Annotated in this window: 61 protein-coding genes and 2 pseudogenes (1 of these 63 cut by a window edge); 27 read left to right on the forward strand and 36 right to left on the reverse strand. The window is 66.8% G+C overall.

Annotation, left to right across the window (positions count from 1 at the left end; translation table 11 throughout):
* The first annotated feature begins 6 nt into the window (after window positions 1-6).
* The 7 genes and pseudogenes from A5646_RS08525 to A5646_RS30370 all read left to right on the forward strand — a co-directional run bounded on the left by A5646_RS08525 (window position 7) and on the right by A5646_RS30370 (window position 5,900).
* On the forward strand, window positions 7-765 hold the full coding sequence (locus tag A5646_RS08525; protein ID WP_082984680.1) for an NAD(P)/FAD-dependent oxidoreductase: 759 nt from the start codon (window positions 7-9) through the stop codon (window positions 763-765).
* Window positions 766-824: 59 nt separating this feature from the next.
* Window positions 825-1,019, forward strand: a pseudogene (locus A5646_RS27945) (MMPL family transporter); the annotation flags it as partial.
* Between the two features lie 8 nt (window positions 1,020-1,027).
* Window positions 1,028-1,369 (forward strand): DUF732 domain-containing protein, encoded by a 342-nt coding sequence (locus tag A5646_RS08530; protein WP_067021243.1) that lies wholly within the window; start codon window positions 1,028-1,030, stop codon window positions 1,367-1,369.
* A gap of 5 nt (window positions 1,370-1,374) precedes the next feature.
* A complete protein-coding gene (locus A5646_RS08535; RefSeq protein ID WP_156765556.1) occupies window positions 1,375-1,872 on the forward strand; it encodes a DUF5078 domain-containing protein in 498 nt (165 codons plus the stop codon).
* Window positions 1,869-3,275: a glucose-6-phosphate dehydrogenase gene (gene zwf, locus A5646_RS08540; RefSeq protein ID WP_067021245.1), complete on the forward strand. Its 1,407-nt coding sequence runs from the start codon at window positions 1,869-1,871 to the stop codon at window positions 3,273-3,275. Before A5646_RS08535 ends, zwf begins: the two co-directional genes overlap by 4 nt.
* Complete coding sequence (locus A5646_RS08545) at window positions 3,268-5,073, forward strand: glycoside hydrolase family 15 protein (protein ID WP_067021247.1); 1,806 nt, start codon at window positions 3,268-3,270, stop codon at window positions 5,071-5,073. The genes zwf and A5646_RS08545 overlap by 8 nt, the downstream gene beginning before the upstream one ends.
* A 506-nt stretch (window positions 5,074-5,579) precedes the next feature.
* On the forward strand, window positions 5,580-5,900 hold the full coding sequence (locus A5646_RS30370) for a DUF302 domain-containing protein (protein ID WP_369806924.1): 321 nt from the start codon (window positions 5,580-5,582) through the stop codon (window positions 5,898-5,900).
* A 1,011-nt stretch (window positions 5,901-6,911) separates the two neighbouring features.
* Here the strand turns inward: A5646_RS30370 and A5646_RS08550 are convergent.
* The 6 genes from A5646_RS08550 to A5646_RS08570 all read right to left on the reverse strand — a co-directional run bounded on the left by A5646_RS08550 (window position 6,912) and on the right by A5646_RS08570 (window position 12,007).
* Window positions 6,912-8,252: an FAD-binding oxidoreductase gene (locus tag A5646_RS08550; RefSeq protein ID WP_067021299.1), complete on the reverse strand. Its 1,341-nt coding sequence runs from the start codon at window positions 8,250-8,252 to the stop codon at window positions 6,912-6,914.
* A gap of 59 nt (window positions 8,253-8,311) precedes the next feature.
* Window positions 8,312-8,437, reverse strand: coding sequence for a DNA-3-methyladenine glycosylase I (locus A5646_RS30375; protein WP_082976080.1), 126 nt, complete (start codon window positions 8,435-8,437; stop codon window positions 8,312-8,314).
* Between the two features lie 25 nt (window positions 8,438-8,462).
* Window positions 8,463-9,410, reverse strand: coding sequence for an aldo/keto reductase (locus tag A5646_RS08555; protein WP_066868235.1), 948 nt, complete (start codon window positions 9,408-9,410; stop codon window positions 8,463-8,465).
* Window positions 9,411-9,503: 93 nt separating this feature from the next.
* Window positions 9,504-10,094, reverse strand: coding sequence for a TetR/AcrR family transcriptional regulator (locus tag A5646_RS08560; RefSeq protein ID WP_067021248.1), 591 nt, complete (start codon window positions 10,092-10,094; stop codon window positions 9,504-9,506).
* Window positions 10,095-10,148: 54 nt separating this feature from the next.
* On the reverse strand, window positions 10,149-10,889 hold the full coding sequence (locus A5646_RS08565; RefSeq protein ID WP_066868231.1) for a glucose 1-dehydrogenase: 741 nt from the start codon (window positions 10,887-10,889) through the stop codon (window positions 10,149-10,151).
* Window positions 10,890-10,906: 17 nt separating this feature from the next.
* On the reverse strand, window positions 10,907-12,007 hold the full coding sequence (locus A5646_RS08570; RefSeq protein ID WP_067021250.1) for a diacylglycerol kinase: 1,101 nt from the start codon (window positions 12,005-12,007) through the stop codon (window positions 10,907-10,909).
* Window positions 12,008-12,120: 113 nt separating this feature from the next.
* Here A5646_RS08570 and A5646_RS08575 point away from each other — a divergent pair, with 113 nt between their 5' ends.
* Window positions 12,121-13,020 (forward strand): alpha/beta hydrolase, encoded by a 900-nt coding sequence (locus tag A5646_RS08575; RefSeq protein ID WP_067021252.1) that lies wholly within the window; start codon window positions 12,121-12,123, stop codon window positions 13,018-13,020.
* On the opposite strand, the gene A5646_RS08580 is transcribed toward A5646_RS08575, so the two are convergent.
* Window positions 13,017-13,652 carry a TetR/AcrR family transcriptional regulator gene (locus tag A5646_RS08580; protein ID WP_066868225.1) on the reverse strand — a complete coding sequence of 212 codons (636 nt, stop codon included), beginning with the start codon at window positions 13,650-13,652 and terminating at the stop codon, window positions 13,017-13,019. The genes A5646_RS08575 and A5646_RS08580 overlap by 4 nt on opposite strands.
* A gap of 159 nt (window positions 13,653-13,811) precedes the next feature.
* On the opposite strand from A5646_RS08580, the gene A5646_RS28865 reads away from it, so the two are divergent.
* On the forward strand, window positions 13,812-13,937 hold the full coding sequence (locus A5646_RS28865; RefSeq protein ID WP_003874194.1) for a hypothetical protein: 126 nt from the start codon (window positions 13,812-13,814) through the stop codon (window positions 13,935-13,937).
* A gap of 30 nt (window positions 13,938-13,967) precedes the next feature.
* Here the strand turns inward: A5646_RS28865 and A5646_RS08585 are convergent, their stop codons facing one another.
* The 4 genes from A5646_RS08585 to A5646_RS08600 all read right to left on the reverse strand — a co-directional run bounded on the left by A5646_RS08585 (window position 13,968) and on the right by A5646_RS08600 (window position 17,515).
* A complete protein-coding gene (locus A5646_RS08585) occupies window positions 13,968-15,392 on the reverse strand; it encodes an NAD(P)(+) transhydrogenase (Re/Si-specific) subunit beta (protein WP_067021254.1) in 1,425 nt (474 codons plus the stop codon).
* The gene (locus tag A5646_RS08590) at window positions 15,389-15,727 is read right to left on the reverse strand and encodes an NAD(P) transhydrogenase subunit alpha (RefSeq protein ID WP_066882077.1); all 339 of its coding nucleotides are present in this window, start codon (window positions 15,725-15,727) and stop codon (window positions 15,389-15,391) included. The genes A5646_RS08585 and A5646_RS08590 overlap by 4 nt, the downstream gene beginning before the upstream one ends.
* Window positions 15,728-16,816: a Re/Si-specific NAD(P)(+) transhydrogenase subunit alpha gene (locus A5646_RS08595; protein WP_067021257.1), complete on the reverse strand. Its 1,089-nt coding sequence runs from the start codon at window positions 16,814-16,816 to the stop codon at window positions 15,728-15,730.
* A 237-nt stretch (window positions 16,817-17,053) separates the two neighbouring features.
* Window positions 17,054-17,515: a nuclear transport factor 2 family protein gene (locus tag A5646_RS08600; protein WP_066868218.1), complete on the reverse strand. Its 462-nt coding sequence runs from the start codon at window positions 17,513-17,515 to the stop codon at window positions 17,054-17,056.
* Window positions 17,516-17,629: 114 nt separating this feature from the next.
* Here A5646_RS08600 and A5646_RS08605 point away from each other — a divergent pair, with 114 nt between their 5' ends.
* Both A5646_RS08605 and A5646_RS08610 read left to right on the forward strand, forming a co-directional pair.
* Window positions 17,630-18,847 (forward strand): acyl-CoA dehydrogenase family protein, encoded by a 1,218-nt coding sequence (locus tag A5646_RS08605; protein ID WP_066868243.1) that lies wholly within the window; start codon window positions 17,630-17,632, stop codon window positions 18,845-18,847.
* Window positions 18,844-19,668, forward strand: coding sequence for a tyrosine-protein phosphatase (locus A5646_RS08610; protein ID WP_067021259.1), 825 nt, complete (start codon window positions 18,844-18,846; stop codon window positions 19,666-19,668). The genes A5646_RS08605 and A5646_RS08610 overlap by 4 nt, the downstream gene beginning before the upstream one ends.
* Window positions 19,669-19,695: 27 nt before the next feature.
* Here A5646_RS08610 and A5646_RS08615 read toward each other — a convergent pair whose 3' ends face one another.
* The 7 genes from A5646_RS08615 to A5646_RS08645 form a co-directional block, all read right to left on the reverse strand.
* Entirely contained in the window at window positions 19,696-20,559 is an 864-nt protein-coding gene (locus A5646_RS08615) for an SDR family oxidoreductase (protein WP_066868214.1), read from the reverse strand.
* 57 nt (window positions 20,560-20,616) lie between these two features.
* Window positions 20,617-22,050 carry an aldehyde dehydrogenase family protein gene (locus A5646_RS08620; protein ID WP_067021260.1) on the reverse strand — a complete coding sequence of 478 codons (1,434 nt, stop codon included), beginning with the start codon at window positions 22,048-22,050 and terminating at the stop codon, window positions 20,617-20,619.
* Between the two features lie 142 nt (window positions 22,051-22,192).
* Window positions 22,193-23,758, reverse strand: coding sequence for an LCP family protein (locus A5646_RS08625; protein WP_067021262.1), 1,566 nt, complete (start codon window positions 23,756-23,758; stop codon window positions 22,193-22,195).
* An 89-nt stretch (window positions 23,759-23,847) separates the two neighbouring features.
* Window positions 23,848-24,789, reverse strand: coding sequence for a class I SAM-dependent methyltransferase (locus tag A5646_RS08630; protein WP_066868209.1), 942 nt, complete (start codon window positions 24,787-24,789; stop codon window positions 23,848-23,850).
* Window positions 24,790-24,816: 27 nt separating this feature from the next.
* Window positions 24,817-25,758 carry a class I SAM-dependent methyltransferase gene (locus A5646_RS08635; protein WP_066882065.1) on the reverse strand — a complete coding sequence of 314 codons (942 nt, stop codon included), beginning with the start codon at window positions 25,756-25,758 and terminating at the stop codon, window positions 24,817-24,819.
* Window positions 25,759-25,830: 72 nt separating this feature from the next.
* Complete coding sequence (locus A5646_RS08640; protein WP_066868207.1) at window positions 25,831-26,466, reverse strand: TetR/AcrR family transcriptional regulator; 636 nt, start codon at window positions 26,464-26,466, stop codon at window positions 25,831-25,833.
* A gap of 2 nt (window positions 26,467-26,468) precedes the next feature.
* Window positions 26,469-27,461 carry a pirin family protein gene (locus tag A5646_RS08645; RefSeq protein WP_067021264.1) on the reverse strand — a complete coding sequence of 331 codons (993 nt, stop codon included), beginning with the start codon at window positions 27,459-27,461 and terminating at the stop codon, window positions 26,469-26,471.
* A gap of 189 nt (window positions 27,462-27,650) precedes the next feature.
* On the opposite strand from A5646_RS08645, the gene A5646_RS08650 reads away from it, so the two are divergent.
* Window positions 27,651-29,627, forward strand: coding sequence for a chloride channel protein (locus tag A5646_RS08650; RefSeq protein ID WP_067021266.1), 1,977 nt, complete (start codon window positions 27,651-27,653; stop codon window positions 29,625-29,627).
* 55 nt (window positions 29,628-29,682) lie between these two features.
* On the opposite strand, the gene A5646_RS08655 is transcribed toward A5646_RS08650, so the two are convergent.
* Complete coding sequence (locus tag A5646_RS08655) at window positions 29,683-30,231, reverse strand: Dps family protein (RefSeq protein ID WP_066868196.1); 549 nt, start codon at window positions 30,229-30,231, stop codon at window positions 29,683-29,685.
* Window positions 30,232-30,319: 88 nt separating this feature from the next.
* The gene (locus A5646_RS08660; RefSeq protein ID WP_066868194.1) at window positions 30,320-31,231 is read right to left on the reverse strand and encodes a DNA-3-methyladenine glycosylase; all 912 of its coding nucleotides are present in this window, start codon (window positions 31,229-31,231) and stop codon (window positions 30,320-30,322) included.
* Window positions 31,232-31,291: 60 nt separating this feature from the next.
* Between A5646_RS08660 and A5646_RS08665 the strand changes: the two genes are divergently transcribed.
* The gene (locus A5646_RS08665) at window positions 31,292-31,693 is read left to right on the forward strand and encodes a nuclear transport factor 2 family protein (RefSeq protein WP_066868192.1); all 402 of its coding nucleotides are present in this window, start codon (window positions 31,292-31,294) and stop codon (window positions 31,691-31,693) included.
* On the opposite strand, the gene A5646_RS08670 is transcribed toward A5646_RS08665, so the two are convergent.
* From A5646_RS08670 to A5646_RS08685, 4 genes are all read right to left on the reverse strand, one after another.
* The gene (locus A5646_RS08670; RefSeq protein ID WP_067021268.1) at window positions 31,687-32,067 is read right to left on the reverse strand and encodes a DUF427 domain-containing protein; all 381 of its coding nucleotides are present in this window, start codon (window positions 32,065-32,067) and stop codon (window positions 31,687-31,689) included. The genes A5646_RS08665 and A5646_RS08670 overlap by 7 nt on opposite strands.
* A 50-nt stretch (window positions 32,068-32,117) precedes the next feature.
* Window positions 32,118-32,960: a class I SAM-dependent methyltransferase gene (locus tag A5646_RS08675; protein ID WP_067021270.1), complete on the reverse strand. Its 843-nt coding sequence runs from the start codon at window positions 32,958-32,960 to the stop codon at window positions 32,118-32,120.
* A gap of 64 nt (window positions 32,961-33,024) precedes the next feature.
* Window positions 33,025-34,044: an NAD-dependent epimerase/dehydratase family protein gene (locus tag A5646_RS08680; protein WP_067021272.1), complete on the reverse strand. Its 1,020-nt coding sequence runs from the start codon at window positions 34,042-34,044 to the stop codon at window positions 33,025-33,027.
* Complete coding sequence (locus A5646_RS08685; RefSeq protein ID WP_066868184.1) at window positions 34,041-34,547, reverse strand: nuclear transport factor 2 family protein; 507 nt, start codon at window positions 34,545-34,547, stop codon at window positions 34,041-34,043. The genes A5646_RS08680 and A5646_RS08685 overlap by 4 nt, the downstream gene beginning before the upstream one ends.
* A gap of 87 nt (window positions 34,548-34,634) precedes the next feature.
* Between A5646_RS08685 and msrA the strand changes: the two are divergent.
* Window positions 34,635-35,175: pseudogene (gene msrA / locus A5646_RS08690) on the forward strand (peptide-methionine (S)-S-oxide reductase MsrA); the annotation flags it as partial.
* Here msrA and A5646_RS08695 read toward each other — a convergent pair.
* On the reverse strand, window positions 35,167-36,492 hold the full coding sequence (locus tag A5646_RS08695; protein WP_066868181.1) for a cytochrome P450: 1,326 nt from the start codon (window positions 36,490-36,492) through the stop codon (window positions 35,167-35,169). The pseudogene msrA and the gene A5646_RS08695 sit on opposite strands and share 9 nt — an antisense overlap.
* A gap of 142 nt (window positions 36,493-36,634) precedes the next feature.
* Here A5646_RS08695 and A5646_RS08700 point away from each other — a divergent pair, with 142 nt between their 5' ends.
* Both A5646_RS08700 and A5646_RS08705 read left to right on the forward strand, forming a co-directional pair.
* Window positions 36,635-37,240, forward strand: coding sequence for a TetR/AcrR family transcriptional regulator (locus A5646_RS08700; RefSeq protein WP_066868178.1), 606 nt, complete (start codon window positions 36,635-36,637; stop codon window positions 37,238-37,240).
* A gap of 83 nt (window positions 37,241-37,323) precedes the next feature.
* On the forward strand, window positions 37,324-37,536 hold the full coding sequence (locus A5646_RS08705; RefSeq protein ID WP_066882046.1) for a molybdopterin-binding protein: 213 nt from the start codon (window positions 37,324-37,326) through the stop codon (window positions 37,534-37,536).
* 1 nt (window position 37,537) lies between these two features.
* Here A5646_RS08705 and A5646_RS08710 read toward each other — a convergent pair whose 3' ends face one another.
* Together A5646_RS08710 and A5646_RS08715 are read right to left on the reverse strand one after the other, a co-directional pair.
* On the reverse strand, window positions 37,538-38,422 hold the full coding sequence (locus tag A5646_RS08710) for an alpha/beta fold hydrolase (protein ID WP_067021274.1): 885 nt from the start codon (window positions 38,420-38,422) through the stop codon (window positions 37,538-37,540).
* A 24-nt stretch (window positions 38,423-38,446) separates the two neighbouring features.
* Window positions 38,447-39,676 (reverse strand): sulfotransferase, encoded by a 1,230-nt coding sequence (locus A5646_RS08715; RefSeq protein WP_067021276.1) that lies wholly within the window; start codon window positions 39,674-39,676, stop codon window positions 38,447-38,449.
* Window positions 39,677-39,704: 28 nt separating this feature from the next.
* Here A5646_RS08715 and A5646_RS08720 point away from each other — a divergent pair, with 28 nt between their 5' ends.
* Window positions 39,705-40,280, forward strand: a complete 576-nt coding sequence (locus A5646_RS08720) for a TetR/AcrR family transcriptional regulator (protein WP_067021278.1) — start codon at window positions 39,705-39,707, stop codon at window positions 40,278-40,280.
* Window positions 40,277-41,380, forward strand: a complete 1,104-nt coding sequence (locus A5646_RS08725; protein WP_067021280.1) for a DUF1214 domain-containing protein — start codon at window positions 40,277-40,279, stop codon at window positions 41,378-41,380. The genes A5646_RS08720 and A5646_RS08725 overlap by 4 nt, the downstream gene beginning before the upstream one ends.
* A 42-nt stretch (window positions 41,381-41,422) precedes the next feature.
* Here A5646_RS08725 and A5646_RS08730 read toward each other — a convergent pair whose 3' ends face one another.
* Together A5646_RS08730 and A5646_RS08735 are read right to left on the reverse strand one after the other, a co-directional pair.
* The gene (locus A5646_RS08730) at window positions 41,423-42,538 is read right to left on the reverse strand and encodes an acyl-CoA desaturase (RefSeq protein ID WP_067021282.1); all 1,116 of its coding nucleotides are present in this window, start codon (window positions 42,536-42,538) and stop codon (window positions 41,423-41,425) included.
* Between the two features lie 43 nt (window positions 42,539-42,581).
* Window positions 42,582-43,679, reverse strand: a complete 1,098-nt coding sequence (locus A5646_RS08735; protein WP_067021284.1) for a ferredoxin reductase — start codon at window positions 43,677-43,679, stop codon at window positions 42,582-42,584.
* A gap of 43 nt (window positions 43,680-43,722) precedes the next feature.
* On the opposite strand from A5646_RS08735, the gene A5646_RS08740 reads away from it, so the two are divergent.
* The gene (locus A5646_RS08740; protein ID WP_197498031.1) at window positions 43,723-44,424 is read left to right on the forward strand and encodes a TetR family transcriptional regulator; all 702 of its coding nucleotides are present in this window, start codon (window positions 43,723-43,725) and stop codon (window positions 44,422-44,424) included.
* Between the two features lie 34 nt (window positions 44,425-44,458).
* On the opposite strand, the gene A5646_RS08745 is transcribed toward A5646_RS08740, so the two are convergent.
* The gene (locus A5646_RS08745) at window positions 44,459-44,806 is read right to left on the reverse strand and encodes a hypothetical protein (protein WP_066868241.1); all 348 of its coding nucleotides are present in this window, start codon (window positions 44,804-44,806) and stop codon (window positions 44,459-44,461) included.
* Window positions 44,807-44,869: 63 nt separating this feature from the next.
* Window positions 44,870-45,475, reverse strand: coding sequence for a GNAT family N-acetyltransferase (locus A5646_RS08750; RefSeq protein WP_066868239.1), 606 nt, complete (start codon window positions 45,473-45,475; stop codon window positions 44,870-44,872).
* A 51-nt stretch (window positions 45,476-45,526) separates the two neighbouring features.
* Here A5646_RS08750 and A5646_RS08755 point away from each other — a divergent pair, with 51 nt between their 5' ends.
* Window positions 45,527-46,624 (forward strand): F420-dependent hydroxymycolic acid dehydrogenase, encoded by a 1,098-nt coding sequence (locus A5646_RS08755; RefSeq protein ID WP_067021286.1) that lies wholly within the window; start codon window positions 45,527-45,529, stop codon window positions 46,622-46,624.
* 86 nt (window positions 46,625-46,710) lie between these two features.
* On the forward strand, window positions 46,711-47,289 hold the full coding sequence (locus tag A5646_RS08760) for a hemerythrin domain-containing protein (RefSeq protein WP_067021288.1): 579 nt from the start codon (window positions 46,711-46,713) through the stop codon (window positions 47,287-47,289).
* A gap of 60 nt (window positions 47,290-47,349) precedes the next feature.
* Here A5646_RS08760 and A5646_RS08765 read toward each other — a convergent pair whose 3' ends face one another.
* Entirely contained in the window at window positions 47,350-48,249 is a 900-nt protein-coding gene (locus tag A5646_RS08765) for a manganese catalase family protein (RefSeq protein WP_066868157.1), read from the reverse strand.
* 169 nt (window positions 48,250-48,418) lie between these two features.
* Between A5646_RS08765 and A5646_RS08770 the strand changes: the two genes are divergently transcribed.
* Window positions 48,419-49,108 carry a GAF and ANTAR domain-containing protein gene (locus A5646_RS08770; protein WP_369806922.1) on the forward strand — a complete coding sequence of 230 codons (690 nt, stop codon included), beginning with the start codon at window positions 48,419-48,421 and terminating at the stop codon, window positions 49,106-49,108.
* Between the two features lie 81 nt (window positions 49,109-49,189).
* The gene (locus A5646_RS08775; protein ID WP_067021301.1) at window positions 49,190-50,485 is read left to right on the forward strand and encodes an acyl-CoA dehydrogenase family protein; all 1,296 of its coding nucleotides are present in this window, start codon (window positions 49,190-49,192) and stop codon (window positions 50,483-50,485) included.
* Between the two features lie 17 nt (window positions 50,486-50,502).
* Here the strand turns inward: A5646_RS08775 and A5646_RS08780 are convergent, their stop codons facing one another.
* Window positions 50,503-50,958 (reverse strand): MaoC family dehydratase, encoded by a 456-nt coding sequence (locus tag A5646_RS08780; protein ID WP_066868150.1) that lies wholly within the window; start codon window positions 50,956-50,958, stop codon window positions 50,503-50,505.
* A 131-nt stretch (window positions 50,959-51,089) separates the two neighbouring features.
* Here A5646_RS08780 and A5646_RS29385 point away from each other — a divergent pair, with 131 nt between their 5' ends.
* Window positions 51,090-51,263 carry a hypothetical protein gene (locus A5646_RS29385; protein ID WP_197498032.1) on the forward strand — a complete coding sequence of 58 codons (174 nt, stop codon included), beginning with the start codon at window positions 51,090-51,092 and terminating at the stop codon, window positions 51,261-51,263.
* A 35-nt stretch (window positions 51,264-51,298) separates the two neighbouring features.
* On the opposite strand, the gene A5646_RS08785 is transcribed toward A5646_RS29385, so the two are convergent.
* From A5646_RS08785 to A5646_RS08795, 3 genes are read right to left on the reverse strand one after another with little or no spacing between them, the layout of a single operon-like run.
* Entirely contained in the window at window positions 51,299-51,700 is a 402-nt protein-coding gene (locus A5646_RS08785) for a DUF302 domain-containing protein (protein WP_066868148.1), read from the reverse strand.
* Between the two features lie 51 nt (window positions 51,701-51,751).
* Window positions 51,752-52,366, reverse strand: coding sequence for a hypothetical protein (locus tag A5646_RS08790; protein WP_066882025.1), 615 nt, complete (start codon window positions 52,364-52,366; stop codon window positions 51,752-51,754).
* Between the two features lie 28 nt (window positions 52,367-52,394).
* Window positions 52,395-52,703 carry a metal-sensitive transcriptional regulator gene (locus tag A5646_RS08795; protein ID WP_066882023.1) on the reverse strand — a complete coding sequence of 103 codons (309 nt, stop codon included), beginning with the start codon at window positions 52,701-52,703 and terminating at the stop codon, window positions 52,395-52,397.
* Between the two features lie 79 nt (window positions 52,704-52,782).
* Between A5646_RS08795 and A5646_RS08800 the strand changes: the two genes are divergently transcribed.
* The 3 genes from A5646_RS08800 to A5646_RS08810 form a co-directional block, all read left to right on the forward strand.
* The gene (locus A5646_RS08800) at window positions 52,783-53,280 is read left to right on the forward strand and encodes a metallophosphoesterase (protein ID WP_066868141.1); all 498 of its coding nucleotides are present in this window, start codon (window positions 52,783-52,785) and stop codon (window positions 53,278-53,280) included.
* A gap of 67 nt (window positions 53,281-53,347) precedes the next feature.
* Entirely contained in the window at window positions 53,348-53,800 is a 453-nt protein-coding gene (locus A5646_RS08805; RefSeq protein WP_066868139.1) for a MarR family winged helix-turn-helix transcriptional regulator, read from the forward strand.
* Window positions 53,797-54,571: the 5' portion of an ATP-binding cassette domain-containing protein gene (locus tag A5646_RS08810; RefSeq protein ID WP_067021290.1), read on the forward strand. 56 nt of this gene lie beyond the right edge of the window; the window shows 775 of its 831 coding nt (coding positions 1-775); its start codon is at window positions 53,797-53,799; its stop codon lies beyond the right edge, outside the window. The genes A5646_RS08805 and A5646_RS08810 overlap by 4 nt, the downstream gene beginning before the upstream one ends.

The raw sequence follows: 54,571 nt of genomic DNA on the forward strand, positions 1-54,571 counted from the left end.
GGCACGCTGACCCGCCACTACCTCACCGGTACGCACTTCGACGGACGGGTAAGCCGCAATCTCGCGCCGCCCGGCCTCATACAGCGTGCCGGCGATGTGTTCGAACTGGAACTGTCCGACGGTCGGCGTGAACGCACGAGTCTGGTGCTGCTAGCCACTGGCATGGAGTACCGGCCGCCAGCGCTGCCCGGGCTCGCGGGGTTGTGGGGGCGGTCGGTGTTCCACTGCCCGTTCTGCCACGGCTGGGAGGTCCGCGATCAACCGTTGGCGGTATTGGCGAACGGTGAGCGGGCGGTGCGTTCGTCGTTATTGCTCAGGGGATGGAGCGACGATGTTGTGCTCCTGACAGGAGGACCTGCGAAGCTCGACGATGCCCACCGATCCCGGTTGGCCGCAGCACGCGTCGTGATCGATGAGCGGCCCGTGGCCGAACTCGCCTCAAGCAATGGCGAATTGGCGGCGGTCGTGTTCACCGACGGAACTCGGCTGGCACGCAGCGGTCTGCTCGTCGCGACGACACTGCATCAGCGGTCGCAGCTGGGTGAACAGCTCGGGGTCGGATTCGGTGAGCCGACGCCAGCGGCGGCGAACCCCATCACAGTCGATGCGCTCTGTCGGACAACAGTTCCCGGAGTCTTCGCGGCGGGCGACACCATTGCGACACAGATGCCGCAGGTGGCAGCCGCGATCGCGACGGGTTCGCGCGCGGCCTCGTCGGTTGTGCAGAGTTTGGCCGAGGACGTCGGCTCACCGATACCGGAATAGACGGGACCACCGTCAACGGGTGAGCTGGATCATGAACTGGAGTCCCGGAGTTTTGACCCAGCGACCTGATCGCAATTGGCCAGATCGGCACCACAACCGGACTCGGACTGCTGGTCCACACATTGGCGGTGCGCTCGCAGATGACGCCGTCCATCGCGGCGGTCCTGGGCCGCTGGTGGCCACTACGAGTACGCAGCCGACCGATGCGGACCGCACCGATACCGGCAGCACTACAGACAGGAGCCACAGTATGAGAGCAATCATGAAAGTGAGCGGCTGGGCGCTGCTGGGGATCATGACGGTTTTCGCCGGCGTGGCCGCTGCCTGGCCTGCGCACGCCGATCCCGACACCGATTTTGCCAACGAACTCGACACCTCCGGCATCTACGGGCAGAAGGATTACAACGCGTGGATCGGCAAGATCACGTGCAAGCGGCTGCACACCGGGCTCGACCTGGATGCCGACAAGTCCGCGAAGTTCGTCTTCACGCAATTACCGAAGGGCAGCACGACCGAGCAGGCGTGGCAGTTCCTGGGCGCCGCGATCAACACCTACTGCCCCAAGCAGGTCCCGGTCCTGCAATGGGCAGCCGGAGAAGGGTGAACGCCATGAATCTACGCGCAGGGTTGGCAGCACTCCTGAAGTGTGGAACCGCCTCAGCCACAGCGGGTTACGCGTCGGCTGATGCCAGTGTCGACTACCCGATTCCGAACCGGATCCTGAAGACCACTTGCACCGTCGACCAGTACATGGCCGCCGTCCGCGAAATCGAACCGGTCTACTACGAGCGCTACATGACCGACGACAAGAACCGCCCCGTCGACGTCCAAGACGCCGCCCGCGATCGCGTCTACTGGTTCTTCTCCCTCTACTACACCGCACGCCGGCAGTACTCCGAGGACACTGCGACCAACGTCTACTACGAGCAGATGGCCACCCACTGGGGCAACTGGGCCAAGCTGTTCTTCAACAAGGGCGTCGCCTCGCACGGCACGCCCGTTCGCTCGTCACCGCTGGCCGTGTCCCGATTCGCGTTCACCACCGCCCCACGCACCGCCAAACAAGACCGACAGCTCAGCTCCAAACTTATGAAGGTATTGCCGTGATCGACGACGTCACCGACCCCCTCGTCCTCGTTGTCTTCGGTGCGCGCGGAGACCTTGCCCGCCGCATGCTCTTACCCAGCCTCTATCGGCTAGCCGCCACGGGACGCCTTCCCGACGACTACGCGGTCATCGGGTCGGGGCGCACCGCCCCCGACAGCGACGACGAGTTCCGCGACTCCGTCCGTGACGAGCTGGCCAAGTCGATCGACGAATTCGACGGCGAGGTGGCCGAAATTTTGTTGAGCCGGTTGACGTTCCAGGCCGCCAGTGACGCCGATGGCGCCGCACTGGCTGCCAAGGTGCGCGCCGCGCAGTCGACGCTCGGCGAACACGCGCGGACGTTGATCTACATGTCGGTACCGCCCAAGGCGATGAAGTCGATGATCACGATGCTGGGCAAAGAGGGCATCGCCGAGGGAGCCCGGCTGATCGTCGAGAAGCCGTTCGGCACCGATCTCGACAGCTCCCGCGAACTGGCCGCGATGACCACCTCCATCGTTGAGGAGGACCGCGTGTACCGCATCGACCACTTCTTGGGCAAAGAAGCCGTCCAGAACATCCTCGCTCTGCGCTTCGCCAACGGCCTGCTCGAACCAGCCTGGGACAGAAGAAGTGTCGAGTCGGTACAGATCGACGTCCCCGAGGACATCGCGTTGGAAGGCCGGGACAGTTTCTACGAGGCGACCGGATGCTTCCGTGACATGGTCTCGACGCACTTGTGCCAGGTCCTCGGCTTCCTCGCGATGGAGTGGCCGTCAAGTCTGGACGCAGTGGCCGTGCGCGACCAGAAAGCGCGTGTCTTCGAAGATCTTCGGCCGCTGGATCCCGACCGCGTGGTGTTCGGCCAGTACGCCGGCTACCGCGACGAAGATGGCGTGGCGGATGACTCCGAGGTGGAGACGTTCGTCGCGGTCGAGGCGTTCGTGGACAACGACCGCTGGCGGGGAGTGCCGTTCTACCTCCGGACCGGAAAAGCATTGGCCGCCAATGGCAGAACGGTCACGCTCACCTTCCGCACCCCGCCGCGCCTGTTCCCCGGCAGCGACCCGGCACCCAACGAACTGGTGCTCGACCTGACCAGCACCCCCGTCGCCGTGCTGGAGCTCAACGTCAAACGGCCGGGCCCGGAGCTGACGGTCGAATGCGTCGGGCCGCGCCTCGAGCTGACACCGCAGGATCAGCGTAGCGACGCGCTCGACGCCTACGAGCGTCTGCTGCTCGACGTGATGCACGGCGACCAGACGCTGTTCGCGCGTTCCGACGAGGTCGACCGGCTCTGGCAGGTGTGCCAGCCGGTGCTCCACAATCCGCCTCGTGTGCAGACCTACGAAAAGGGTTCGTGGGGACCAGAATCCGCACTCAAACTGCCGGGTCCGCGGGGTTGGCGGCTGAGCGGTGGCTGACGGCCCGACGATCGCGGAGCACGGCCTCATCGGGGATCTGCGCACCTGCGCACTCGTGGGCACCGACGGCTCTATCAACTGGTTCTGCGCGCCGCGGTTCGACTCCCCCAGCTTGTTCGGGGCCATCCTCGACCCTGACCGCGGTGGCCGCTGGGCGTTGAGCCCGGTGTGCGAGAGCACCAAGACTCACCAGTTCTACTTTCCGCAGTCGGCTGTGCTGATCACCCGGTTCCTCACCACCGACGCGGTGCTGGAGCTGCAGGACTTCATGCCTGTGCGCCGCCCGGCCGACCCCGACCATCGGCAGCGGCTGGTGCGCAGAATCGTGGCGGTGCGCGGGTCGGCGACCCTGCGCACGTCGCTCGATCCCCGACCCAACTACGGGCGTGGACGTTGCAACATCGACAACCAGGACGGCGCCGCCCGGATGCGCGCCGATGGGTTGTCGATGACCCTGACGACCGAACCCTCGGTACAGGTGGGCGTCGACGACGGTGCGATCAAGGCCGAGTTCGATTTGCGCACAGGGGAATCAGCCGTGTTCGTCCTCGAAATCCATGATGCCGCCTTCGCCGGCACCGACGATACCGACGATGTCGACGAACTATTCGCCGACACCACCCGCTATTGGCGGTCCTGGATCGCACAAAGCCGTTATCAGGGCCGCTGGCGGGAGACCGTCGAGCGGTCGGCCATCACCCTCAAACTGCTCACCCATGAGCCGTCCGGCGCGATCATCGCTGCGCCGACCACCAGCCTGGCAGAACAGATCGGCGGCAGCCGCAACTGGGACTACCGGTACGTCTGGATTCGTGACGCGAGCTTTTCGCTCTACGCCCTGTTGCAGCTCGGATTCAGCACCGAGGCCAACGCCTTCATCAGGTGGCTGTCCGAACGGCTCGGCCGCGGCGAGCGTGGGACCGATGGCCTTGGTCCACTGCGGGTGCTCTACGACATTGACGGCAACTGCCCAGCCGACGAGACGCACCTGGACCACCTCAGCGGATACCGCGAATCCCAGCCGGTGCGGGTCGGCAACGCCGCGGCCAGCCAGCTGCAGCTCGACATCTACGGCGACATCATCGACTCGGTTTACCTGTTCAACAAATATGGCGCGGGCATTAGCTACGACGCCTGGCAAGATGTGGTGCTCGTCGTCGAGTGGCTGCTTGATAACTGGGACCGCAGGGACGCCGGGATGTGGGAGCTGCGCGCCATCGAGCGCGTCCACACCACCTCCCGGCTCATGTGCTGGGTCGCCATCGAGCGCGCGATTAGGGTGGCCCGACAGCGCGGCCTGCCCGGGGACATCGCGAGGTGGTCGGAAACCCGCGACGAAATCTATAACCGGATCATGGACGAGTCATGGAATCCCGACGTCGCGGCGTTCACTCAAGTCGAAGGCGGTGAGCGGATGGACGCGGGCATACTGCTGATGCCCATGGTGAAATTCATCTCGCCCGCCGATCCGCGGTTCCTGTCCACGCTGGCCGCCGTGGAGCGCGAACTCGTCACCGATAGCCTCGTCTTCCGTTACGACACGGGTACCGACGGGCTCGAAGGCAAGGAGGGGACATTTTCGCTGTGCAGCTTCTGGTACGTCGAGGCGCTCACCCGGGTGGGCCGGCTCGACGACGCCCGGCTGGCGCTGGAGAAGATGTTCACCTACGCCAATCATGTCGGCCTCTATGCCGAGCAGGTCAGCCCCACAGGCGACCAGGTCGGCAACTTCCCTCAAGCGTTCACCCATCTGTCATTGATCAGCGCGGCGATCAACCTGGACCGCGCCCTTGGCTGAGATCACGCAACGCACTCGCCAACGGTTGCGCGACGGCGTCATGATGCGTTTCGACACGATCTGCGTAAACGGAGGCCTGAAAGACTACTCTCCGCCGGTAACATGCCGCATATTCCAATCGCGTTGTCTAGCAATATCTCTCGAAGGACGTCCAGACCACCAGCTTAGCCGCAGATCTTCTTGTCAGGAGAGGTACCGGGAAGAGAGTCGCCCCCGCCGATGCCGGAGACCGCCGCGTAATGGTGGACGCATGTGGCGCCGTGCGCTGGGATCACCATTGAGCGGAACTCGTTGGTCAGGGACCAGTCACCGTACCGATAGTCGCTTTGGTTGTTTGTCCATGGCGCCTGGAACAAACCGATGAAGAGCTCTACTTCGATGTCTTTGCTGTTGATGCCGATCAGGGTGTAGACCTCGATCCAATTGGTTCCGCAGCTCGGTGACTAGCTAGACCCATGCCCGTGATGCGGATAGCCGGGAATGACCTGCGGGCCATCAAGTACGTGATGGGCAACAAACTTATCGCAGAGACCATGTTCCGTCACGACCCCGACATCATTCTGGACGCTCCGCTGCACACAGCAATATACGAATCTACCTCTGGCGGTGTGCAATTCAGCATCGACCAGCCTTCGACCAAATTCGATAGCTCCGGTGTCGCTTGCCACGCTGAAAGGCCCACCCGTTTGCCATTAGCATTGGACCGGGCTCGCCTGTTCGTGGGCCGTGTAGTGACGGTGCCGCGACGCGCTGCGTCACGACAAGACGCGGTCAATTGCTGTCGAGATGCAAACGGAGGCTGTGCCCGCGGGCCGGCCTGCAGCTGAGCAACGGTGCGTGCTGCCGCGAGTGCGCGACACGCCAACACCAGCCCGCGCTGTTCACCGCTGCCTCAAATTGCGAGATCTCCACCGTTGTCATAACTGCCCGCCCTTTCGCGGGAGTTACAGGCCCGCCCACTTGGTGTGCGCTGTGGGGGACGACACCCCGCCCTGCGCCGGTTGGGGGTAGGGGCGGCTACCAACCACCCGGCACGTTGACAAAGCGACGGCTTACCAGCCGTCCTCGTCCCAGGCCTCACCGCGTAATAGGGGTCCCATGACATCAACCGGCGGTATCCGGCGATGGCGCCGGCTGATTCACACCCACTCCCGCAACCGCGGCCGCAACCCCTGGGACAGCATGAACCGGTCAAACTGACGCGATCCAGGAGCACGACGCAGTGGACGTCGAGGAAAGTTAGCCGCCCAGTGCCGCGCCTGATGCTCGGTGAGCGCCAAGCGTGCCGCCTGCGCCTCCCCTCGAGCCCGCCGAGCTGCCCAGAACGCGCCGGCGAGCGCCGAGGCCCACGCCGGCATCTCTTCCTCCGCCGGCACCGGATCACCGGCCGGCATCGAGTCTGGCGCGGTGGTGTTCGCGCCGCTAGTCGACGGCGGCAGCACCGCCGATAATTTCGTGTGACGTCAACCGCGACAGGTGGAGCTGATGGGCCGCAGAGACCGTGTTCATCGGGCGCCCAGACGGACAAACTTTGGCGGGCCCGTCTGTCCGGGCAGGTGGCGATGGACCGATAAGCAGAGTGAAAGCTGGATAACCGGGATTATCGACGCTATCTGAAGCCACGGCGGCGCCAACGTGGTAACCGCCGAACTAGCCTTTCCCGCCAAATTATCTCGCCCGTCTGATCTTTGTTGTCTGACTAGGTACCGAAACATCACTCCACTAGACGGCGGACGCGCGCGGCAGAATCTGCCGGGATGCAGGTGTCGTTCCGTCAAGTCAGCGGCCCAAGACCTCTAGGGCGGGGAGCTTGTGCCCTCATCCGATTTCATGCTCGCCTAGTCGAACAGCACCGCCGCATTCAGATAACCCGTCGGGTCCAATGCCGCCTTGAGTGTCCGCATCGCGGCGATGTCGGCGGCCTCGCGTGACATCCCCAGATACGGCCGCTTGCGGCTGCCGACGCCGTGTTCGGAGCTGACGTTGCCGCCGGAGCGCGCGATGAGGTCCATCATCGGCTCGTACAGCACCCGCTCCCGGTCGGCCGGGCAGCGCAACACGTTCAGGTGCAGGTTGCCCTCGCCGATGTGGCCGAACAGCACCGGCAGCGCGTCGGGGGCATGCGTGTGCACCAAATCGACCGCGTGGCTTTCGAATTCGCTGATCGCCGACAGCGGCAGTGAGACGTCGAATTTCAGCGGCGGTCCGTACACGCCGAGCACCTCGGCCAGCGATTCGCGCACCTGCCACAACCGTTGCTGCGCAACGAGATCCACGCCGACCGCGGGTTCGCCAGAAATCGGCACGTCGTGGAGCAGCTCGGCCAGTCGCTCGGTCTGGTCGTGATCGGCGGCCAACTCCACCAGCAGCAGCCACTCGCCCTCAACCGGTGAACCGACGCCGCGATGTTCGGCCGTCAGCGCGGCGGCGCGGCCGTCGATCAGTTCCAGGGCCGCGATGCCGTCCACGTCGCGGAACACCCGGCCCGCCGCCACCAGCGCGTCGAGGTCGGCGAATCCGCAGATCGCCGTCACCCGGTGCGACGGGGTGGCGTGCAGCCGCAGATCCAGCTCGGTGATGACGCCCAGCGTGCCCTCGGCGCCGACGAACAACGCCGGCAGGTCGTAGCCGGTGTTGTCCCGGCGCACCGGGCTGTGCCGGCGCAGCAGTGTGCCGTCGGGCAGCGCCACCTGCACGCCGACCACCTGCTCGCCCATGTTGCCGTACCGCACGGTGCGCAGGCCGCCGGCGTTCGTCGACGCCATGCCGCCCACGGTCGCGGTGTCACGCGCCGCGAGGTCCACGCCGAACACCAAACCGGCTGCGGCGGCGGCCCGTTGGACCGCGGCCAGCGTGGCTCCGGCGCCGGCCTCGATGCGGCGTTCGACGGTGTCGACGTCGGCGACGGCGTGCAGCCGTTCGGTGGACAGCAACACGTCGTCATGCTCGGGAACGGTGCCGGCCACCAGCGAGGTCCGGCCGCCCTGCACGGTCACATGGGCGCCGGCGTCGCGGCACACCCGCAGCACCTCGGCGACCTGCTCGGCCGTGCCGGGCCGCACCAGCGCGCTCGCCTTGCCGCGGTAGCGGCCGGTGTGGTCGACGCTGCGCGCCGCCAGCACGTCGGGATCGGTGACGACGTGGTTCGATCCGACCAGGCTCGCCAGGCTGCGCAGCATGCTCGCGGTTATAGCACCGACGACGCGAGACGCTTGCACCGGCCGCGTGTTGTCCTGGTTCAGCCCGGCACCGCGCGGAAGCACCCATCGAAATGGCCGTTCCCGATTCCCGCGGTCTGCATGAGGGAGTGGGCGACGACGGGACCGACATGCCGAAAACCCGCCTGGTGCAAGGCGGCCGACACCCGCCATCGCCTTCATCGGGCGACCCTATCCACTGCCTTGGGGCACCTCGGCGAATCCCGGTTGCCCCGCGTCGACAACGGAATTGAACCGGTGCCGAGTTTCCAGGCGCTCATTGATGTCCTGGATCGCGCTCTCGGGAAGCGCGGTGACGTCGAAGTTCTCGCGGATGCGTGCCGGCGTCACGGATGCCGTGAGAACCGCGCTTTCCCGCTGAATTCCCCAGGCCAGCAGCACCTGTGCGGGAGTCTTGCCGAGCTGCCGGGCGATGGACACGATGAGCGGGTCATCGAGGAGCCGCGGTTCCAGCGCGTGCCCCAGCGAGGCGAACGCCGACAGGATGATTCCGTCCGTGTCGCGCAAACCGTGCAGTTCCCACTGGGGGTGATACGGGTGCGACTCGACCTGGACGACGGCCGGCTTGATGCGGGCGGTCTCGACTATCCTTCGGACGCCTTCGACGTCGATGTCGGACAGCCCGATTGCGTTCGTAAGGCCTTCGTCCACAAGCGCTTCCATCGCGGCCCACGTCTCCTCCAAGGTGACGCCGTCGTCGTAGATGACGGCGCCGTGGATGTCGCGGGGATCTTGGTCATCGCCAGGCTGGAACGCGAACGGGGTGTGCACCAGATACAGGTCCACCGTGTCCAGCCCGAGCCTGTTAAGGCTCGCCTGCAGCGCGGGCTTCACCCGTTCGGGTCGGTGGTTGTTGTTCCACAGCTTGGTGGTCACGAACAGCTCGTCGCGGCGGACCGTCCCGTCGGCGAACAGCTCCTTGAGCGCCGCACCCACCTCGGCTTCGTTGCGGTAACGCTCCGCAGCGTCGAGGTGGCGGAACCCGACCTCGACCGCGGCTTTGACGGCCTCGCGCGTCCTGCCGTTATCGGAAAGCGAAGTCCCGAACCCGAGCGCCGGAATCTCCCCGCCGTTGTTCAGGACAATTCTGCGTTGACTGAGATTCTCGTTCGATGTCATGGCGGTCCGGCTCCTCGCTTGTCACCTGGTTTATAACTGACCAGTCGTCTATTTAACAAGCGCGGGCGGTGCCGACATTCCCGGTCTTAACCATCAGTCCAGGAGCGCCGGGACCGTAACCGCCTCGAAGCGGTCGTAGGGGCCGCGACTGCGGGTCACCTTGCCGCGCAGGGCCGCCCCTTCCCACGCCTCGATCAGTTGGGCCGCCAGTTGCTCCGCATCAAGGTCCGCGCGAATCTCTCCCGATCCACGCTGGCCGGACCGCACACATTCCGCGATGGCCGTATCCCAGCGGTCGAGAATGCGGACGAGCTCGGCGCGGACCTGGTCGCTGGATCCCCCGAGCTCGAGCGAGAGGTTGCCGACCAGGCAGCCGAGCAGGAAGTTGGCGGTTGCGTGTTCGTCGGCGAGCGCATGGAAGAAGCGGGTGATTCGCTCCCGCGCCGGCCCGTCCGCCCCAAGGATGGGCACCAGGCGCGCTTCGATATCGGCCCAGTAGTGCTCCAGGATGGCCGCGGCAAACGCCTCTTTGCTGGGGAAGTACGCGTAGAACGACCCCTTCGGCACGCCGGCCGCGTCGGTGATGTCTTTGACGCCGCTGGCCGCGAACCCACGCGCATGCACCAGGTCAAGCCCCGCCGCCAAGAGCCGGCGAGGCACGTCCGGGTTTGGTGGGCGGGGCATGCCACCGATATTAGCCGACCGGTCACTTATAAGGGCGACGGCCGCATGAGCCGCCTAGAACTCCTTGTGATTCACGTCGGTGACCAGGCCGCCGTCCATGATGTACTCGCTGCCGGTGGAGTAGGACGACTCGTCGCTGGCCAGGAAGAGCACAAAGGTCGCGACCTCGCGGACCTCGCCCGGGCGGCCCAGCGGGATGGTCACCATGTCCTCGGGCAGGTGGGCGGTCATCGGGGTGCGGATGAACCCCGGGTGTATCGAGTTGACCCGGATGTTGTGCGGCGCCAGCTCGAGGGCCGCCGACTTCGCCAGCCCGCGCACGCCCCACTTGGACGCGACGTAGGGGTGCACCATCGGCGCGCCGCGCAGGCCCTCGATGGAGGACACGTTGATGATCGAGCCGCCGCCGGCCGCGATCATCGGCTCGACCGCGGCCCGCATGCCCAAGAACGTCCCAGTCAGGTTGACGTCAATCACCTTCTGCCACTTGGCCAGATCGAAGTTCTTCAGCGAGCCGAGCGCCACGGTGCCGGCGTTGTTGACCAGCACGTTGAGCTTGCCGAATTCGCCGACCGCGGTGGCGACGGCGGCGTCCCACTGGTCTGGCTGGGTGACGTCGAGGTGCACATAGCGCGCCGAGTCGCCGATCTCGTCGGCCAGCGCCTTGCCCTGGTCGTCGAGGATGTCGCCGATCACGACCTTGGCGCCCTCCTCGACCAGCAGCCGCGCGTCTTCGGCTCCCATGCCGCCGGCGCCACCACTGATCAGCGCAACCTTGCCGTCTACCCGACCCACGTGGGTCTCCTTTCGATTTAGGTGGTCACCAAAGTGCTTGGTGCGTAAAGGCCTTTGCCCGTTACCAGCGGCAAGTCAAGTGTGGTCCGAATGCCCGGCGGCGCGGCGATCACGGCGGGGATGGCGTTGACGACGCGGCCCGCGGCGCCCGCGATCGCCGCGTGGTTGTGGTCGCCCTTGCGGCTGCTGGGAATGATGTCGACCGCATACGACGGCTCGCCGGTGATCTCGACGCGGTAGGAGCCGTCACCGGAGGCGGGCTGGGGCAGGTCGGGGCGCAGGTCGGGCCGCAGCCGGGTGACGTGCTCGATGACGATGGCCGGATGACCGTTGACCATGCCGCGAATCTCGAACTGCAGCACCGCCACCGTGCCCTTGGCGACGTGCCCGACCGCGATGTCGAAATCCTCGGGCGCGGGCTCGCGCTGGTAGGACTCGGTGATCTCGTCGACCTCGATGCCGAGGCCGGCCGCCAGTTGACGGATCGCGGTGCCCCACGCGATGCTCAAGATGCCGGGCTGCAGCAGCATCGGGATCTCGTCCATCGGCTTGGCGAACCCCATGTAGTCCATGACCTCGGTTCCGTTGTACGACGCGTAGTCGTGGATCTCCATGCAGCGCACCTGCTCGATGCGCTGACACGTGCCGGCGAGCGCGAACGGGATCAGGTCGTTGGCGAACCCCGGGTCGACGCCGCTGATGAAGATGCTCGAATTGCCTTGCTTGGCAGCGTCTTCCACGCGGGCGATGTACTTGTCGGGCATCACGCCCCACGGGTACTGCAGCAGCCCCGGCGACGAGCCGACGACGTTGATGCCGGCGGCCAGGATGCGCATCACGTCGGCCATCGCCTCGGGCAGCCGGGTGTCGCCCATCGCGCAGTACACGATGCAGTCGGGCTTGGCGGCGATGATGGCGTCCAGGTCATCGACGGCGGCGACGCCGGTGACCACGCCGGTGTCCAGGCCGACGCCGCACAGCTCGCCGGCGTCCTTGCCCACCTTCTCGGGCGTAGAGACGCACACCCCGATCAGTTCGAACTGCGGGTTGGTGATGAGTTCGGCGAGGGCCAGCCCTCCGACATTTCCGGTGCCGACGTGCGCGACGCGGATCGCCATGACAGTCTCCCGTCCCTGAAAACCCTGGACAACTTTTCTAGACAGTAGTCCATAAAATTTGGGTCGCATACCTGCGGGACTGGCCGCGGCCCGCGGGGCAGAATCAATCGCTGATGACACCACGCGAAGACCTTCAGTTCCCGTCCGGCGACGATTTGATCAGCGCCTGGCTCTACCGGCCGGCCGGCGACGGGCCGGCGCCGCTGCTGGTGATGGCGCACGGCCTGGGCGCGGTGCGCAGCATGCGCCTGGACGCCTACGCCGAGCGTTTCAGCGCGGCCGGCTACGCCTGCCTGGTGTTCGACTACCGCAACTTCGGTGACAGCGAGGGCCGGCCGCGTCAGGTCCTCGATGTCGGCATGCAGCTCGCCGACTGGGCCGCGGCCGTCGCCTACGCCCGCACCCTCCCGGGCATCGACCCCGGCCGGATCGCGTTGTGGGGCACCAGTTTTGCCGGCGGCCACGTGATCGCCACGGCGGCCCGGCTGCCGGGCATCGCCGCCGCGATCGCCCAATGCCCGTTCACCGACGGCCTCGCGTCCGCACGCACCATCACCAACCCGCTGATCGCCGCGCGCATCACCGCCCGGGTGGTGCGCGACCTGCTGGCCCGCCGCCGCGGCCGCCCGCCGGTGATGGTCCCGACGGCCGGTAGGCCGGGCGAGGTCGCGCTGATGAACACCCCCGACGCGTACGCCGGCTACCTGCGGCTGGTGCCCGACGGAGTCGAGTTGCGCAACGAGGTGGCCGCGCGAATCGCGTTGCAGGTCTTCAGCTATCGGCCCGGCCGCGAGACACCCAAGATCGAGTGCCCGATCCTGTTCTGCGTGTGCGAAGCGGACTCGGTGGCGCCCGCGTCGGCCACGCTGCGCCACGCGGCCAGGGCGCCCCGCGGCGAGATCAAGCTATATCCCGAGGGACATTTCGCGATCTACGTCGACGACGCCTTCCAGCGGGTGGTCGCCGACCAGCTCGCGTTCCTGGACAAGCACCTGAAAGGCGCGCCCGCCTAGGGTCCGAGCGGGGACGTCGTGCGGATGGCTTCGTCGCGAATGAGCCCGCGCAGCAGCGCGGTGCTGAACTCGGCGGCGATCTCCTTGGCCGACCGCCGCCCGCTCGGGCGAAGCCAGCGGTAGGCACCCAGGGTCATGCCGATGTAGCCCAGCGCCAGCACGTGCGAGTCGCACGGGTAGAACTCGCCGTTGGCGATGCCGCGGTCGATCAGGCCGTGCACGTGGTGATAGACCTGGGCTTCCTTCTCCCGGACCTCGGCGACCTGCTCACTGGTGAACCATTCGGTGATGTAGGGCTGCTCCTGGAAGTACACCGCGGCCCGTTCTGGATCGCTGGCGATGCCGGTGAGCAGCCGGACGGTGTACTGGTAGAGGGCCTCGCGCGCCGTCCAGGACGGGTCGTCGTGCACGGCGGCCAGCGTGCCCTCGGCGGCCTGGCGGTAGATGTCGAACAGGATCAGCGACTTGCTGGCGTAGTAGTGGTAGACCGTCGCCTTGTTCAGCCCGATCACGTCGGCCACATCGTCCATCCGGGTGCCGTGATAGCCGCGCGCAGCAAACAGCTTGGTGGCAACCGCCAGCAGCTCTTCGCGCCGGGTCAGCCCGTTCGGGGTGATGCTGTCGGTGGGCATCTGTTCTCACTATCGTCGGTATGGCCAGGCCAGGGGCGGTGCGGCCCAGAATAGCTATCAACTAACTGGTTGGACAGTTTAAGCAAAACGCCGGGTGTCACGTGCAGGCGTATGCGACTAGACTCCTGATCGAACGCGATGAGTCGAGAGGTGGGGCCGATGGATCCGAGTCCGGATTACGACGGAAGCGACGAGATCGAGTTCTTCATGCGGTACCTGACCTGGGGCTTGCGTGGGGTCACCGACGGAAACGGCTACCCGCCGCCGGCGTACCCGCCCGTCTAACCGCCCAGCGCAGCGGCGCTTTTCCCGCCGTTACAGCGCTTTGAGTTCCTCGGCGACCTCGGTCACCGATTTCTTCGCGTCGCCGAACAGCATGCTGGTGCCTTCGCCGTAGAACAGCGGATTGTCGATGCCTGCGAAACCGGAGTTCATCGACCGCTTGAGCACAATCACCGACTTGGCCTTGTCCACGTTGAGGATCGGCATGCCGTAGATCGGGCTGGACGCGTCGTTGCGGGCCGCCGGGTTGGTGACGTCGTTGGCGCCGATGACGATCGCGACGTCGGTGCGGGCAAACTCGTCGTTGATGTCGTCCATGTCCTTCATGGCGTCGTAGTCGACCTCGGCCTCGGCCAGCAACACGTTCATGTGGCCCGGCATCCGGCCGGCGACCGGATGGATGGCGTACTTGACCTCCACGCCCTTGTCTTCCAGCAGCGCCGCCATGTCCTTGACCGCGTGCTGGGCCTGGGCGACCGCGAGGCCGTAGCCGGGCACCACGATCACCTGGTTGGCGTACGCCATCTGGATCGCCGCGTCGGCGGCCGAGGTGGCCTTGACGGTCTTGTCGCCGCTGTCTCCGCCGCTCGGCGCGATCCCGCCGCCGCCGAAGCCGCCGGCGACGATCGCGGGGATCGAGCGGTTCATGGCCTTGGCCATCAGGTTGGTCAGGATCGAACCGGACGCGCCGACGATCATGCCCGCGACGATCATCGCGGTGTTGTTCAGCGCCAGCCCCGCGGCCGCGGCCGAAAGCCCGGTCATCGCGTTCAGCAGCGAGATGACCACCGGCATGTCGGCGCCGCCGATCGGCAGCACCACCATCAGGCCCAGCACGCCCGCGGCGGCGAGCAGCCCGACCATCCACCAGAGCGGCGCGCCGCCGGTGCCCGGATGCGCGTGCAGGCCGATGACGACGGCCGCGGCCACCGCCCCGGCCAGCAGCAGCAGGTTGATCGGCTGCTGCGCCTTGCCGAAGCCGATCGGCGATCCGGAGATGATCTCCTGCAGCTTGCCGAACGCGATGATCGATCCCCAGAACGAGATCGACCCGATGATCGCGGCGAACAGCGAGGCCACCACGATGTGCACGGTCGGCGACTCGCCGTGCTGGAAAGCCGAAAAGCCGTGCGTCTCAATGAATTCCGCGAGCGCGATCAGCGCGACCGTGCCGCCGCCGACGCCGTTGAAGAACGCCACCAGCTGCGGCATGGCCGTCATCTTGGTGTAGCGGGCGGGCGGGACGCCGAGCACGACGCCCACCACCAGGCCGGCGATGATCAGCACCCACTGGTCGGTGTGGCGGATCTTGATCAGGGTCGCCACCACCGCCAGCGCCATGCCGACCGCGGCGATCAGGTTGCCCCGCACCGCCGTCTTGGGTCCGGTCAGGCCCATCAGGCCGTAGATGAAGAGGGCGAACGAGATGATGTAGAGGCCGATAACCAGGTAATTCATTTGGCGGCCGGCGCTTCCGTGCTCTCGGCCTTGGCGGGCAGCGGCTTCTTCTTGCCCTTGAACATGCCCAGCATCCGGTCGGTGACGATGAACCCGCCGATGACGTTCAGGGTTCCGAACACCACCGCGACGAACAGGATGATCTGCACCGCCAGCGACGGGTGCTCGACCGAGCCGAACACCACCAGCGCGCCCAGCACCACGATGCCGTGGATGGCATTGGTGCCCGACATCAGCGGCGTGTGCAGCGTGTTGGGCACCTTCGAAATGACCGCGAACCCGACGAATCCGGACAGCACCAGGATCGCCAGGTTGGCCAATAGCTCGTCGTACATCTACGAGTCCTTCCGTGTGACACACGATTCCGCGATCACTTCGTCGTCGAAGTCGGGGGCCAGCTTGCCGTCGGTGAGCAGCAGGTCCAGCAGTGCGGTGATGTTCTTGCTATAGAGCTCGCTGGCGTGCTCGGGCATGGTGGCCGGCAGGTTCAGTGGCGACGCGATGGTGACGTCGTGCTTGACGACGGTCTGGCCGGGCTCGGTGAGCTCGCAGTTGCCGCCGGTCTCGCCGGCCAGGTCCACCACCACGCTGCCGGGCTTCATCGCCTCCACCGCCGCCGCGGTGACCAGGCGTGGCGCCGGGCGTCCCGGGACCAGCGCCGTGGTGATCACGACGTCGAAGCCGCTGATCGCCTTCTCCAAAGCCTTCTGCTGCTGGGCGCGCTCCTCGTCGGTGAGCTCACGGGCGTAGCCACCCTCGCCGGAGGCGTCGATTCCAATGTCGAGCCACTGCGCGCCCACCGAGCGCACCTGGTCGGCCACCTCGGGCCGGACGTCGTAGCCGGTGGTACGGGCGCCCAGCCGTTTGGCCGTCGCCAGCGCCTGCAGCCCGGCCACCCCGACGCCGAGCACCAGCACGGTGGCCGGCTTCACGGTGCCGGCCGCCGTCGTCAGCATCGGGAAGAACCGGGTGGACTCCGAGGCCGCCAGCAGCACCGCCTTGTAACCGGCCACGTTGCCCTGCGACGACAGCGCGTCCATCGCCTGGGCCCGCGAGATCCGCGGGATGGCCTCGAGCGCGAACGCCTGCACGCCCGCCTGCTTCAGCGCGCCGATCGAGTTCTCGGCGTTGCGCGGCGCGAGGAAACCGATCAGCGTCTGACCGCTGTGCAGCTTGGCGACCTCGGCCTGGGTCGGCGGCGCGACCTTGACCACCACGTCGGCGGCCCACGCGTCGCCGATGCTGGCCCCGGCCTCGGTGTAGAGCGCGTCGGGCAGCAACGCCCGCTCCCCCGCGCCGGATTCGACCACCACCGCCACGCCGCTGTTCACCAGCGACGCGACCGCCTTCGGCACCAGCGCGACCCGCCGCTCGTCGGGGCCGGATTCGGCGACCACTCCTACCGTCGTCTGCGCATTTGTCATGGCGCGTACATCTACTTTCCGTACTTTCCCGTACTGTCCCTGCCGATGGACGTGGCGCCGGCTCGGCCGCGCGCTTCGCTACCTTAACCAGGTTTCACCATGGACGCGTCAACGGCTCCGGCGACCCAAGGCGGGATACCCCGGCCGAAGGCGATCGACGCTCCGGTCGATGGTTCGCCGCCGCCGCGCGACGCAGTAGCGCCCGCACCGTTGTGAGGTCACAAGCCGGCGTTGTTGCTACCAAAGCGGGATGTCGTGGCCGTGTTCGGACTCCGGTCGGGGCCCGAAGTAGCGCCGCTGCGATTGCTCGATCGGCACGTCGTTGATGCTGGCTTCGCGCCGCGCCATCAGTCCGGACTCGGTGAACTCCCACAGCTCGTTGCCGTAGCTGCGATACCACTGGCCGGACGCGTCGCGGCACTCGTACTGGAACCGCACCGCGATGCGGTTGTCGTGGAAGTCCCAAAGGCTCTTGCGCAGTGCGTAATCCAGTTCGCGCTGCCACTTGCGGGTCAGAAACGCCACGATCTCGTCGCGGCCCACGACGTGTTCGTCGCGATTGCGCCACTGTGAATCGACGGTGTAGGACAGGCTGACGCGGTGGGGATCGCGGGTGTTCCAGGCGTCCTCGGCCGCCTGCACTTTCTGGATCGCGGTTTCCCGGGTGAACGGCGGGAACGGGGGGCGGGCTTCACTCATGCCTCTATCGTGCCGCCCCGCCGGCGCGCTTTCACCCCGGCGTAAGCACCGCGCTGACGACCGGAAACCCGGCGACTCGACACGTGTCCTATCGTGACGGGCATGGACTTCGCGATGTCGGCCAAAGCCATCGACTACCACAAGCGACTGTCCGACTTCATGACCGAGTACGTCTTTCCGGCCGAGGCCGAATACGACAAATACCGTGAAGAAGCCGGCCCACACGATCACACGGTCCCGCCCGTCATCGAGGACCTCAAGGTCAAGGCCAAAGAGCGGGGACTGTGGAACCTGTTCCTGCCGGCCGAATCGGGGTTGACCAACCTCGAGTACGCCCCGCTGGCCGAGCTCACCGGCTGGAGCCTGGAGCTCGCGCCCGAGGCGGTCAACTGCGCGGCGCCAGACACCGGGAACATGGAGACCCTGCACCTGTTCGCCACCGAGGAGCAGCGCAAGCAGTGGCTGGAGCCGTTGTTGGCGGGCGAGATCCGCAGCGCGTTCTCGATGACCGAGCCGGCGGTCGCCAGCAGCGACGCCCGCAACATCGAGACGTCGATCGTGCGCGACGGCGCCGACTACGTCATCAACGGCCGTAAATGGTGGACCTCGGGCGCGGCCGACCCGCGCTGCAAGATCCTGATCGTGATGGGCCGCACCAACCCCGACGCCGCCAGTCACCAGCAGCAGTCGATGGTGCTGGTGCCGATGGACACCCCTGGCGTGACGGTGGTGCGCTCGACGTCGGTGTTCGGCTGGCAGGACCAGCACGGGCACTGCGAGATCATCTACGACAACGTGCGGGTGCCAACCACCAATCTGCTCGGTGAGGAGGGCGGCGGCTTCGCGATCGCCCAGGCCCGGCTGGGCCCGGGCCGCATCCACCACTGTATGCGCGCGCTCGGCGGCGCCGAACGTGCGCTGGCGCTGATGGTGCACCGCGCGAACAACCGCATCGCCTTCGGCCGGCCGCTGGCCGACCAGGGTCTGGTGCAGCAAGCAATTGCGAAGTCCCGCAACGAGATCGACCAGGCCCGCTTGCTGTGCGAAAAAGCGGCGTGGACCATCGATCAGCACGGCAACAAGGCCGCCCACCTGTTGGTCTCGCAGATCAAGGCGGTGGCACCGCAGGTCGCGTGCGACGTCATCGACCGCGCCATCCAGGTACACGGCGCCGCCGGCGTCAGCGACGACACGGTGCTGGCCCGCCTCTACGGCTGGCACCGCGCCATGCGCATCTTCGACGGACCCGACGAGGTGCACATGCGGACCATCGCGCGCACCGAGATCGGCCGCGAACAGTCGGCCTTCGCCGCGGCGGTCACCGCAGGATGACCGAGGCGTTGCGAGAACTGTCCGGCGCGTGGAACTTTCGCGACGTCGCCGACGGCGCGAGCGCGCTTCGGCCCGGGCGGCTGTTCCGGTCCGGTGAGCTGAGCCGGCTCGACGACGCCGGACGCGCAACGCTGCTCGAGCTGGGCATCACCGATGTCGCCGACCTGCGCGCGAACCAGGAAGTCGCCCGGCGCGGCCCGGGGCTGGTCCCCGACGGCGTCGAGATCCACCGGCTGCCCCTTCCCGACCTCGGCGACGATGCACCGACCGACAACGAGGCCCCGCACGAGCACGCGTTCCGTCGGCTGTTCGAAGGCGACCCGAACCAATCCGACGAGGCCGTCAACGAGGCCGCCGTTCGTCACATGATCGACGAGTACCGGCAGTTTCCGACCCGCAACGGGGCGCAACGTGCTGTGCGGCAAGTCTTTTCGCTGCTGGGTGCCGGGCGCCCGGTGCTCACGCACTGCTTCGCGGGCAAAGATCGGACCGGTTTCGTGATCGCGACGGTGCTGGAAGTGCTCGGCGTCGACCGCGACACCATCATCGCCGACTACCTGCGCAGCAACGCCGCGGTCCCCCAACTCCGGGACCACATCTCCGAGATGATCAAGCAGCGCTCCGACGTCGAACTCACCCCGGAAGTCATGACGTTCACCGAGGCGCGGCTGTCCGACGGAGTCCTCGGCGTGCGTCCGGAATACCTGGACGCCGCTTTCCAATCGATCGACGACGAATTCGGGTCCCTGGACGCCTATTTACGCGACGCGGGTGTCAGCGAGGCGGACGTCGAACGCCTGCGTGGCGAACTGCTCGCCTGACTCGCTGACCACCCGGTCGCGGCTGGCTCAGCCCAGCTTGAAGTCCGCTTGCTTCGCCGCGGACAGATCGGTGATCTCGCCCCACTGCGAGGCGATGTCCTCCACCGTCGGCGGCTTGTCGTAGTTGACGCCCGCGTTCTGGAACAGCGCGACGCGCTGCACCTTGCCGCCACCGACGACGAAAACCGAAGCGCTGTTCGGGTTTTCCTCGGTGCACAGGTAGGCCACCACGGGTGCGACGTATTCGGGGGTCAGCTTCTCGAGCACCTCCTTGGGCAGGATGTCCTCGGTCATGCGGGTGGCGGCGATCGGGGCGACCGCGTTGGCGTGGATGTTGTACTTCGCACCCTCCAGCGCCAGGCTGTTGATCAGGCCGACGAGGCCGAGTTTGGCTGCGCCGTAGTTGGTTTGGCCGAAGTTACCGAACAGCCCGCTGGTGGAGGTGGCCACGACGACGCGGCCGTAGCTCTGCTCACGGAAGTGCGGCCAGGCGGCGCGGATGACGTTGTAGCCGCCGTAGAGGTGCACCTTGAGCACGGCGTCCCAGTTCTCGAAGGACATCTTGTGGAAGGTGCCGTCGCGCAGGATGCCGGCGTTGCTGACCACGCCGTGCACGGCGCCGAATTCGTCGAGCGCGGTTTTGATGATGTTCTCGGCGCCCTCGGGTTCGGCGACGCTGTCGTAGTTGGCGACCGCCCGCCCGCCGGCGTCCTTGATCTCCTGGACCACCTGGTCGGCCATGTTATGGCCGGCGCCGGTGCCGTCACGCGAACCGCCGAGGTCGTTGACGACGACGCTGGCGCCCTCCTTGGCGAGGGTCAGGGCGTACTCACGGCCCAGGCCTCCACCGGCTCCGGTGACGACGATGACGCGATCCTGCACTCCGGGCATACGTTTCCTCTCTGCTGTGAAAAACTCAGTGTTGCAACGGTTTCGGTGAAACCAGGGTCAGAACATTCGGCGGGCCATCTTGAAGGCCCGCTCGGTGTACGGAGGGTAGATGAAGCTCGACAGGTCGGGCCGAGTGGGTTTGGTCAACACCGACTTGCGGTGGCTGAACTCCTCGAAGCCATAGCGGCCGTGGTAGGCCCCCATCCCCGAAGCGCCGACCCCACCAAACGGCAGCTTGGCCGTCGACACCTGGAAGGCGATGTGGTTGACCAGCATGCCGCCGGCCGGCACCTCCTTGATCACCCGCTCGCGCGTCTCGCGCCGCTTGGTGAACAGGTACGCCGACAGCGGCTTGGGCCTTGAGTTCACGAAACGTATTGCCTCGTCCAGGTTTTGGACGGTGACCACCGGCAGGACGGGACCGAAGATCTCGTTCTGCATCAGCGGCCCGTTCGGGTCGGGGTCCACCACGACGGCGGGCTGGATGCGCAGGTTTGACGCGTCGCAGGCCCCGCCGACGGTGACCTTGCCGTCTCCGCTGGACAGGTAACCGCTGATCCGGTCGAATTGGCGCTGATTGACCACCCGCATGCCGCCCGGCTTGTCCGAGGTGAACTTGGTGATGGCGGCACCGATCTTGTCGACCAGTTCATCGCGAATCGTGGCGTCCGCCAGGACGTAATCGGGTGCCACACAGGTCTGTCCGGCGTTGAGCAGTTTCATCCAGGCGATCCGCTTGGCCGCCACCTCCACGTCGGCGTCGGCGGCGACGATGACCGGGCTCTTGCCGCCGAGCTCCAGAGTGCAGGGCGTCAGGTGCGGTGCCGCGCCCTCGTAGACCTTGCGGCCGATCTCGGTGCCGCCGGTGAACAGCACGCGGTCCAAGCCTTGGGCGATGAGCTCCTGGCTCGTCGCGCCGTCGCCCTCGACCACCGCGATGGCGTCCTTGTCGAGATACTTCGGCACCAGCTCGGCCATCAGGTGCGCGGACGCCGCCGCGATCTCGGAGGGCTTGAGGATGACGGCGTTTCCGGCGGCGATCGCTCCGACGGCCGGACCCAGGGTCAAATAGAACGGGTAGTTCCAGGCGCCGATGATCAACACGGTGCCGTAGGGCTCGTACTCGATCCAACCGCGGCCGGGAAGTTGCGGCACCTCCAGCAGCTGGTACTTGCGGCGGGTCCACCTCCGCACCTTCTTGGCCGCGTACTTGGCTTCGCCGGCGGTGGTGGCGATGTCAGCGATGTAGGCCTCGAAGGGGCTGCGGTCCAGGTCTTCGGCGAGCGCGGCGGCGATCGCGGCCTCGTTCTCCTCCATCAGCTTCGCCAGTTGCAGCAGCTGCCGCTTGCGCCATTCGACGTCGCGGGTACGTCCGGTGGCGAAGGTCTGACGAAGGCGGGCAACCGTGGCGGGGACGTCGGCCGCAGCCGCCCCGTTGGTGGAGTCCTCGGCGAGCGATGTCTGCGATGCAACCGATTCGGTGGTCATCATTGTCCTTCCCGAGCAGAGTCCCGCTGCAAGGCGGCCGCTCATCGGTGATAACCGCGATACTAACCATCCGGTTGGGAGAGCAATAGGAAGGATCCGGCCAACCCCGGTCTCGCCGGGCAGTACCACCGCGGTTGCGGCGCGGTTACTTGACGCAGGGCACCTTCGCCGCGGTCATCTGGCTGAGGTCGGTCGGCGCCGGGGCGCGGTCGCCGGTGCCGGTGGCGGCGACGGCACTCACCTGCCCGGACCCCGACGGGTCGGTCGTCGCGCCGGGGTGGGCGAGGTAGTCCGCCGCGGGAAACCCCGTCCCCACCGTCAGCCGCACGGTGCCCGCGGCCACGGCGCCGTTCGCCGTCGCGGGCATATGCAGCTGGTCGGCCAGGAGCTGCGCGCCGCGGTCCGCCCCGGGGCCGTATTCGATGACGCTGTCGTCGGCCGGGGCCGCGGCGGTCGTGGCGCTGCCGCGGGTGAAGCCGCGGGCCGCGAAGGCCTCCTCGATGGCGGCCGCGAGTCCGTCCCGTGCGGCCGCGTTGACGACGTCGAGGATCACGGGTTCGGTCAGCACGGGTGCCGGCTGGGTGGCCGGTGACGCGGCCTCGAGCGCGACCGGCGTGTCGGACATGAAGCGCTCGTTGACGATGCGCCGGATCGTCGGAAGGTCGACCTGGTTGATGTCGGACCCGTTGGCGTCCTTGCCGAAGCCGGAGATGGGCAGGGTGTACAGCGACAGCGGCCGCTCACTCAATTGCGAGGCCCGCGAGGCCAATTCCATGATGTCGAGCCCGTCGTCGACGGCGACGTTGTCTCGGGCGACCTGCAGCAGCTTACGCAGCCCGCTCACGCTGGACAGCGCACCACCGCTGCGAGCCGCCTGGACCAACGACACCAGGAACGCCTGCTGCCGTCGCGTCCGGTCGAAATCGGTGAAGGAGCCGTCGTTTTCGTCGCGGCGCTGCCGCACGAAGGCCATCGCGTCCGCGGCGTCGATGCGCTGCACCCCCTGATGGAAGTCGGCACCCGAATAGCTGTCCCGCGTATCGGCGTTGAGGCACACCGTGATCGGCTCGACGGCCTTGGCGATTTGAAAGAACGCGCCCAGCGTGATCTCGACGAAGTGGTCGACGGAGATCCCCAGAAAGTCGTTGACGGCGCTGATTTCGGCCTTGCGCCCAGCCTCGCGGGCGGTCTGCTCGCGGGCCGCCAGGTTGGTGGCGCCCGCCCCACCCGATTTCCCGGCCGCCTGCGAATTCAGCGACTGCTGATAGGCCAGCCCGTAGGCCTGCTTGATCTTGCCGGCACAGACCGACCCCGGGCAGCCCGGTAGCTCCGCGTAGTCGTCGCGCGGAATCGAGATCGCGGTGACGGGCCCGTCACCGTCCGAAAGATGCACGACGATAAGGACATTCGCGTTGTAGCCGCCCGAGCTTTCGTCACCGGCGTGCAGCGCGTCGTAGATCTCCTGGGGCAGCGGCTGACCGTTCTGATCCAACCTGCTGTCCAAGCCCATCAGCAGGATGTTCTGGTTGCCGTCCAGCGTCGTCGCCGCATGGGGCAGCGCGTGCGAGATGATGATCCTGCCCAGCGCGGTGTGGTAGCCCGTCCAGCCGACGCCGGTGATGGCCATGACGAAAGCCGACGCGATGCTGGCGACCAGGCGGCCCTTGAGCAGCACCCAACGGTGCGATCGCCCCGATCCGCCACTGGCCATAATGAGTGACCATTGTCCCCGATGACCAGGCGAATTCCCGGTAACCGGAGCCGCGAGCCAACCGACGGTCGACGAGCCGGTGCGGGCCGCTACAGGCGCTCGGCGATGACGAAGTCGGAGAAGGCGTCCCGGTCTTCGTCGATTTCGGAACTCTGCACCCCACGACCCAGGCGGTGCATCTCGTCGATCGAGTTCTGCGCCGTGGCGCGCCAGCCGTGCTCGTTGAGCCAGTCGGCGAGGTTCGCACGGTGCTCGTCGCGGTACATCAGCTCGCCGACGTCGACGGTCTCCTCGAGGCCGAGCTGGTCGGCCACCTTTTTGAACCGTTCGCGCATCTGCTGGCGCCGCTCCTCGGCGTGCATGGGTGCGGTCTCGGCGGAGACGCGGCTGCCCGCCGGGCTGAGCTCGCCGATCTGCGTGAACAGCTTGTCCTGGGCTTCCGCGGGCAGGTACATCAGCAATCCCTCCGCCAGCCAGGCGGTGGGCCGGGCGGGGTCGAAGCCGGCGGCGCGCAGCGCGGTCGGCCAGTCCTCGCGCAGGTCGATCGCCACCTCGCGACGGTCGGCGGACGGGGTGGCACCGCTTTCGGCCAGCGTCGTGGTCTTGTAGTCCAGCACCTGGGGCTGGTCGATCTCGTAGACGGTGGTGCCGGCCGGCCAGTCGAGGCGGTACGCCCGCGAATCCAGACCCGACGCGAGGATCACCACCTGCCGGATCCCGGCGGCGACGGCGTCTGCGAAGTACTCGTCGAAGAAGTGGGTCCGCACCGCCTGGTAGCCGCGCATGTGCTGGATCCGGGCGGCGGATTCTTCGTCGATGGCTTCGATCTTGGCCACGACCTCCGGGTCGAGCATGGCCTCCCAGAGCACCTCGGCGCCGGCGTTGTTGACCAGCAGCCGGGCGTAGGGGTCGCGGATCAGCGCGTCGGGCTGCTCGGTCTCGATGGCCCGCGCCGCGGCGACCATCACCGCGGTGGTGCCGACGCTGCTCTTGATGTCCCAGGTGTCGTCGTGCGTGCGCAGTGAACTCATGGCGTTGCTCCTTGGATCGATCCTCGGTCAGGCGGTGGGCGTGCCGAGACGCGCCCGCAACAGGGTGCTGCGGACCGCCTCGTCGGTCAGGTCGTCGGGCACTGGACGCCCCAGCCGGGCCATCTCGTCGCGGTTACTCACGCTGTGCACCTGCCAGCCGTGCTCGGCCAGCCACGCCGCGGCGTCCGAACGGTCCGGCTCGTGGTACGTCAGCGCCTGGACGTTGACGTCCAGGCCGAGCCGCTCCCGCATCCGCAGCCAGCGCTGCGAGTTGCTGCGCGAGTTCATGCCGAACATCTCGATCGCGACCTGGCTGCCGGGTGCGCTCAGCGCGGTGAACATCTCGAACAGCCGGTCCTGGGCGTCGCTGGGCAGGTACGGGAGCAGGCCTTCGGCCAGCCACGCGGTGGGCCGCGTGCGGTCGAACCCGGCGGCGGTCAGGGCCGCGGGCCAGTCGTCGCGCAGGTCCACCGCGACGGGGTGCCGGATGGCGGTGGGCACGGCGCCGTGCTGCTGCAGGATGCCCGCCTTGTATTCGAGCACCTGGGGCTGGTCGATCTCGTAGACCGTGGTGCCGGTCGGCCAGTCCAGCCGGTAAGCCCGGGAGTCGAGGCCGGCGGCCAAGATCACCACCTGGCGGATGCCTGCGTCGACGGCCCCGGCGAAGTACTCGTCGAAGAAGTGGGTGCGCACGGCTTGGTAGTCGATGCCGCACCGATGCGCGCGCTGGCCGTGCTGATCGCCGTCGAGCCAGCCGAGCTCGGGGTCGGCCAGCCGGGCCCACGCCGGTCCGGCCGACGACACCAGCAGGCGGGCAAACTCGTCCCGGATCAGCGGATCGGGTCCGGCGGTCTCGGCGGCGCGCGACGCGGCGACGCCCAGCGCGGTGGCGCCGACGAGTTCGGTGATGGTCCAGCTGTCGCCGGCAGACCGTACGGAAGGCGGTGGCGAGGCATCCAGGTCAGTCATATCCCGACCATGGTACCGGGATAAGTTAGTTAGCCTATACGCTTTGTGCGCAACTTCACTGCGTCGAAGGGGCTAGGCCTCCGGCCGCCAGAGCGCGCCTTCCAGGAGCTGGCGCAGCATGCCTGTGACAGCCAGCATTTCCTTGTAGCTCTTGATGTAACCCGCGTACAGGCCCACCCCCGAGATCACCACGAGCAGTGATTCGACCAACGCGGACGCATCGATGTCGGCGACGACCTCGCCGCGCTCGATCGCCTCGTTCACTTCGCGCATCAGAAATTCTCGCGCCACCCGCACGGAATCATTTTCGGTTGCGCTCCACTCCGGATGCCGCTGCGATTCAAGTACGCCGCCGATAATGAACGCCGAACCGGCGGGATTTTCCGAATTCGCTTTAACAGCCGCGGAGATGAACGCCGTCAGCCGTGCTACCAGCCCCGTCTCGCCTTCGGCCTGTTTAATTCCTGCTCCGATGATGAATTCATTTGTCTCGTCCATAACTTCGCGATAAAGCGCTCGTTTGCTCGAGAAATAATGGTTAATCGCCGGTCGGGTAAGGTCGGCGCGCGCCGCAATGGCCTGGAACGTCGCGCCGTCGTAGCCGCGCTCGCTGAAGACCAGACGGGCGGCTTGGATGATCCGCTGCCGCGTCTCGTCGGCTTTCGCGGCGGGCGGACGCCCCGGCCTGCGATTCCCCCGGGGATGCATTGCTAAAGTGTGCCACCCCCGCGGTGCGGCATTAGCGCATTTGGCGGAATGGTGCCAAACTTTCCAGCTCGGTAGTCCTCTAGCGCCTCGATCAATTCCGCCCGAGTGTTCATCACGAAAGGGCCGTAGTGGAATACCGGTTCGCGAATCGGCCGCCCGCCCAGAAGCAGCACATCAATGGCGCCCCGGACCGGCAGGCCGCTCGAATCCGGTGCCCGCTGGGCGCCGACCGTGATCCGATCGCCGGCTGACAGGACCGCTAACTGCCCCTGGCGGATCGGGTGCGCGACCGGACCGACGTACCCGCTGCCGGACAGCACGTAGGCCAGCGCGTTGAAATCGCGCCGCCACGGGATGTTGAGCCGGGCCCCGTTCTCGATGGTCGCGTGGGCGAGGGTGATCGGGGTGTGAGTGATGCCCGGACCCCGGTGGCCGTCGATCTCGCCGGCGATGATGCGGACCAATGCCCCGCCGTCGTCGGAGGCGAGCAGGGCAGCGTCGCCACCCTCGATGGCCTGATAGCGCGGGGGCGCGAACTTGTCCTTTTTCGGCAGGTTGACCCACAACTGGATGCCGTGGAAGAGCCCGCCGCTGTCGACCAGTTCGGCCGGCGGGGTCTCGATGTGCAGGATGCCGGACCCGGCCGTCATCCACTGCGTGGCGCCGTCGGCGATCAGGCCGCCGCCACCGTGCGAGTCCTGGTGCGCGAACTTCCCGTCGAGCATGTAGGTCACGGTTTCGAAGCCGCGGTGCGGATGCCAATCGGTGCCCCTGGGCTCGCCCGGTGGGTAGTCGACCTCACCCATCTGGTCCATGTGCACGAACGGGTCGAGCGCGGCGGTGCTGACGCCCGCGAAGGCGCGCACCACCGGAAAACCCTCGCCCTCGTAGCCGCGCGGGCAGGTGGTGATCGATCGGACGGCCCGCTCGGCATCCGCGGGGCCGGGGCCGCTCACTCGCGGCAGGGTCATGGTGTCAGCCGTGATTGCAGGCATCGGGCTCCTCGTTTAGTGGATGCCCCATATAACCGGACTGAGGTCCACTTATTCCTGGGGCTCGTAACAGGCGGCCGATAGTTCCATAGGGCAATATTTGCTGACATAAATATTCGTCGCGGGTGCGGGTGACCTTCGGACATGGTTTCGACGCAACGATTGAAAAGAACGCTGGGGAGGGTGACGGGCATGGGGCAGGACAAATCAGCCGGTCACCCGGCCCGCACGCGAAAGCCGGGGGCCGGGTTTCCGGGACAGCTCGCAAGCTGGCTGCGGGCGAACCAACTGGGCTTGTTCTGCGTGGCAATCGTGGTGGGGGTCGGCGCCGGGCTCGGCGCGGTCGCGTTCCGCTACCTGGTCTTCGGCTTCACCTGGCTGGCGACCGGCCATGACGAGTTCGGCCAACAGGGGTGGGCGGCCAGCGACCACCTGCCCTGGTTGGGGATCGCGTTTTACGCGGTCATCCCCGTTATCGGCGGGTTGCTGTACGGGCCACTGATCAGCCGGTTCGCGCGCGAGGCGCGTGGCCACGGCGTCCCGGAAGTGATGATCGCCGTCGCAGAGAACGGCGGCCGCATCCGCCCGCAGGTGACGGTGGTGAAAGCGCTGGCCTCGGCGATGTGCATCGGCACCGGCGGCTCGGTCGGTCGGGAGGGGCCGATCGTGCAGATCGGTGCGGCGCTGGCATCAAGCTTCGGTCAATGGGTGCGGATGCCGGAGAATCGGCTAAGGGTGCTGGTGGCGTGCGGCGCCGCCGGCGGCATCTCGGCAACGTTCAACGCCCCGATCACCGGGGTGTTCTTCGCCGTCGAACTGATCCTGCGTGAACTCTCGGTCGAGGCGATCTTCACCATCATGCTTTCGGCAATGGTCGCCGACGTGATCGCCCGCGTGTTCTTCGGCTCCGCCCCTTTCCTCACGAAGCTTCCCGAGGGCATCGAGCTCAATCACATTGCCAATTACTTGCTGATAGCCCTTCTTGCGGCGGTCGCCGGGGTGCTGGGCATCGTGTTCAAAAACGTCCTGTACAAGACGGAGGATCTGTGTGATCGGCTCTGGGGCGAGCGCCCGGACTGGGCGCGACCGGCGGTCGGTGGATTGGTGCTGGGCCTGCTGTTGCTCGCCGTGCCGCAGCTGTACGGGGTGGGCTACCCGGTCATGTACGCCGCCTTTGCCGGCCATTACGCTCTGTGGTTCCTGGTGGTCCTCGCCGGCGGCAAAATGCTGGCGTGCAGCTTGACCATCGGGATCGGCGGCTCCGGCGGCGTGTTCGCTCCGTCGTTGTTCGTGGGGGCTACTTCCGGCATGGCATTCGGGCTGATCGTCCAGCACGTCATCGGCACTGCGGTGGGACATCCCGCGCTGTATGCCATCGTCGGCATGGGCGCGGTATTCGCTTCCGCCGCCCGGGCCCCGCTCACCGCGCTGGCCAGCACGGTCGAGATGACCGGCGACTTCACCCTGACATTGCCGGTCATGCTGGCCGTCGCCGTGGGAACCACGGTGTCGCGCGGGCTTTCCTACGGCACCATCTACACCGCCAAGCTGCTACGCCGGGGCATCGACATCGATCGCCCCGCCCCCGCCCACGCTTTTGCGGGCCTCACGGTCGCTGAGGCCATGCATCCATTTGCCACTCCACTGGACCTGACCCACCCGACAAGCGACACCACCCACGACAGAACACAACTCCTCGGCCCCGTGACCCGGATCCGGGAACCGCAGGCGCTGTTTGCCAACGACAGCCTCGCGCAGGCCCTGCGCCAGCTGGTGCTCTATGGCCGCGATGGACTACCGGTGATCGATACCAACGCGCACCGCGTTCAGGGTTGGCTGACCAACCAGAACGTGCTGCGCGCCGTCAGTGCCTACGTCACAGGTGTCGAACCCAGCCCCACCGCCGCGAATCTCGGCGGTGACTCCGCGGACCCGAAAAGTCCCGAGAACGAACACGATCCGCGAAGTCAACTCGACGGATACTGCATCATCGAGCACACTCTGGCGGCGGATTCGGCCGCGGTCGGACGCACGCTCGACGACCTCGATTGGCCGGCGGGCCACCTCCCGGTATCCGTAGTGCACAACCGGCAGCTGGTCGACGCCCAACCCGCCGTGCAACTCACGGCCGGAGACCGCATCAATGTCCTAGTCCCCAAAAAGTCCTAGTCCCCAAAAACGGTTCGCGGGACGCCGATTCCAAGCACCGTGACTAGCATAACCGTCAGGATTTGCCACGAGCGCTGCTTGCGGCGTCCTTCTCGGTGCTCTTGCCTTGGTGAGCCAACTCTCCGCCGGCGCTTTCCAGGTGCGCCCGGACGAACCATTGAAACTTCTCCAGCCGACCCGCCTGCCCGATCAGCAGGTCCTGGGTCACCTGGTCGAGTTCGTCTGTCTCGTCGATGTATTGGCGGATGTCCTCGATCACGCCGGTGTACACCAGATCCAGCGCGGCCAAGTGGGCCTGGACCGTGTCGCGGCCGACCGAATAGTCGTCCCACGAGCGGTCCTTGATGATGGCGCCGGGAGTACCCTGCGGCGAAGCACCAAGGGCCGCAATACGTTCGGCGACATCGTCGGCGAACCCGCGGACCGCATCCACCTGCGGGTCGATCATCTCGTGCACGCCGATGAAGTTGGGGCCCACCACGTTCCAGTGAATGTGCTTGAGCGTCAGGTGCAGATCGTTGTAGGTGCTCAGTTGCTTTTGCAGCAGTTCGGTGAGCCGCGCCGCCTGCTTGTCGGTCAATCCCGGAATCGTGAACTGAGTCATCGCTTGTTTCCTAGCTTCCTTCCATGGGGTTCACACACGGTTACTGCCCCGTTGGGTACCCGATGGCGATAGTGAAAAACGCGACGGATCAAAGTGAGTGGATTTGCTGCACCGGCAGCCGCGGCCCGCGGCGCGGTTCGTACGCCAGTCCGCTGGCCTCGAGGAGCCGGACCACGCGCTGGCGGTGCGGGCGCATCGGCTCGAGCAGTTCGAGCATGCCGGCGTCGTCGACGGGCCGCCCCAGCAACGTCCAGCCGATCATTTTGGGGATGTGGTAGTCGCCCACCGACACGGCGTCGGCGTCACCGAAGGCGCGTTGTGCCGTCTCGGCGGCGGTCCACTCCCCCACGCCCGGCAGCGACATGAGCGCCGCACGCGCCTGCCCGGCCGGCCCACCCGCCAGCCGCTCCACCGAGGAGGCCCGACGCGCGCAGGTCACCACCGCCTGCGCCCGTCTCGGGTCCACGTTGGCGCGATGAAACTCCCACGACGGGATGTATCTCCAGACCTCCGCGGCCGGCATGACGCGCATCCCGTCGGGCGCCGGCCCCGGCGCCGGCGTGCCGTACTTCGACACCAGCACCCGCCATGCGCGAAACGCATCGGCGCCGGGCACCCGCTGCTCGATGATGGCCGGGATCAGCGCCTCCAGCACCAGGCCGGTTCTTCCCAGGCGCAGGTGCGGCACCCGTTGCTGGGCGGCGGCAACCGTCGGATGGTGCGGCACGAAGTCCGAGTCGTCGTCCTCGAGACCGAGCAGGGCGGGCAGCATCTCGACGAACTCCTGCGCGCCGCCGCCCCACGCCACGGCGTGCGCGGTGTTGTGGGCGACGCGGCTGATCCGGGCCGTGACCGGACCGGTGGGTAGCAGGCTGGTACGCCAGATCGAGCCGTCACCGGGAGTCCGGAAGCACGGATCCCCCCGGCCGCGGCGAAGGGGCGCCAACGTGTGCCCGAAGCTGACGGCTCCGGGGAACACGACCGTGCGCGCGCTTTCCACCTGATGACTCCCCGACTGCCGTGATTGACCGTGAACTGCGTCCCACGTCAATATTGCGTTGTGATGACGCCGTTCGATGACCCGCAGGGCGAACTGGCCTGGATGTTCCTGCAGAGCACCAGCGACGGCGGCGATCTGGACGAGGGCTTCTCCCTGCTCAGCGACGACTTCACCTACTGGACGCTCTACACCCGCACGTCCTGTGACAAGGACGCGTTTCGGCGTGGGGTGGAGCGACGCAAACAGGAGCTCGAACTGACCATCGACCTGGTGCGCTGCGTCAACGAGGGGGAGACCGTGGTGGTGGAGGCGCAGGCCAGCGGCACCACGTCCGCCGGCGTCGAGTACGACAGCCCGTTCGTCTGCATCTTCGACACCCGTGACGGGCTGATCGTCTCGATGCGCCTCTACAGCGACACCCGCGCGGTGGCGACCGCGCTTCCCGGGTGGGTCCCCTACTGAGCTAGCACGCTGATGTCGGCCTTGTTGGGGTAGAACGCCACATGCCCGGCGACCGCCGCGACCGCCGGATACGGCTGCTCGTACGTCCAGATCACGTCGTCGATGGTGTCACCGGCCGAAGTGGTCACGCTGTAGTAGCTGGCGTCGCCCTTGAAGGGGCAGTACGTGCTGGTGTCCGTCCGGGTGAGCCGATCCTGTACCACGTCGGCGATCGGAATGTATTGCACCGCAGGCAAAGTGGCTTCACGCAGTTCCAGCGCGGCGGTGGTGTCGGCGACGAGCTCGCCATTGACGCGCACCTGCACCCGTCCCTTGGTCGGCTCGATGGTGATCGGGTGCCCCGCGTTGGGTTCTTTGATTTCCGGGTGGGCCATGGTGGTTCCTCCTTCAGGCGCCTATCAGTCGTTCAACGCGCGTCCGTGGCCTAGCCTTCCCGTTCGGCCGGGCCAAATGCGTAGCGGTGGTATTGCGCCATGTTCGCAGCCGCCTGAACCTGCGCCATGAGCTTGCCCAGGACTCGGGTTGGGCGGGGCAACCGCGCGAAGGTGTCGGACTCGAACCATCGTTCCCAGGCCAGCAGCCGCACCCCCGGAACGGCGTTGACGATGTCGTCGGGCCCGTTGATCGCCCAGTGCAGCGTGGATCCCGACCGCCGCACCACCGTGTTGAGCCATTGCGACTTGATCCCGAGCCAGTTGAACGCGTCGAACTGCAACTCGCCGGAACCGAATCGGTCGACCACCCGGCGCAGCAGCGCGATGCCGTCCCGCTCGGCGAGGTACATGGTCAGCCCCTCCCCGATCATCAGGGTGGGACGGTCGGCGGGGATGTCTTCCAGCCATGCCGGGTCGGTGACCGAGGCGGCGATGACGCGGTAGTGATCGGGGCTCGGGTAGAGCTGGGTGCGCAGCGCGACAACCTCGGGGTAGTCGACGTCGTACCACTCGACGTCCGCACCCGGCTGCACGCGGAAGAACCGGCTGTCCAGCCCGCAGCCCAGGTGCAGCACGGCCGAACGCGGATGCGCGGCAAGGAATTTGCGCGTCCAGTCGTCGAAGTGCGCCGACCGGGTGGTCACCGACGGCGCTCGCCGCGCCGTGATGGTGGTCTTCTTCCAGTCGTAGTCGATGCGCTCGACGATCTCCTTGGCGTACCGATCGCCCAGGATCGGCTTGTCGAAGTCGGCGTCCAGCGCCTTCGCGTAGAACGTCGCCAGCATGGTCTGGGGCGCCCCGGTGAGATCGACGGGTACTCGCGCGGTCGGCATACCGCCCGAGGCTAGTCCCCCACGACGGGCCGCGGCGCATCCTGAACGGCGATCGGCGTGGCGTTCAGCCGGGAGTCGCGCTCTTACCCTTGGCATTTCGCATCGCCGCCCAGAAGCGGGCCGCCTCGCGAATGGATTCCTCGACCGGGCGAGGCTGCCAGCCCAATTCGCGCACGGCCTTGCTGTGGTCGACGGGCGCTTCGGCACGCATCATGCGCACCGAGGCGAGGCTGAGTTCGGCGTCCTTGCCGGTGAGCCGGGCCCGCACGTCGCCCAGCGCACCCAGGGCGTAGAGCATCGGAACGGAGATCGAGCGCCGCGGCGGCGGCACCCCGGCCTCGTCGGCCGCGATCCGGACCACCTCTTTCAACGCGATCATCCGCTCGGAGATCAGGTATCGCTCGCCGATGCGGCCGCGTTCGGCGGCCAGGATCATGGCCCGGGCCGCGTCGGTGACGCCCACGACCTCCAGCTGGATGCCCTCCATCGTGAAGGGCAGCTTGCCGAAGACCGCGCCGGCGATGAACGCACCGTGCGGGGTGCGACCCCAATCGCCGTCGCCGTATGTCGTCGACACGCACATCGCCACCGCGGGCAGGCCGGACTCGGCCACGTAACGCATCACCAGGTTCTCGGCCTGCACCCGGGACTTGACGTAGTCCGACAGCCCGCGACTGCCCACGACGTCGTCTTCGGTCGCCACGTGCCCGCGGCGCCGGCCGACGGTCGTGTAGGTGCTGGTGAAGACGAACCGGCGCAGGCCGGGTTGCGCGATTGCCACATCGAGGACGTTGCGCAGCCCCTCGACGTTGGTGCGAAACAGCGGAGAGGTGTCGCGCAGCCAGGCGCGGGTGTCGACGACGCAGTAGTAGACGTCATCCACGCCGTCCATCGCCGCGCGCAGCACGGCGGTGTCGAACACGTCGCCGTGAAACCGGGTGACGTCCAGGTCGTCGATGGAGCGCGTGTTGGCGTTCGGCCGCACCATGGCCCGGACTTCGAAACCGTCGGCGACGAGCTGGCGGGTCACATGCGAACCCAGGAAGCCGTTGGCGCCGATGACGAGCTTGGGTCTGGTGGTCACTGGGCCCCTCCGTACTGGTCCATGAAACGCGCGGCTTCCTCGTCGAGGGTGCCGAGCTCTTGGGCCTTGCGGCACCACTTCAACGTCGCCCGCACGAAGCGCAACGGGTTGTAGATGTCTTCCTGTTGACGCCACAGGCCGTCACCGGCGTAGGTGATGATCGAGATGTTCGTCGCGCTGATGACGGTGCCGTCGCCCGGATCGCGCATCGGGTTGTCGAGCTCCATGATGATGCGCCCGGTGGCCTCGTCGATCACCGACCACAGCGACGGGAAAGCGACCATGTGGCTGCCGGGAAAGCTGCCCATCGTCCTGCTGATCCACTCGCGGACCTCGTCGCGGCCGTGCATGGTGCCCGCCGCGTGTTCGATGTAGACCACATCGGGCGTGTAGTGCTGCACCCACGCGTCCCAGTCCTGCGACCGCGCCGCCGCATCGACGGTCGCTTCGAACTTCTCGAACGCGGCGGCCAGTTCGCTACGCGAGAACTTCGGCGTGTTCATGATTTCGCGGCACCATTGCAGCTCATCGGCGGAGTGTAGCCTGGCCTTGTTCCTGCCCGAGTGCTAGCCGGTTATGGAGGACGAAGCATGACCAACCAGAAAGCGATTCTCGCCGGCGGCTGCTTCTGGGGGATGCAGGAACTGATCCGCAAGCAGCCGGGCGTGGTTTCGACGCGGGTCGGTTACACCGGCGGTGACGTCCCCAATGCGACCTACCGCAATCACGGCACCCACGCCGAAGCCATCGAGATCATCTACGACCCGGCGGTCACCGACTACCGCACGATCCTGGAGTTCTTCTTCCAGATCCACGATCCGACAACGAAAGACCGGCAGGGCAACGACCGGGGCACCAGTTACCGGTCGGCCATCTTCTATCTGGACGAGGACCAGAAGCGGATCGCGCTGGACACCATCGCCGATGTCGAGGCATCGGGGCTATGGCCCGGCAAGGTGGTGACCGAGGTCAGCCCGGCCGGCGACTTCTGGGAAGCCGAACCCGAGCACCAGGACTACCTGCAGCACTACCCCAACGGGTACACCTGCCACTTCATCCGCCCGGGCTGGAAACTGCCGCGTCGCGCGGCCGCCGGCCAGTAGGCGGAGCCTAGCGCCGAGTTCAGCGGCGGCGCATCACGATTCGGCCGCCGTCCTTCGGGGTGAACGCGACCCCGCGGCCGTGCCAGCGCTCGCCGGGAGCGTCCGTCGTCTCAATGGTCAAGTTTCGCAACACCGTTCGTAGCACGACGTCCATTTCCATGTTCGCGAACGCCGCCCCAACGCACCGACGCGTCCCGCCGCCGAACGGGATCCACGACAGCGCCGACGGTTTCGTGTCGATGAACCGTTGCGGGTTGAACCGTCCGGGATCGGGGAACACATCGGGGTTGTCGTGTATCTGGGCGATGCCGACGATGATCGAATAGCCGCGCGGGATCACCCATTCGCCGAGCCGGTAGGCCTCGGGGTAGACATGGCGACCGGCGAAATCGATGACGGTCCTTGCTCGCTGGACCTCCAGGATCGTCGCCTGGCGCAGCTCGTTGCCGCCATCACTGGCCCCGTCGGCCTCCTCGACAAGCCTCGCCAGCAGCTCCGGGTGCCGGCTGATCCGCTCGAATGCCCAAGCCAGCGTTGAGGCGGTGGTCTCGTGCCCGGCGGCCAGCAGAGCCAGGAGCTCGTCGCCGATCTCCTTGTGTGACATGGCCGCACCGTCGTCGTAGGTGCTGCGCAGCAGCAGCGCGAGCACGTCGGTCCGCTCGGCGAACTCCGGGTCGGCCCGCTCCGCGGCGATCAGCTTCTCGATGACGTCGTCGTATTGACGCCGCCACTTGTCCAGCCGGCCCCATAGGCCGAACCGGGAATAGCGCTTCGGCTTCGGTAGCGCCGCAAGGCGTGAACCCAGGGTGACCCACGGCGGGATGAGGCGGCGCAGCTCGTCGAGTTCGGCGCCCTCGGCGCCGAAGACCGCGCGCAGGATCGCGTTGAGCGTGATTCGCATCATCGGCGGCAGCGTCGGGAATGACCTGCCCTCCGGCCAGTCGGCCATCTCGCGCAGCGTCTCTTCTTCGATGATGGCCTCGTAATTCTTCATGCTCTTGCCGTGAAACGGCGGCGCCAGCAGCCGCCGCCGCCGCCGGTGGTCATCACCCTCGAGCCCGAATACCGAGCCGGAGCCGAACAGCCTGCTCAAATTGGGCTGGATGTTGCCGAGTTCGTCTGGGCTGGTGGTGAAGATCTGCTTAGCCAGCTGAGGGTCGCTGACCATGATGACACGCCCCCACATCGGCAGGCGCAGCGTGAAGACGTTGCCATAACGGCGTGACAGGCGTCGCATCATCATTCGTCGTGACGCGGCAAAGCCGATGCCCTGCAATAGCTTCGGGCTTCGGACGGCAGGTGGCAAATGGGCCGGGGCCGATGGGACGGTGGCTAGTTCACTCATGGCGTCATTGCTCCCCACATCTGCCGGGCCGGAATTGGTACCGCGATGTACCACGGACCTTTTCCGAGTACGGTACTCTGCAGTACCAAAGCTGACAAGATGCGTTTCGAACCGAACGGGGGCGCTGGCCGTGACCTCAGCAATGACAGCAACGGCCGGCGACCCCGATCTCGGCGAGGTCGATCCGTTTCGAATCCGGTTGCTCGACGGCCTCGCCACCTCGATCAGCGAGCGCGGTTACCGCGCCAGCACGGTCGCCGACGTCGTCCGCTACGCACGGACCTCCAAGCGCACCTTCTACGACCACTTCGGCGGCAAGGAAGAGTGCTTTCTGGAGCTGCTGGCCGTCGACATCGAGAAGTTGGGCGCCAAGATCGCGGCATCGGTCGATCCCGACGCCGATTGGCACGTCCAGATCCGTCAGGCGGTCGAGGCCTATGTGGGATACATCGAGGCCCGCCCGGCCATCACGTTGAGCTGGATCCGCGAACTGCCCTCGCTGGGTGCGGCCGCTCGCCCGGTCCAGCGCCGCGGGCTGCAGTTGCTGACCAGCCTGCTGATCGACCTCAGCGCCAGTCCCGGATTTCGGCGCGCCAAGCTGCCTCCGTTGACGGCGCCGTTGGCCGTGATCCTGTTGGGCGGTCTGCGTGAGCTCACCGCGCTTGCGGTCGAAGACGGTCGGGCCGTCCGTGAGATCGTCGAACCGGCCGTGGATGCCTCCGTCGCGCTGCTGGGGCCCCGGCACTGACGGCGTAGAACCCATCGCGCGAGTGGTTTTCGGGGCCTAGGCTCATCGCCGGAATGGCTTTCGCGGAAACGGAGGACCTAGCGATGCGGCTTTCAACCCGAAATCAGCTCAAGGGGACCATCACCGAGGTCGATCTCGGCACGGTGATGGCGGTGGTCAAGGTGACTCTCGACGGCGGCGACCAGGTGATCACGTCGTCGGTCACCAAGGATGCCGCGACCGACCTCGGCCTTCAGGTCGGTCAGAAGGCGACGGTGTTCATCAAGTCGACCGAAGTCACCATCGGCGTCGACTGACTCAGAGTTTCATGAACCCGCGCAACCGATCCAGCACCAAATCGGGTCGTTGCGCGACGATCCAGTGACCGACTCCGTCGACCAGCTCCACCTCGAAATCGCTTATGTGGTCGGCGTATCCGTCCAGAAGCCGCGGAGTGATCACCGGATCATCGGTACCGCTCAGCCAGCGCACCGGTACGTCGACTCGGTGATCGTCGTACTCACCCCCCAGCCAGCTGCGCATCTCTGTGGTCTGGAAGCTGCGATACCACCGCGATCCGGCCTCAGCGTGCCCTGGCTCGCGCATGCACTCCGCGTATAACCGCACGCTGTCCTCGGGCAGCGGGAACCCGCCGCCGACCCACGAACCCAGGATCCGGGGAAACCGCCAGTGGGGATCGCTGAGCACCCGAGGTCCGATCACGGGCAGCAACATCGGGACCTGATACCAGAAGCGCCAGAGGTCGCGGACCGCCGCCAAATCGAACTTCGCCCAGGGCGCCACGGTGTTGAGTCCGAAAAAGCCCGTCACCTTCTCCGGATGGCGCAACATCATGATGAAAGCCGCGGGCCCGCCCCAATCGTGGGCGACCAGCTTCACTTTGGCGATGCCCAAGTCGTCCAGCACGCCCGCAAGGTCCTCGGCCATCTCCGCCTTCAGGTACCGCGAGCGCGGCGCCGAACTCCAGCCCGCACCCCGCAGGTCGGGACACACCACCCGGTAACCATCGGCGGCCAGCGGACCGATCAGCTCGTGCCATTCCCACCAGTTCTCCGGGAAGCCGTGCACCAGCATGACGGCCGGTCCGTCGGCCGGACCGGCATCCGCGACATGGATGGTGACGCCGCTTCCCAGCTCGACGTACCTGTGTTCGACGCCGTCCAGCGCGGGCATGGTGACCATGCTTGAAAAGCTAGCGCACTGCGCCTATTTCAGGAACCGCTCGACGTAGGGCGCGAAGCGCTTCCGCAGGCTCTCCTCGTTCAGCCCGAACATCTCGTATGACGTTTCGACGTTGCCCAGCCGTCCGCGCCGGTGGCCCGTCAGGTAGTCGTCGACGGCCTTGCGCGCCTCGTCGGTGAACGGTTCGCCGGCCAGGGCATAGACCCGTTCGGCCACGCCGATTTCGTCGGCCATGAAGTCGTCGAAGCGAATGTCGATCGAGCGGTCCGGACCGATGGTGTCTCGATCGCGGATGAGTGCGGTGAGCATCTGATCGAGGCGGTCGATCCAGGAATTGGCGATCCGCTCCACCGGCACCGGCGAGCGGTGCATGCGGGCGGAGTAGGTGATCATCGCGATCATCGACAGTGCCACCGGGACGGGGTCGCGGTGGGTGAACACCACGATGCTGTCGGGAAAGACCCGATCCAGGACCGGCACCTGCTCGAGGTGTTGGGGCGATTTGAGCAGCCAGCGCCGACCACCGCGCAGGTACTGCATCGCCCGGAGTTGGGTGGCCAGGTATTCGTAGTGCGGTGTCTGGTCGTGCGCCTGGTAGTAGTCGCGCCAGCGGGGGACGTCGGCGAGCGTCTCCAGCAGCATCGTCGACACGTCGTTGGCCAGCAGCTGGATCTCTTCGTGGACGTGATCGGTGGTCATCTCGTGCATCAGCGCGAAATGCGGCATCACCATGTTGATCACCCCGACCGCGACGTCCATCCGGGTCCGACGCGGATCAGGTTGTACGTCAACCTCATTCGGCATCGGGAACGGTTCGTTGCTTTCCCAGTACGGCATGGTACGGAACGTCGGCGGCGCGGCCAGCAGATTGTGCAGGTGTGTGGTGCCGGTGCGGGGCAGCCCGGCGATGACCACCGGTGAACGCAGTTCGATCTCGTTGATCTCGGGATGGCGCCTCAGCAGGTCGGTCAACAGCAACCGGTTCTTGAGGACTTGCAGGAGTTGCCCGTAGAAGTTCACCCTCCCCGCGTCGTGCAGTCCGTCGATCTCGCGCAGGGCGGCGAGGTAGACCTCGAGGCGTTCCCGGTAGTCGTCGGGCCCGAAGTCGTCCAGGCCGGTGTCGGCGCTGGCCCGCGCGTGCAGCGCGGCGGCATCCAACGGGCACTCGGGCGCCATCGAGGCCATCATGTCCAGGATCTGCTGGCCCTCGGCGCTGAAGCGGGGCGAGGCCAGGTCGTCAAGGCGAACGGTCACGGCGACTTATGTTACTCTGAGTTTCGTAATGGTTGTGGATTTTGGCAGACCCCGTGATCCCCGGATCGACGCCGCGGTGCTTCGGGCGACCGTTGAGCTGCTGGGCGAAACCGGCTACCCCGGCTTGCTGGTCTCCGCCATCGCCGAACGCGCCGGCACCAGCAAGCCCGCCATCTACCGCCGCTGGCCCAGCAAGGCGCACCTGGTGCACGAGGCGGTGTTCCCGATCGGCGCCGGAACGGCCATCCCCGATACTGGGTCGACGGCCGAGGGCTTGCGCGAGATGGTCCGCCGCACAATGGCTTTCCTCACCACACCGGCCGCCAGGGCGGCCCTGCCCGGGCTGATCGGCGAGCTGGCCGCGGACCCGACGCTGCACTCGGCGTTGCTGGAGCGCTTCGCCGGAGTCATCGGCGGCGGGCTCGCCGACTGGCTGGCGGCCGCTGCGCTGCGCGGTGAGGTGCGCTCGGACGTGACCGCCGCCGAACTGGCCGAGACGATCGCCGGCGTCACGCTGGTCGCCCTGCTCACCCGCGTCACCGAACTCGACGATGCGTGGGTCGATCGCACCACCAGGTTGCTCCTGAAAGGAATCAGCGCATGACGCACCAATCGACCGAGGCGTGGCAGGAATTGCTGAAAACGCTTGGCGAACTGGGCCACTCGTTCCTCGAAGGTGACCGTGCCGTCACCGACGACCGGCACGTCGCCGACGGCTACCGGATGCTGGCCGCCACCCTGGGCGTGGCCCTGGACACCTACCTGTTCCCCGAACCGGGTCGGCCCCAGTTCGTCGCGGTGAACACGCCTTTCCGCCGCGACCGCCGCTGGGGCGGGGACAACACCGATGCCTACTACTACATATGCCCGGTCGATCCCGCCCGTCGATACCGCATCAGCGGCAATAGGGGTGACAGCGTGTACTTTTCGGTGACGGCGTACAACGAGCCGACGCCCGGCGCCTGGTCGGACCGGGTGGTGGCGATCGTCCGCGACACCGATCTCGACATCGACGCCGACGGCGACTTCGCCTTCGACTTTCCCGCCACGCCCGACGCGGCCGTGCTGATGACCCGCGACTACCAGGCCGATCCCCTGGCCGGCCGCCCGGTGACGTGGCACATCGAGGCGCTCGACGAGCCCGACCCGATCCGGCACGGCGACGCCGAGACCGCGGCGAACCTGCGCGCCGCCGCCACCTGGCTGCGCACCATGTTCGCCATCGTGCCGCTGGCCGTGGGAAATCGGGTGGCCGACCAACACGCGCTCGGGCACGAAACCGCCCACGCGGCTAATGAATTCGCCGATCCCTATCAGGTGCCGGACGCCAATTTCGGGTGGTCGGCGCGCGACGCCTGCTACTCGTACGGCAGTTTCGTGCTCGATGAGGACGAGGCGCTGGTGATCACGCACCGACCGCCGTCGTGCAGGTTCTGGAACCTGGTGGTGTGGAACCAGTTCATGGCGACGTTCGGCGCCCGGGACGCCCGGTGCTCCCTGAACGGCCACAGCGCCGTGGCGAACAGTGACGGTTCGGTGACGGTCGTCTTGTCCGCGGGCCCGACCGCGCATCCCAATTCGCTTACCACGCTGGGCTATCCACGCGGGAATCTGGCTTTTCGCTGGTTCCTTGCCGACGGCGTGCCGCAACGGCCCGAGGTGAAACTCGTCAAGGCGGTCGACGCGCCGACGGCCGTCACCTAGGCCGCCCCTGGAACTCGATTGCGCGGCCCAGCCAATGTGGATTTACGCGGCGATCGGCTCGGGCTCGGGCGACTTTTCGACGCCGGCCTTTGGCACCCACGAGTCCGGGAAGGTCAGCCGGACGATCTTGCGGACGACGGTGCCGAACTGACGCAGCAGCGGACCGCGGTTATAGGGGATGCCGTAGCGCCCGCAGATCTCCTGCACCTCCGGCGCGATGTCGGCGTAGCGGCGGGCCGGCATGTCCGGGAACAGGTGGTGCTCGATCTGGTGCGAGAGGTTGCCGGACAGCAGGTGAAAGATCTTGCCGCCGGTCAGGTTTGCCGAGCCGAGGATCTGGCGGAAGTACCACATGCCGCGTGACTCGTCCTTGGTTTCCTCGACGGTGAATTCCTGTGTCCCGTCCGGGAAGTGGCCGCAGAAGATGATCATGTACGACCACACGTTGCGCATCAGGTTGGCGGTCAGGTTGCCGGTGAAGACGAACGGCGCAAAGGGACCGGCCAGCAGCGGGAAGGCGACGTAGTCCTTCAGGGTCTGCCGACGGGTCTTGCGCCAGATCTCCCGCAGCACCTCACGCTTGTCCTGGAGCCGGATCTCGCCGGAGCGGATACGCTCGGTTTCCAGCTCGTGCAGCGCAACGCCGTACTGGAACAACACCATCAGCAGGAACGCGTAGATCGGGTTGCCGAGGAAGTACGGCTGCCAGCGCTGGTCTTCGCTCATCCGCAGGATTCCGTAGCCGATGTCGCGGTCCATCCCCACGATGTTGGTGTGGGTGTGATGCATGTAGTTGTGCGAGTGGCGCCATTGGTCGGCCGGGCACGCCGTGTCCCACTCGAAGGTGCGCCCGGAGATGGCCGGATCGCGCATCCAGTCGTACTGGCCGTGCATGATGTTGTGGCCGATCTCCATGTTGTCCAAGATCTTCGACAGGCCCAGCATCGCGGTGCCCGCCAGCCAAGCCGGGGGTAGGAACCCGGCGAACAACAGCGCCCGGCCACCGACCTCCAGCGCACGCTGGGCCTTGATGACGCGGCGGATGTAGTCGGCGTCCTGTTCGCCGAGTTCTGCCATCACACGTTCCTTGATGGCGTCGAGTTCCCGGCCGAATGCATCGGCCTGTTCGGGCGTCAGGGCAATCTTGGCGTTCGACATTGTTTGTCCTCCAGAAGTTTTCAGGGGCTGGAATGGTCGGTCGCTATAGCGACAGGTCCACGTCACCGACCGGAACGGACACGCAGATCTGCACGTCCTCGTCGGGGGCGGTCGAGACCGCACCGGTGACCAGGTTGCGCACGGTGCCGGCGGTTTTACGCCGCGTGCAGGTGTGGCAGATGCCCATTCGGCATCCGTTTTCGGGTGAGAGCCCGGCCGCTTCGGCCTGCTCCAACAGCGGGCGCCCGTCGTCGACGACGTCAACACCGCTGTCGGAGAACGTGACTCGACCGCCCGAGGGATTCGCCGGCACATCGAAGGCCGGCGGCACGAAGCTCTCGGTGTACACGTTGTCGCAGTGCGATCGGACCGCCTCGACCAAAGCGGCCGGGCCGCAGACGAATACCGCATCGGGTGACGGCATCGCGGTGGCCAGGTGCTCGGCACCGAAGCGTCCGGCGAGGTCGCCGCCGTCGGAGCGGGTGTAGCCGTGCAGCACCCGCACGCCGGGCATCGCCTTCAGCTCGTCGCGGTAGCAGGCCTCGGCCGGCGTGCGCGCGTAGTGAATGAATGCGATTTCGCCGTCGTGGCCCTGGGCGACGAGGGTCCGCAGCATCGACATCACCGGAGTGATCCCGCTTCCGCCCGAGACGAAGAGGATGCGCCGCGGGGTTTGCGTTCCCGGCAGCGTGAAGTCACCGCCGGTGCCGGCGAGACCGACCACCATCCCGCGGTGGGCGTGTTCGTAAAGATAGTTCGAGACCAGGCCGCCGTCGTGCCGACCGATCGTCAGCTCGAGGGTGGTACCGCCTTCGGCGTTGGCGGGCGAATAGCACCGGGTGTGGCGGCGGCCGTCGATCTCCACGGTCAGGTTGACGTACTGTCCGGCCTTGAGGGTGTGGGCGGCCAGGAAGGTGTCGTTGGGGGTCAGGGTCAGGGTGACGCTGCGGGGCGTGGCCCGGCGCACGTCGGTCACCTTGGCGCGGGCCTCGCCCAGCGTCCAGGTGGGCGCCACCAGTTCGGTGTAGCGGTCGACGCCGTGCGGGCCGGTCAGCAGGTCTAACAGCTCTGAACCCAACACGCGCTGCCGAAGGGTCCGCGCGAGGACTCGGCCAGAAGCTTGAGCGGTTTGAGTGAACATATGTACACCGTGCGACCGCGGAGGCCATGCAGTCAAGGGTTTAATGCCTGGCTGTGGTAGGGTTCACATAGTGAACAGCCGTACTCCTAGCTCACGGGGACGGGGCGCGGGGCGCGAACGCACACGGGAAAGCCAGTCGCGCGAGGAGCGCAAGGAGGCGACGCGCCGGGCCATCATCGCCGCGGCACTCAAGCTCCTGCAGGACCGCAGCTTCTCCAGTTTGAGCCTGCGCGAGGTGACGCGGGAGGTCGGGATCGTTCCGGCGGCGTTCTACCGGCATTTCGAATCGATGGAGGCCCTGGGGCTGGTCCTGATCGACGAGTCGTTCCGGAGCCTGCGCGACACGCTGCGCGACGCGCGTGCCGGAAAGCTCGACCCGAACCGGGTGATCGAGTCGTCCGTCGAGATCCTGGTCGCCAGCGTCGCCGACAGGCGCGAACACTGGCGGCTCATCGGCCGCGAGCGCAACAGCGGCTTGTCGGTGCTGCGCTACGCCATCCGTACCGAGATCCGGCTGATCACGTCCGAGCTGGCCACCGACCTGGCGCGATTCCCGGGCCTGAACAAGTGGACCACCGAGGATCTCAACGTGCTGGCGACCCTGTTCGTCAACGCCATGATCGTCATCGCGGAGGCCATCGAGGATTCGCAGAGCGCCGAGGCAACCGAGGACATTCGCCGGCTCGCGGTCAAGCAGTTGCGGATGATCGCGACCGGCATCGCCGGCTGGCGCAGCACGCCCTGATCCGATCGGCTGCAGTAAACAGCCGAGCACTGACTTACTCGTCGACGACCTCGTAGAGCGAGTCGCCGTCCTCGGGGGTGCCGTCGATCTGGCCCCGGTGGGCGCGCCGGGGACCGTCGTCGACCGGCTCAATGGCATCGGGGACGTCGGGCTCCTCGGCCGCCAGTCGGGCGTCGAGGGATTCGCCCTCGCGTTCTTCTCTGGCGGTCATGCCGAACCGGTCGGCCTCGCTCCAGCCCTCAGGCGGGTCGACGACGATGTCGCCGTCGTCGTTGCGCAACTCGTCCGAGTCGGTGCCTTCGCTCGGGTTCAAGGTGTCACCCGGGCCACCCTCCTCGGGGAAGTCCGCGGGATCCACGTCGGCCTGGGGGTTATCGCTCATGCCCATCCGGTTGCCCGCGGCGTCGGGGGGTTAAACGCGGGCGGCAGGCCTCCGGCCGCGCTCCTACCGTGGCGGACGCCACATGGCCCACAGGCTCGGCCCGCCGTCCGGCAGCACGATCTCACGGGTGACGCTGAAGCCGAAACGCTCGTAGTACGGCACGTTTTCGGGCTTGCTCGACTCGAGATAGGCCGGGCAGTACTCGGCGTCGCAGCGGTCCAACCGCGACCGCATCAACGCCTGACCAAATCCCTTGCCGCGAACCGCCGGATCGCTGCCGATCACCGCCAGGTACCAGTGCGGCTCCTCGGGATGCACGCTTTTCATCAATTCCTGTACGGCGCGTCCCCGCATCGAGCGCAGGCCGAACACCCGGATGAACGTCGGCGTCATCGCCAACTGGCCCCGCGGCGTCTCTTGCCACTGATCCGGCGGATCCCACAGCGCCGCCGCAACGATGTCCGCCCCCGCACCGGCCACCTCCACGCCGCCGCGGGCCAGGTGATGATGGCGGGTCATCGTCGCGAACAACCGGGACAGCTGCGCGATCCGCTTGTCCTGATCGGGCATCAGCCAGATCATCACCGGGTCGTCGTAGAACGCGCGGGCCAGGGTGCGCGACAGCGTGCGGACGTCGGCTTTCACTGCCGGGCGGACCTGCGGGGTCATCTGCACCACGCTAGTGCGTGTGAGGCCCGGCGTGACGGGTATGCCGACCCGGTGACCGGCATCTCGCGGCGAGCGTTCGGGCGGATAGCGGCCGGCGCCGGCGTGCTCGGGCCCGCCGGGCTGGCGCAGGGATGCGCGAAACCGGCTGCCGAGCACGGCAAGTCCAGCGGGCCGGCGCCCCCACCGGGCAAGGGCGTGGGCTTTGTCCTCTCGCACGAGCAGTTCCGCACCGACCAGCTGGTTGCGCAGGCTAAGGCGGCCGAACGCGCCGGCTTCCAACACGTATGGGCCAGCGACCACATTCAGCCGTGGCAGGACAACGAAGGTCACGCGATGTTCCCGTGGCTGACCCTAGCGCTCGTCGGCAACGCCACCAGCCACGTAACGTTCGGCACCGGGGTGACCTGCCCGACCTACCGCTACCACCCCGCCACGGTCGCCCAGGCGTTCGCGTCCCTGGCGATTCTTTATCCCCGCCGGGTGTTCCTGGGCGTCGGCACCGGCGAACGGCTCAATGAACAGGCCACCACCAACACCTACGGCAACTACGCCGAGCGTCACGACAGGCTGGCCGAAGCGGTACAGCTGATCCGCCAGCTGTGGAGTGGTTCGCGAATCTCGTTCGCCGGCCACTATTTTCAAACGAACTCGCTGAAACTCTACGATGTTCCGGCGACGCCCCCGCCGATCTTCGTCGCGGCCGCCGGCCCGAAAAGCGTGAGACTGGCCGGACAGTACGGGGATGGCTGGATCACCCAGGCGAGCGATGTCACGAATCCAAAGCTGTTGGCGGCCTTCGGTGCGGGCGCCCGGGCCGCCGGGCGTGACGTGGCGACGCTCGGAAAACGGGCCGAACTGTTCGCGGTCGTCGGCGACAACGCCGTCGCGACCCGGGCCGCCACGCTGTGGCGCTTCACCGCCGGGGCCGTCGATCAACCCAACCCCGTCGAGATCCAGCGCGCGGCCGAGTCCAACCCCATCGACAAGGTGTTGGGCGGCTGGACGGTCGGCACCGACCCGGCTCCCCATATCAACGCCCTGCAGCGGATTCTCGACGCCGGTGCGATTCCGTTCCTGCATTTTCCGCAAGACGATCCCGTCGCCGCCATCGAGTTCTACGGCGCCAACGTCCTGCCGAAGTTGCACTGACGGACCCCGGCCGCCCCCCCGTTTCGGCACCGCTACCCCGGGTATCCGCACGCAACTCCTAACAGCCCCAACTGGGAAGGCAACGCATGGACGCAATCACTTTTCTTCGTCAGGACCACAAGAGTGTGCTCGGTTTGTTGGAAACGCTCGACGGGGCGCCGTCGGGCGAGGGCGCTCAGGCGAGCGGCCTGGAAACCATGGTGAACAACCTCATCATCGCCGAATCGCAGCACGAAGCCATTGAGGAGCAGTTCTTCTGGCCCGCGGTGCGCGAAGCGATCGGCGACGGCCTCGTCGACAAAGCGCTCGAGCAGGAGCAGGCCGGAAAGAAGCTGCTGCAGCGTCTCGAGGACGGCAAGCCGGGCGACCCTGATTACCACGAAGCGTTGCAGGAATTCGTCACGGCGGGCCGCGAACACATCGCCTACGAACAGGATGAGGTGTGGCCGCAGGTCGAAACCGTGCTCAGCCGTGAGGATTTGGAGAAGATCGGCGAAAAGTTGGAAGCGGCAAAGAAGATCGCTCCGACCCGGCCGCACCCCGACACGCCGCCCAACCCGGCGGTGCTGAAAACGATGGGCATGGGGGCGGCGATCGTGGACCACGTCCGCGACGCGGTAACCGGCCGCGGCGAGGACAATCCGCCGGACCCGCAGATGCACTGAGCACATGGGAAGGGCCGGGCGCTGAGCAAAATTCGGCGCCCGGCCCTTCCACTTGTCCAATTAGCCGGTGGGAACGTGCTGTTCGTGGGTGAAGGGCTTCTCGGCGTTGACCGCCGGCGAACCCTGCGGGTTCTCCTTGGCGCCGGTGTTCTTGCGAGTGGTGCCGCCAAGCCACTGTTCCTCGGGCTTTTCGACGTACTCCCATTCCGTGCCCTCGGGCCAGGGACCCTGTCCTTGGTTCCACGGGCCGCGAATGGACTCGCCACCGCCGTTGGACATGTTGAACGCCACGTTCTGGAAGCGCGGGTCGCCCGGCAGCTGTCCCGGCGGGAAGTTCACCGGGAGCTCGTTGAGCGCTGCGGTGAACTGCTGATAGTGCGCCACCTCGCGCGTCATCAGGAACGTCAGGGTGTCCTGCACGCCGGGGTCGTCGGTGAACTGCTTGAGATATTCGTAGACGACCTTGGCGCGCGATTCCGCCGCGACGTTGTTGCGCAGGTCCACGGTGGGATCACCGTTGGCGTCGATGTAGGCGCCGGTCCAGTTGTTTCCTCCGGAGTCCTTGACGTCCGGCCCACCGCCACTGAGCACCAGGAACAGCGGGTTGACCGCCACCGAGTGGATCAGGCCGTCGCGGCCGCCGCCGTTGGCCGCCACCGCCGGCATCCAGTCGCATTTCTCATTGGCGATCTTGAGGTTGTCGTTGAGCCCGTCGAGCAACATCGTGATCATCGATCCGACCATCTCGAGGTGGCTGAGCTCCTCGGTCGCAATATCCATGAACAGGTCATACATTTTCGGGTTCTTCTGCCGCAGCACGAATGCCTGGGTGAAGTACTGCAGCGCGGCGGTGAGTTCACCGTTGGCTCCGCCGAACTGGTCCATCAGCAGCGACGCGAAGCGAGGGTCGGGTCGGTCGACGCGAACCTCGAATTGAAGATCTTTGTTGTGCACAAACACTGGGGCTCCCTGGGGGTTGAGATCGGGTTGTCGACGCCGGGTACCCGGGGCCTTTTGCCCCAAACTCGGACGACAGCAACTCCCTCGGTGGCCAGCGCTCGGGCACCTCAGACGACCGCGGGGGTGACGCATCGTGGGACATCGTGGAGAATCCGGTTCCATGGAGCCTTTGGACGCGGCCGCTCGGCACGAGCTGGCTACGCGCATGGCGGAGCTATCCCGGGAGATCGCGGTGCCGCGTTCGCTCAACCGGGTTCTCGCCGACGTGACCACCGCGGCGGTGGAACTGATACCGGCGGCGGACCTCGCCGGGGTGTTGCTGGTGAAAGGGGGCGATGATTTCGAATCGCTCGCCGACACCGACAGCCTGGTCGCCAAACTCGACAAGCTGCAGCATGACTTCAATGAGGGCCCCTGCCACGACGCCGCGCTGAAGCAGACGATCGTGCGCACGGACGATCTCCGCAATGAGCCTCGCTGGCCGAAATACGCACCGGCCGCCGTCGAGCATGGCATCCTCAGCAGCCTCTCGTTCAAGCTCTACACCGCCGACCGCACCGCCGGCGCGCTCAACCTGTTCAGTTTCCGGCCCGGTGTGTGGGACACCGAAGCCGAAACCATCGGCACGGTGTTCGCCGCGCATGCCGCCTCGGCGATCATGGCCGGGCGGCACGGACAGCAGATGCAATCGGCCCTGTCCACGCGGGACCGCATCGGCCAGGCCAAGGGCATCATCATGGAGCGCTACGGCGTCGATGACGTGCGCGCCTTCGAATTGCTGCGCCGGCTTTCCCAGGAAAGCCAGACCAAGCTCATCGACGTCGCCCAGCGCGTGATCGACACCCGCAGCGCCGACTGAACCTCCGCCGCCCCGCTCTAGGATGGGGTGGCTTCATCAACGAGTCCGGCGCGGCGTTGCGCCGGGGATTGGTTGACCACGGTGTGGGACTTCGAAACAGACCCCGAATACCAGGCAAAGCTGGACTGGGTCGAAAAATTCATGGCCGAAGAGCTGGAACCGCTCGACCTGGTTGCGCTCGACCCGTACGACAAGCAGAACGCCGAGATGATGGCCATCCTGCGGCCCTTGCAGCAGCAGGTGAAGGACCAAGGGCTGTGGGCCGCGCACCTGCGCCCGGAGTTGGGCGGCCAGGGCTTCGGTCAGGTCAAGCTGGCGCTGCTCAACGAAATCCTGGGCCGCTCGCGCTGGGCCCCCTCGGTGTTCGGCTGTCAGGCACCGGATTCCGGCAACGCCGAGATCCTCGCCCTGTTCGGCACCGACGAGCAGAAGGCGCGCTACCTGCAGCCGCTGCTGGACGGCGAAATCACCTCCTGTTATTCGATGACCGAACCGCAAGGCGGTTCTGACCCAGGGCAATTCGTCACCGCCGCAGCCCGCGACGGCGACAACTGGGTGATCAATGGGGAGAAGTGGTTCTCCACCAATGCCAAACACGCGTCGTTCTTCATCGTCATGGCGGTGACGAATTCCGAGGCCCGCACCTACGACAAGATGTCACTGTTCATCGTTCCGGCCGAAACGCCCGGCATCGAGATCGTGCGCAACGTCGGCGTCGGAGCGGAGTCGTCAAAGCGCGCCACCCACGGCTACGTCCGCTACAACGACGTCCGGGTACCCGCCGACCATGTGCTGGGTGGCGAGGGACAGGCGTTCATGATCGCGCAGACCCGGCTCGGGGGCGGCCGGATTCACCACGCCATGCGCACAATTGCGTTGGCCCGCAGCGCCTTTGACATGATGTGCGAGCGCGCGGTGTCCCGCAAGACCCGGCACGGCCGGCTGTCCGATTTCCAGATGACCCAGGAGAAGATCGCCGACAGCTGGATCCAGATCGAGCAGTTCCGCCTGCTGGTGCTGCGCACCGCGTGGTTGATCGACAAGCACCACGACTACCAGAAGGTGCGGCGCGACATCGCGGCGGTGAAAGTGGCGATGCCCCAGGTGCTGCACGATGTCGCGCAGCGGGCGCTGCACCTACACGGCGCGCTCGGCGTCTCCGACGAGATGCCGTTCGTCAAGATGCTGGTGGCCGCCGAGTCGCTGGGTATCGCCGACGGTGCCACCGAGTTGCACAAGATGACTGTCGCCCGCCGGACCCTGCGCGAATACGAGCCGGTGACAACGCCTTTCCCGTCGGCTCACATACCGACCCGGCGCGCCGAAGCGCAGGCGCGACTGGCCGAGCGGCTCGAACACGCCGTCGCCGAGTTCTAGCTACGCGCGCCGCGACCTCAGGCGACGAAACGGACGACGCTTTCGGCCACGCACGCCGGCTTGGCCGATCCCTCGATCTCGACGGTGGTCGAGATGGTCGCCTGCACTGCGCCGTTACCGACGTCGTCGACGCTGACCAACGAACTCTGCGCGCGTACCCGGGAGCCGACCGGAACCGGTGCGGGGAAACGAACCTTGTTGAGGCCGTAGTTGATTGCCAGCTTGATGCCGTTGACTGTGTAGATCTGATGCTGCAGCCGGGGCAGCAGCGCCAAGGTCATGAAACCGTGGGCGATGGTCGTGCCGAACGGGCCCGACGCGGCCCGTTCCGGGTCGACGTGAATCCACTGGTGGTCACCGGTCGCATCGGCGAACAGGTTGACGTCTTCCTGGGTGATCGTGACCCAGTCGCTGTGCCCGAGAGCTTCGCCCGCGGCGGCGGCAAGCTCGGTAACTGATTCGAAGGTGCGCATTCGAGTTCTCCTTGGTTTCGGCTGCTAACAATAGCGCCGGAGCGCCACGTCATCGCCGGAGGTCACCGTTTCGGATGAGCTGTCGAGGGAACCCCACGCGCAACGCCACCTCTCCAGAAAAGGAAGCCACCATGCCAGATCACAAGGGCCACAAGACCGAGGAAGACGTGGACGCTGAGAACCACCAGACTCAGTCCCGCGCCGCCGCGGGTGAGGAAGACGGCTCGTACGTGGGCGCGGCGGGCTCCGACGATTCCTTCGACGCCGGTGAGTCGGGCGCCGAAGCCCGCAGTCAAGACGGCTAGCGCCATCCGCGAGGGCGGTAGGGCTGCGCCGAAAGCTACCCGAGTGCGCCGATCGCGGCCTGCAGCTTGGCGGTGGCCTGGTCCGCCACGTCTTGCAGAGCGCCAGGCTCGGCCGTCACTTTGACCATCAGCTGAGGATCCATCGCCTCGACCAGAACCGCATCCGCATCGCCGGCGGGATCGGACCGCACCACCACGTTGCACGGCAGCAACTGGCCGATCTCGCGGTGGATGTCCAGCGCGCGATGCGCCAGCACCGGGTTGCAGGCCCCCAGGATCAAATAGTTCTCCATGTCCTCGCCGAGCTTTTGCTTCAGCGTGGCCTGCACGTCGATGGTGGTCAGTACGCCGAAACCCTGGTCGGCCAGGGCTTTCGTCGTCCGATCCACCGCGTCCTCGAACGAGGTGTGCAGTGTGGTGCTCAATCCTGATGTCATTTGTCCTCCTGTTTTGGCGTGGCACTAGCCAGAAATGCGCGGCGATCCCGCCTAGGCCGCGGTGCGGGGCCGCTGCAGCTGAGTGAACTGGGGAATTGCGGCCAGGGCGGCCACCGCGTCGAACAGGGCGAGGGCGGCGTCGGCGTCGGGCAGGGCCGTCAGGACGGGCCCGAAGAAGGTGTGTTCGCCGATACGCAGGATCGGGCTGCCGCCGGTTTCGCCGAGCGCGTCCTGTCCGTCCTGGTGTGCTCGCCTGACAATGTCGTCCAGTGTTGCGTCCGAGGTGGCGGCGGGGGTGACGTCACGAACGCCCGCCGCATCCAGCACCTCCGCGACCAGCGAGTCGGTGAGAGGCTGCGATTGCTCGAAGTACCGCTCGCCGAAGGCGAAATACGCGGCGGTCCAACCCGCGCTGCCGTGGTCGCGGACGATCGCGGCCATCAGCCGCCCGACCTGCTGCGAGTCACGCATCCGGGCCTGGTGCGCGGGCGACAGTTCGCTTCCCTCGTTGAGGACGGCCAGGTTCATCAGCCGCCAATCGGTGGCCAGCCCGGTCTTCTCGGCGACGGCACGCAGCCAGCGCGCGGTGTTCCACGTGTACGGACACACCGGGTCCAGCCACAGCGTCGCAGCCGGTTTGGTCGAATTACGTTGGACGGCAGACATTTTCGCTCCTTTTCGTCGCGCTAGGCAATCACGCCAGGCTCAGGAACAGCTTCTCCAATTCGTCGATCGACACGGCCGGCTGATCGTGCCCTCGCGTGATGCAGTCGCGCAGGCCCGAGGCGATGATCTTGAAACCCGCGCGGTCCAAGGCCTTTGACACCGCAGCCAGCTGGGTGACGACGTCTTTGCACCCACGGCCCTGCTCGATCATTGAGATGACCCCCCCGAGCTGACCGTGCGCCCGGCGTAACCGGGTGAGCACGGCATCGATATCGCCGGGGCGATGCCCCGCACCGACTTTCGTGCGCGGTGCGCTGCCGTTACCTTCGATCACCATGTCTGCTTTATACCATACCCCGTAGGGTATCTGCCGCTGGCCAATCGGCCGTCGATCCCGCTTAGCGCAAGATGGGTTTGTGAGGCTGCTGCTGATTGCCGATACCCACATTCCCAAACGCGCCCGCGACCTGCCGGCCCAGGTCTGGGATGAGGTGGCCGCGGCCGACGTCGTCGTGCACGCGGGCGACTGGATAGCACCCGAATTCCTCGATGAGCTAGAGGCCCGGGCGGCAAGGCTGGTGGGGTGCTGGGGCAACAACGACGGCGCGGCGCTGCGGGCGCGACTGCCGGAACGGGCCGACGTGACGCTGGCCGGGGTCCGGCTGACGGTCGTGCACGAGACCGGCGCCGCGACCGGACGCGACACGCGGATGGCGCGGCTCTATCCCGACACCCACGTGCTGGTCTTCGGGCACAGCCACATCCCGTGGGACACCACCACCGACAACGGCTTACGGCTGCTCAATCCCGGGTCACCGACGGACCGCCGCCGCCAACCCTTCTGCACCTATATGACGGCGCGCGCCGCGGATGGCGAGCTGACCGAGGTCGCGCTGCATCGCCTGCCCCGGTAGCGGGTACATAACCCACGCACAGCTTCCCCACATAGATAGCTCGGCTACAGAGGTATTATGGGCGCAGATGAACTCACGCACAGATGTGGCCGGCGACTTGTTCGGCGTCGTCGGCAGGTTTCGCCGGCAACTCCGGCGGTCGGCGGGTCGCGGGTTCGATTCGGCGCGGTTGTCCGAGTCGCAGACGGAGCTGTTATGGCTGGTCGGCCGTCGGCCGGGGATCTCGGTCAGCGCCGCGGCCGCCGAGTTGGGCCTGGTGCCCAACACCGCGTCGACCCTGGTCACCAAGTTGGTGTCCGCCGGGCTGCTGCTGCGGACTGCCGGCGACAGCGATCGCCGGGTGTGCCAACTGCGGCTGGCCGAGCCCGCCCAGCAGGTCGTCGACGCATCCCGCGCCACCCGGCGGGCGTTGCTGTCCGAGGTGATCGACGAGCTTGACGACGACCAAATCGAAGCTTTGACAAAGGGATTGGAGGTCCTCGACACGATGACCCGAAAAATGAGTGAGCGGCGATCATGAGCGCATCGCTGCCGATGGCGGTCGACGCCAGAAATGTGACCTACCGGTACGGTCAGTTCACCGCCGTCGATGACGTGACCCTGCAGGTGCGGCCCGGTGAAACCATGGGCCTGCTGGGGCCCAACGGCGCCGGCAAGACGACCATGGTCCGGATGCTGACCACGTTGACCCCGGTGCAGCATGGCGAACTGCGCATCTTCGGGATGGACGCCCGCCGCCAGACCACCGACATTCGAAGCAATATCGGCTATGTGCCCCAACAGCTTTCGATTGAGCCCGCACTGACCGGCAGGCAAAACGTGCAGTGGTTCGCGCGGCTGTACGGGGTGCCCCGCGCCGAGCGCGCCGACCGCGTCGATCAGGCGCTGGTCGCCATGGATCTCATCGACGTGGCCGACCGGCTGGCGTCGTCCTATTCCGGTGGCATGGTCCGCCGCCTCGAGGTGGCGCAGGCGCTGGTCAACCGCCCGTCGCTGCTGGTGCTCGACGAGCCGACCGTCGGGCTGGATCCCATCGCGCGTGACGGCGTGTGGGCACAGGTGCAAAAGATGCAGGCCCAGTTCGGCATGACCGTGCTGCTTACCACCCACTACATGGAGGAAGCCGACGCGCTGTGCGACCGGGTAGCGCTGATGCACCGCGGTCAACTCCGGGCGGTCGGCACACCCGACAGGTTGAAGGCCAAGGTGTCTGCGAACGCCACGCTCGAGGATGTGTTCCGCCACTACGCGGCATCGGGTCTGGCCGATGACGCGGATCCCGCGGAAGCCA

This window comes from Mycobacterium sp. 1245499.0 (genome assembly GCF_001673615.1).
In the GTDB taxonomy this organism is placed as follows: domain Bacteria; phylum Actinomycetota; class Actinomycetes; order Mycobacteriales; family Mycobacteriaceae; genus Mycobacterium; species Mycobacterium europaeum_A.

Coding starts and splice junctions, on each gene's coding strand:
- A5646_RS08625 (WP_067021262.1), bottom strand. CDS start 23,758: ATGGCCAGTGGCGGATCGGGGCGATCGCACCGTTGGGTGCTGCTCAAG.
- A5646_RS08730 (WP_067021282.1), bottom strand. CDS start 42,538: ATGTCGAACGCCAAGATTGCCCTGACGCCCGAACAGGCCGATGCATTC.
- A5646_RS30370 (WP_369806924.1), top strand. CDS start 5,580: ATGGGCAACAAACTTATCGCAGAGACCATGTTCCGTCACGACCCCGAC.
- A5646_RS08725 (WP_067021280.1), top strand. CDS start 40,277: ATGACGCACCAATCGACCGAGGCGTGGCAGGAATTGCTGAAAACGCTT.
- A5646_RS08620 (WP_067021260.1), bottom strand. CDS start 22,050: ATGATGACCACCGAATCGGTTGCATCGCAGACATCGCTCGCCGAGGAC.
- A5646_RS08555 (WP_066868235.1), bottom strand. CDS start 9,410: ATGACATCGAACGAGAATCTCAGTCAACGCAGAATTGTCCTGAACAAC.
- A5646_RS08645 (WP_067021264.1), bottom strand. CDS start 27,461: ATGCCTGCAATCACGGCTGACACCATGACCCTGCCGCGAGTGAGCGGC.
- A5646_RS08790 (WP_066882025.1), bottom strand. CDS start 52,366: ATGTCTGCCGTCCAACGTAATTCGACCAAACCGGCTGCGACGCTGTGG.
- A5646_RS08780 (WP_066868150.1), bottom strand. CDS start 50,958: ATGCGCACCTTCGAATCAGTTACCGAGCTTGCCGCCGCCGCGGGCGAA.
- A5646_RS08610 (WP_067021259.1), top strand. CDS start 18,844: ATGACCGAGGCGTTGCGAGAACTGTCCGGCGCGTGGAACTTTCGCGAC.
- A5646_RS08670 (WP_067021268.1), bottom strand. CDS start 32,067: ATGGCCCACCCGGAAATCAAAGAACCCAACGCGGGGCACCCGATCACC.
- A5646_RS08705 (WP_066882046.1), top strand. CDS start 37,324: ATGCGGCTTTCAACCCGAAATCAGCTCAAGGGGACCATCACCGAGGTC.
- A5646_RS08590 (WP_066882077.1), bottom strand. CDS start 15,727: ATGTACGACGAGCTATTGGCCAACCTGGCGATCCTGGTGCTGTCCGGA.
- A5646_RS08740 (WP_197498031.1), top strand. CDS start 43,723: ATGCCTGGCTGTGGTAGGGTTCACATAGTGAACAGCCGTACTCCTAGC.
- A5646_RS08735 (WP_067021284.1), bottom strand. CDS start 43,679: ATGTTCACTCAAACCGCTCAAGCTTCTGGCCGAGTCCTCGCGCGGACC.
- A5646_RS08570 (WP_067021250.1), bottom strand. CDS start 12,007: ATGGCGATCCGCGTCGCGCACGTCGGCACCGGAAATGTCGGAGGGCTG.
- A5646_RS08550 (WP_067021299.1), bottom strand. CDS start 8,252: ATGCTGCGCAGCCTGGCGAGCCTGGTCGGATCGAACCACGTCGTCACC.
- A5646_RS08805 (WP_066868139.1), top strand. CDS start 53,348: ATGAACTCACGCACAGATGTGGCCGGCGACTTGTTCGGCGTCGTCGGC.
- A5646_RS08635 (WP_066882065.1), bottom strand. CDS start 25,758: ATGACTGACCTGGATGCCTCGCCACCGCCTTCCGTACGGTCTGCCGGC.
- A5646_RS08535 (WP_156765556.1), top strand. CDS start 1,375: ATGAATCTACGCGCAGGGTTGGCAGCACTCCTGAAGTGTGGAACCGCC.
- A5646_RS29385 (WP_197498032.1), top strand. CDS start 51,090: ATGCCAGATCACAAGGGCCACAAGACCGAGGAAGACGTGGACGCTGAG.
- A5646_RS08580 (WP_066868225.1), bottom strand. CDS start 13,652: ATGCCCACCGACAGCATCACCCCGAACGGGCTGACCCGGCGCGAAGAG.
- A5646_RS08700 (WP_066868178.1), top strand. CDS start 36,635: ATGACAGCAACGGCCGGCGACCCCGATCTCGGCGAGGTCGATCCGTTT.
- A5646_RS08695 (WP_066868181.1), bottom strand. CDS start 36,492: ATGAGTGAACTAGCCACCGTCCCATCGGCCCCGGCCCATTTGCCACCT.
- A5646_RS08640 (WP_066868207.1), bottom strand. CDS start 26,466: ATGCATCCCCGGGGGAATCGCAGGCCGGGGCGTCCGCCCGCCGCGAAA.
- A5646_RS08600 (WP_066868218.1), bottom strand. CDS start 17,515: ATGAGTGAAGCCCGCCCCCCGTTCCCGCCGTTCACCCGGGAAACCGCG.
- A5646_RS08605 (WP_066868243.1), top strand. CDS start 17,630: ATGTCGGCCAAAGCCATCGACTACCACAAGCGACTGTCCGACTTCATG.
- A5646_RS08575 (WP_067021252.1), top strand. CDS start 12,121: ATGACACCACGCGAAGACCTTCAGTTCCCGTCCGGCGACGATTTGATC.
- A5646_RS08795 (WP_066882023.1), bottom strand. CDS start 52,703: ATGGTGATCGAAGGTAACGGCAGCGCACCGCGCACGAAAGTCGGTGCG.
- A5646_RS08750 (WP_066868239.1), bottom strand. CDS start 45,475: ATGACCCCGCAGGTCCGCCCGGCAGTGAAAGCCGACGTCCGCACGCTG.
- A5646_RS08685 (WP_066868184.1), bottom strand. CDS start 34,547: ATGAACACGCCGAAGTTCTCGCGTAGCGAACTGGCCGCCGCGTTCGAG.
- A5646_RS08655 (WP_066868196.1), bottom strand. CDS start 30,231: ATGACTCAGTTCACGATTCCGGGATTGACCGACAAGCAGGCGGCGCGG.
- A5646_RS08675 (WP_067021270.1), bottom strand. CDS start 32,960: ATGCCGACCGCGCGAGTACCCGTCGATCTCACCGGGGCGCCCCAGACC.
- A5646_RS08615 (WP_066868214.1), bottom strand. CDS start 20,559: ATGCCCGGAGTGCAGGATCGCGTCATCGTCGTCACCGGAGCCGGTGGA.
- A5646_RS08650 (WP_067021266.1), top strand. CDS start 27,651: ATGGGGCAGGACAAATCAGCCGGTCACCCGGCCCGCACGCGAAAGCCG.
- A5646_RS08720 (WP_067021278.1), top strand. CDS start 39,705: ATGGTTGTGGATTTTGGCAGACCCCGTGATCCCCGGATCGACGCCGCG.
- A5646_RS08745 (WP_066868241.1), bottom strand. CDS start 44,806: ATGAGCGATAACCCCCAGGCCGACGTGGATCCCGCGGACTTCCCCGAG.
- A5646_RS08785 (WP_066868148.1), bottom strand. CDS start 51,700: ATGACATCAGGATTGAGCACCACACTGCACACCTCGTTCGAGGACGCG.
- A5646_RS08530 (WP_067021243.1), top strand. CDS start 1,028: ATGAAAGTGAGCGGCTGGGCGCTGCTGGGGATCATGACGGTTTTCGCC.
- A5646_RS08760 (WP_067021288.1), top strand. CDS start 46,711: ATGGACGCAATCACTTTTCTTCGTCAGGACCACAAGAGTGTGCTCGGT.
- A5646_RS08585 (WP_067021254.1), bottom strand. CDS start 15,392: ATGAATTACCTGGTTATCGGCCTCTACATCATCTCGTTCGCCCTCTTC.
- A5646_RS28865 (WP_003874194.1), top strand. CDS start 13,812: ATGGATCCGAGTCCGGATTACGACGGAAGCGACGAGATCGAGTTCTTC.
- A5646_RS08710 (WP_067021274.1), bottom strand. CDS start 38,422: ATGGTCACCATGCCCGCGCTGGACGGCGTCGAACACAGGTACGTCGAG.
- A5646_RS08595 (WP_067021257.1), bottom strand. CDS start 16,816: ATGACAAATGCGCAGACGACGGTAGGAGTGGTCGCCGAATCCGGCCCC.
- A5646_RS08630 (WP_066868209.1), bottom strand. CDS start 24,789: ATGAGTTCACTGCGCACGCACGACGACACCTGGGACATCAAGAGCAGC.
- A5646_RS08560 (WP_067021248.1), bottom strand. CDS start 10,094: ATGCCCCGCCCACCAAACCCGGACGTGCCTCGCCGGCTCTTGGCGGCG.